Origin of the sequence: Bacteroides sp. AF39-11AC (assembly GCF_003474285.1) — a bacterium.
Classification (GTDB): Bacteria; Bacteroidota; Bacteroidia; order Bacteroidales; family Bacteroidaceae; genus Bacteroides.
Genome location: NZ_QROH01000013.1, coordinates 115,344 through 158,267, shown reverse-complemented (window position 1 = coordinate 158,267; position 42,924 = coordinate 115,344). Strand labels below are relative to the sequence as shown.

The window sequence follows — 42,924 nt, the reverse complement described above, 5'->3', positions numbered from 1 at the left end:
TCCAATTGGGTAATGAACGGGCCGTGCAGCTTCTCCAGATATTGGGGTTGAAGTTGGTAAACGACGTTCTTTACATGAAGTGCATCTAAGGCGTCACTAATGCCTTGCATGGTGTTGCCCAACGGATTGTCGAGCAGACGGCATATAGTAGTCCTGCTCACTTTTACGGTCAATGACCGTAAAAAGTGATGGACTACTTCACTGGTGGCATAATCATCTCCCAGCATAGTCTAAATTTATAGTTAAAGTTTAGGTTAGGTTCTTTGTTAGAGAGCGAAAGATCCGCTTAAGCGAATTTCATCTGATACAATCTCTATCTGATACTCTCCGGAATTTTCTGCACTTACATTGATTGTAATAAGTGTAGGCATGGAATAAGTCTCAGAATAAACGACTGCTCCTGTAGAAACATTTGTAATGGTAATGCTTGCAGAAGGAAAATCCTTGTTGAAAACTACAGTGACTATATCACTATTAACATAGGCACTGGCGGGCTGGATGATGATGCTCCGGGCTATAGGACCACCTTCTTTAGATCCTACGGGGTCTAGTGGAATCTCCCTTTCATCATCATCGGCAAATGAAAAACGATCCTGGGCTTGCAATGTAGTGCTACCCAATACTACAGTTAACACGAAAAATGCAAATAATAACTTTTTCATAAGATATACTTTTAATTTGTTATGACGGTGGCAAATTTAGAGAGAATTTATTCAATGAAAGTGTATAAAAAGTGTAGAAATGTAGGAAAAAGGCTTTATTATCTGGAATTTACTCTTATTTTTATAGTAGTTTCTCTAAAATATCACGAAGTGATGTTGATTTATCGGCACATTTCATTTTCTGTTCCAATATTTTCTTAGTCTTTTTATATATGGCATCCCTGCTACATTCCATTATATATCTGAGATGACTGGTAGGTATGTCTGTCAGATACAGACAACAGAGATGTATTTCATCTTGCGATAATGGATATCTTGTGGCCAAGCGAATAGTTATATCATTCCAGCGTATATCGGTTTCTGCAATTAGTTGCTTCCAATCTTCTTCATCGAAATGTTCGCTCGATTTATCTGTTTTTTTATATGATTGGATGATTCGTTTCATTTTTACATATACTTCAGAATGCTCATAAGATTCTTTAAGCAATACTTGGCGTTCTGTTTTTAAGGTATGTAACTCCTCCTTTAGGGTTTGCTTTTCTGTTTGACTATAGTTATGTAGTTCTATTTCTTTTTGTAGAAAACTGATTTGCTCATTTTTCTTTTGAAGTAGCTCTTCTGTCTTCTTGTTCAGTTCTATTTCTTTCTGTTTGAAGTTGATTATTTCTTTTTTGTATCTTTTCCATAATACGAGGAATAATGCCAAGAAGATTGTAATTCCTGCGGTTATATAATAATAAACTTGGCCTAAATTTGCTTTGAACTCTGATTGTTTACGCTGTATTAGTATATTTTTCTCAGTTGTGACGATTTCGGCACTTTGTTGTTTTTGCTGGGCACTATCCAGATAAGAAGAATATTTTCTTTCCATTTCAAGTGCTTTTTCTAATTGTCCCTGCTTTTTGGCAATATCGGCTAAACGCATATAAGCGCCTGCTTTGGTATAGTAGTCTTCGCTATAAAGGCTTTTATTTAAATAAATTGAGGCGGAATCATATTGGGATATTTTATAATATGCATCACCTAAAACTAAATAAGCCCTGTCCAATGCATTTGAATTATATTGATTGCTGATATTGAGTTTCGCGAATTCAACAGCTTTTTCTCCCATATTCATGCGTCCATATAGCAGACTTAATGAATAAGCTGTTTTAGCTATCATATTTCTTTGGTTTATATTGCATGAAATATTGAAAGCATGGAGTATTTTTTGTTCTGCTTCTTGATAGCACTCTTTTCCTTTTCTTATACCTATCATTCCTCGTTGGGATAGTGCGTCAGCCCAAAGAATGGAGTCTTTCTCCACTATTGCTAATTTTTCTGCTATTTGATAGATTGAATCGGCCTGTCCATTTAATCTTTGTAAATAGTATAAATAGGCTATATTGTTGTATATATGCCCAGATAAACTATTGTCAAAGACTTTTTTTGAATAAGTTATTGCTTTAAAGAATTCTTTTAAGGCTTCCGGATGGTCGTCTTTGTTTCTCCAAATGCATCCTAAATAATAATGTGCCCTTGCCTGCATGGCTGTATTTTTAGTAGAATCATAGTATTGCACTGCAATACGTATCAGAGAATCTTCAGTTTGCAGAATGAAATTCTTATCTTTGACTTGCGTCAATAATAGTGCATAATATGCGCGGTCGGCTGCTGAATGAAATTCTTTCGACTGAATGCTTTGTAAAAAGTGTAAGGCACTGTCTGGAAGCTTTTGTATGAGAGAATCGGCTTGTACAAGTTGGGTGTTCAGACTGGAACGAGTACAAGCTGCTATTATACAAGATGTAAATAATAGTATGGCTAAGAACTTGGATTTCATTGATTTATCATTTGTTGTTGCAGCTTGCAAAAGTACCCGTTTCTAATGATAAAACAATGTAATGTCGATTTGGAAAATCAATAGCCCCTATTTCGGAGAATAATCCGGAAATAGGGGCTATTGATTTTAGGTATGTTTTTTATTAGGTATGCAGTTCCAGAACAAAACGACAACCTTTGGTATAACTGCTATCCAACGTCAGGTTACCATTCATTTTAGTAGCAATTAGAGAACAGATAGGTAGTCCTAAACCGTCACCTTCTGTAAGGTCTTTCACTTTGGTGAAAGGCTTGAACAGGTCTGCCTGCTCTTCTTCGGCAATGCCGGTTCCTGTATCGCTTATGATGAACTGATGAGTATGTGCTCCACGTTTTTTGAAGTCCAGCCAGATTTTGCCGCCTTCGGGAGTAAACTCGGCGGCGTTGTTCAGCAGGTGGAGAAGAATGCGTTCAAGTTGTTCCGGATTCGTTTTCACACTGAGTTTCGGTGCATTGACGGCGGTAGTTATGTCTGGTTTCAAGCCGCTTTTAATCTTATCCATAACACTTTCGCAGAAAGTATTGATGTTGATTTCACGCATTTCGTAAGTCTCTGCTAACGTATTCTCCAGATCGGACAGCTCTTGGATGTGTTCTGCAAACCCCTTTAGGGCACGAACGCCCGGTTGCGTTGCATCCAGAGTGTTCAGAGTTGGCTCCATTTGTGCTGAGATATTCTGGATAAACTGGGTTTTCAGTTCATTGTGTTCGTTCGCTATCTGGATGGCTTTCTTTTGTTTCCGGGTAAGGAGGACGAAACGCAACAATACGATACCTGCCAGTACTAATACAGCAGCAAGGAGTCCGGCGAGAATACAAAGACCAATGATGATGTACTGTTTGGCGGAGAGAGAGTTGTCTTTTTCTTCGATAGTTTGCAGGCTCTCGTCATATTTCCGTTTCAGAACATTGAGTTCATCCTGGGCGGTAAGTGCTTTCACTGAATCCGTCCAAAGAATGTACTTGTCGTAAGTGCGGGCCACCAGTCCGGCATTATTTGCTTTGCGGGCAATGTCGATCAATGTCTTATAAGACTCGTCTACTTTGGCGTAGTTTTTCTGTTCCTTATATTGACCGATCAGGCGGTTGATATAGGCATCTCCCTGCGAGTTCATGCCGAAAGTATAATAATAATTGGCCTGAGTGTAGAGCAAATCATTATTAAGGGAGTCGTTTTTGACAACTTTAGCTGTTTCTTCCAGCTTGGTCAGCTGCTCTTTGGCTCGGGCAGGGTTCTTAAGGTTGATATACATTTGCAGGCGCTCTTTATTGATACGGAAACGCAGTTCCGGCATAGCCTTGCCACTTTTCTGTTCGCCTCCTGTAACCAGCAGTTCCGCACCGCGCAACAGCTCGAAAGCTTCCTTATAATAGTTTTCCCGATGATAGAGGGCGCTGGCGTTAATACCGCACTCTACAGCCTTGTCGTACTTCTCTTGTGAAGAGAAAGCATTGTAAGCTTGCAGGAAAAGGTAACGGGCTTTAATATATTCTTTTTGTTTCAGGTTAGTTTGTGCCTGTTGCATTAGCTCATCGGCGCGGCTGGTGTTTTGCGCGAGAGTCATTGTGCTTAAACACAATACGAGAGATAGAATGAAAGCAAATTGTTTCATGAGCATAACTATTTATATGAATTTGCAAGCAAAAGTAAAATAATCTTTTAGTATTTGAAACTACTTCCGCCTAAAAATTCACGTAATAATGAGGTAAACGGTATTTCTTTGTCTTGTATGGGTGTAAAATATTTAATGAACTTCAACAAACGGTACGCTTCGGCATACTCCGGACAGTTGCGTGGCACACTGGTCAGTATGGGTTCGGCATGACAGCGCAGTACGGCAAACTCAAACAGCAGTGCCGAGTTGAACATCACATCGGCATTCTCCTGATAAGGGAAGATCCATTTGTCTTCTCCGGCTCGTACACTGGGCCAGCGGGAAATAGTTTCCCGTGCCGAGTAACCACGGTAGTTGAAATCGCGGATAATACGGCGTAACAAACGGTTGTCCGTTGTGGGAATCCAGTTGTGATCGTCCAAAGAAATAGTAGTCAGGGCGGACACATAGATTTTGTATTTATTTTCTGCCGGTATTTGCGGGGTGAGTTCTGGATTCAATGCATGGATACCTTCCAGAATAAGGATGGTATGCTCATTTATCCGCAACTTATCACCCTTATATTCACGTTGCCCGGTGGTAAAGTTGAAGCTTGGTAAGTCTATCTCTTCACCTCTCAACAGAGCTTTCAGGTCTTCCTCAAATTTTTTGAGATCGAGTGCGTAAAGTGATTCGTAATCATAATCACCGTTAGCATCTCTTGGGGTATCTTCCCGGTTCACAAAGTAATTATCCAAAGCTATAGGATATGGACGAAGTCCGTTCGTCATAAGCTGTACGGAAAGACGTTTGCTGAAAGTGGTCTTACCCGAAGATGACGGACCGGAGATAAGTACCAGTTTTACCCGATTTCCATTTTCGCCCCGGTGGTAGATATCGTCGGCGATCTGGGCTATTTTCTTTTCCTGCAGTGCTTCGGCCACATTGATAAGGTCAGTGGCATGTCCTTGTTCGCAGGCAAGATTGAAGTCTCCTACATTACCCAACCCCATGATGTAGTTCCAACGGAGATGTTCTTTGAAGACATCGAGCATTTTTTCCTGCTTGACCACTTCTTCCAATACATTGGGATTTTGTCTGTTGGGGATGCGAAGCAACAGCCCATCGTAATATTTCACAATATCGAACAGCCAGATAAAACCGGTGCTGGGCAGTAGGTTACCATAATAGTAATCAATCGTATCTTCTAATGAGTAATAATAGGTATAGATAGAGCCGGAAGTTTCCAGCAACTTTACTTTGTCTGTCATTCCCCGTTCATTAAAGATGCGCACAGCTTCGGTAGTGTGGCATTCCGTGCGGCGGTATGTGATGTTTTTGTCTATGATTTCCTGCATGCGCTTTTTAATGGCGGATACATCTTCCAGCGTAATTGCGCGTCCAATGCGCAAGTTGCAGAAGTAGCCTTTGGATACAGGGTGCTCTACAAATAGTTTGCCGTCCGGAAACAATTCGTTGACGGCTTTGTACAGTACAAAGCAAAGACTGCGCACATACGTTCGCAAACCGGAAGAGTCGCGTATGTCGAGGAATTCTACATCTTTATTATTGTATACCCGGAAGTTCAGTCCTTCGGAACGGTTATTAACTTTCGCACTGACAACCTGATAGGGAAAATTAAGATTAAAACCGTAATAAATATCCAAAAGTGAACTCCCGATGGGGAATTCTTTAGAAATATTATTATTTTTGCAACAAATTTGTAACATGTGTTTCATGACGTCTCCTTTTTAGGTGATTAATACGTTAAATATAGATATAATAACAGATGTGGCATAAAACCTTCTAATTAATTAAAGATGGAATATTCTTTTTATGATTTTTTAAAGCTGCTTGGCTCACTGGCATTATTCCTGTACGGAATGAAGATAATGAGTGAAGGACTTCAAAAGTTTGCCGGTGACAGGCTCCGGAAAATTCTAACGGCAATGACTACCAACCGGGTAACCGGAGTACTGACGGGTGTGCTGATCACAGCACTGATTCAATCCTCTTCCGCAACTACCGTTATGGTAGTGAGTTTTGTAAACGCCGGACTGTTGACTTTATCCCAATCCATCGGCGTAATTATGGGAGCTAATATCGGTACTACCGTTACAGCATGGATTATTTCGGCATTAGGCTTCAAAGTCGATATAGCCGCTTTCGCACTTCCTCTGCTTGCCTTTGGTATTCCTCTTCTCTTCTCTCAAAAAAGTCATCGTAAGTCTATCGGTGAATTCATTTTCGGTTTTTCTTTCCTCTTTATGGGGCTTTCCATGCTGCAATCCAATGCGCCGGATTTGAAAGCGAATCCGGAAATGTTGGCTTTTGTGCAAAGCTATACCGATATGGGATATATTTCTATTCTGTTGTTTGTGTTTATCGGTACTATTTTGACTATGGTTGTGCAGGCGTCGGCAGCAACGATGGCCATTACGCTTATCATGTGTGCCAATGGATGGATTAGTTTTGAACTGGGGGCTGCATTGGTATTGGGAGAGAATATCGGTACTACCATTACCGCCAATCTTGCCGCTTTAACCGGTAATACGCAGGCGAGGAGAGCTGCATTGGCTCACTTGGTATTCAATGTCTTCGGCGTTATCTGGGTGCTTTGTCTTTTCACTCCGTTTACGAGTGCTGTATCCTGGTTTGTGGAAAACGTGATGGGAACAAAAGATCCCGCGGTAGCTGTTTCATTTAAGTTATCGGCTTTCCACACTTGCTTTAATATCTGTAATGTATTGCTGCTGATCTGGTTTGTAAAGCTGATAGAACGTACGGTTTGCGCCATTATTCCACAGAAGGAAGCCGACGAGGAATATAGACTCCGTTTCATCTCCGGTGGTATGCTTTCTACGGCGGAACTTTCCATATTGCAGGCACGCAAGGAAATTCACCTGTTTGCAGAGCGTACTCATCGTATGTTCAATATGGTGCAGGACTTGCTGCATACGGATAAAGACGATGATTATAATAAGCTGTTCAGCCGTATCGAAAAATATGAGAATATCAGCGATAATATGGAGTTGGAGATAGCCAATTATCTGAACCAAGTGTCCGACGGGCGTTTGAGCTCGGAGAGTAAGCTCCAAATTCGTGCCATGCTCCGTGAAGTGACGGAAATAGAGAGTATCGGTGACAGTTGCTATAATCTTGCGCGTACCGTCAACCGTAAGCGTCAGACCAATCAGGACTTCACAGAAAAGCAATATGATCATATTCACTTTATGATGAAACTGACGGATGATGCGTTGGCACAGATGATTGTTGTAGTGGAACGTTCCGATCACCAAAGTATTGACGTGAATAAGTCATTCAATATTGAGAATGAAATTAATAATTATCGCAATCAACTGAAGAATCAGAATATTCTGGATGTAAATAATAAAGAATATGATTATCAGATGGGCGTTTACTATATGGATATTATAGCAGAGTGCGAAAAGCTGGGTGATTATGTGGTGAATGTAGTGGAAGCAAGCAGTGATGTAAAAGAAAAGAAAGCGTCTTAGGACGCTTTCTCAAATTCTTCTTTTCCAACTCCGCATAGTGGGCAAACCCAATCTTCAGGAAGGTCTTCAAACGATGTTCCCGGCTCGATACCATTTTCCGGATCGCCCAATTCAGGGTCGTAAACGTAGTCACAAACGGTGCAAATGTACTTGTCCATAAAACTATTTTTTAGGTTTTCTGTATAAATAACAATAAATCCCGCCTTTTTGTTTCCGGTTTTGATCTGAAAGAGATATATTTGTTTCATATTTATTGTAAATGAACTCTTTATGACGACATTAATTTTAGTCGGTATGGCGGTGCTTGTAGGGGTACTGTTGTTATATGTATTTGAACTCGGTAGAAGTAGGCGCCTGTTACTTAAAGCAGGAAATGCCAGGAAAGCATTGCGGGGTTCCGAAGAACTGTTTCGTTCTATTTTGCAAAATGTCCATGCTTTTATTCTTTTAATAGATAGGGATTTTGTTGTTACCCGGACAAATTACTATGATATCACCAAAGCTCGTAAACCGGAAGGCAGGCTGGTTCGTGTAGGCGATCTATTGCGTTGTAACAATGCATTGTCTGCCGAAGGCGGTTGTGGAACACATGAGCTTTGCGGCAGTTGTCCTATCCGAAAGAAGATTGAGGAGACATTTCGTGCTAAAAGTAGTTTCACGGATTTGGAAGCTATACTCGATATACGGGATAGGAGAGGTGAGGTAGCGGAATGTGATACGTATGTTTCCGGTGAATACATGGAAATAGACGATAAGGAGGGGATGGTAATTACTGTGCATGATATAACCCAACTGAAGAAAGCAGAAGCGGATTTGAACAGAGCCCGCGAAAAAGCGGAGAATGCGGATCGCTCCAAATCTGCCTTTCTTGCGAATATGAGTCATGAAATACGTACACCGTTGAATGCCATTGTCGGTTTCTCCGAATTGCTGGCTTCTGCCGGTACGGAAGAAGAGAAGGCGCAGTTTCTGGAAATAGTGCATTCTAACAACGAGTTGTTGCAGCAGTTGATTGCTGATATTCTTGACCTTTCTAAAATAGAAGCAGGTACATTGGAATTTACATTCTCGGAGGTGGATGTCAAGCAGCTGATGTTTGACATAGAGCAGTTGTTCCGTATGAGATTGGAAGATAAATCTGCCATTATTCAGATTATCAGGGAAACGCCTTCTGAAGAATGTATTATGTATACAGACAGAAATCGTTTGCAACAGGTAATCTCCAATTTCATGACCAATGCTGTGAAATTTACAGATGAGGGCAGCATCATTTTTGGGTATAACCGTTGTGCTGAAGGTCTCTACTTCTATGTGAAAGATAGTGGGAGCGGTATTCCGGAAGATAAGGTAAATCATATTTTTGAACGCTTTGTCCGGGTAGAGCAAAATAAAAAAGGTACCGGGCTGGGGCTGGCTATCTGCGAAATGATAATTCGTAAGTTGGGTGGAAAGATTGGCGTAGAATCTGAATATGGTAAGGGATCCACGTTCTGGTTTATCCTTCCGATTAATGGACGTCAGATAAAGGAGCAAGGCACGGAGATTGATGGCAAGACTAACTTATAAAAAGATTTAATAACATTCGCTATCTCCAAATTAATATTGTATTTTTGCGGCTCTTAATTAAAGCTAACAATTTGCATGACTGCAATGAAGGATGATTTTTATCATGGCGGACTTACTGATGACGAAGTAAGTAAAAGCCGCGAAAAGTACGGAGTCAATCTGTTAACGCCCCCCAAGCGTCCCTCCCTATGGAAGTTATATCTTGAAAAGTTTGAGGATCCTGTTGTCAGGGTGCTTTTAGTGGCTGCACTATTTTCTCTGATCATCTCGGTTGTAGAGAATGAATATGCCGAGACAATCGGTATTATTGCCGCTATATTGCTGGCTACGGGAATAGGTTTCTTCTTTGAATATGACGCTAATAAAAAATTCGATCTGCTGAATGCGGTAAATGAGGAAACTTTGGTGAAAGTTATCCGTAATGGTCGTGTGCAGGAAATACCTCGGAAAGATGTGGTGGTAGGAGATATTATTGTCCTGGAAACAGGAGAAGAAATACCTGCTGACGGTGAACTGCTGGAAGCCATATCTTTGCAGGTTAACGAATCAAATCTGACCGGTGAGCCCGTTATAAATAAGACGACTGTAGAAGCGGATTTTGATGAAGAAGCTACCTATGCTTCCAATCGTGTGCTGCGTGGTACTACCGTCGTGGACGGACATGGAACAATGCGGGTGCTCAGCGTGGGCGATGATACGGAAATTGGAAAAGTGGCCCGACAGAGTACGGAGCAGAGTACAGAACCTACTCCGCTGAACATACAGCTTACCAAACTTGCCAATCTGATTGGTAAGATCGGTTTCTCTGTAGCGGGATTGGCATTTGCCATTTTCTTTATTAAAGATGTCATACTGATATATCCTTTCTCAACCTTCCATACTTTTGCAGACTGGCTTCCGGCTTTGAAAGCTACTCTGCAATACTTTATGATGGCAGTAACCCTGATTGTGGTTGCAGTGCCCGAAGGGTTGCCGATGAGTGTGACGCTCAGTCTTGCACTGAATATGCGCCGTATGCTTTCTACCAATAATCTGGTTCGTAAAATGCATGCTTGCGAGACGATGGGGGCAATTACGGTGATTTGTACGGATAAGACGGGTACATTGACTCAGAATCTGATGCAAGTTTATGAGCCGAGCTTCTATGGTCTGAAAAATGGCGGAGAAGTCGGTGAAGATGATATCAGCAAACTGGTGGTAGAAGGTATCAGTACCAATTCTACAGCTTTTCTGGAAGAGATAGCCGAAGGTGAAAAACCGAAAGGAGTAGGAAATCCGACCGAGGTGGCCTTGCTTTTATGGTTGAATAGCAGAAATCGGGATTATCTGGATTTGCGTGAGAATGCTCCGGTTGTGGATCAGTTGACTTTCTCCACCGAACGTAAATTTATGGCGACTTTGGTGAAATCTCCTTTGCTGGGTAAGAAAGTATTGTACGTGAAGGGTGCTCCTGAGATTGTTTTAGGCAAATGTAAGGATGTGATTCTGGATGGCAAACGGGTAGATGCGGTAGAGTATCGCTCTACGGTAGAAAAACAATTGCTGGGTTATCAGAACATGGCGATGCGTACCCTTGGTTTTGCTTTCAAAGTCGTAGAAGATACGGATACAAGGGATTGTGTGGAATTGGTTGCCGATCATGATTTGTCATTCCTGGGTGTGGTCGCTATCAGTGATCCTATTCGTCAGGATGTGCCTGCGGCTGTCTCAAAATGTCAGTCTGCCGGTATCGATATCAAGATTGTTACGGGAGATACACCGGGTACGGCTACGGAAATAGCACGTCAGATTGGTTTGTGGAAACCGGAAGATACGGAACGTAACCGGATTACGGGAGCTGCTTTTGCAGAATTGACAGATGAAGAAGCACTCGGCCGTGTGATGGATCTGAAAATTATGTCGCGTGCGCGTCCTACAGACAAACAACGTCTGGTGCAGTTGTTACAGCAAAAAGGTGCAGTGGTGGCAGTAACAGGAGACGGTACAAATGATGCTCCTGCATTGAACCATGCACAGGTAGGTCTTTCTATGGGTACGGGGACATCAGTGGCCAAGGAAGCCAGTGATATAACCCTGCTCGATGATTCTTTCAATAGTATCGGCACTGCCGTGATGTGGGGGCGTTCGCTGTACAAGAATATCCAACGTTTCATCGTTTTCCAGTTGACTATTAATTTTGTGGCCTTGCTTATCGTTTTGCTTGGTTCGTTGATAGGCACGGAATTGCCGCTTACTGTAACTCAGATGTTGTGGGTAAATCTTATTATGGATACTTTTGCTGCTTTGGCTCTGGCTTCTATTCCGCCTAGCGAAAGTGTTATGCAAGAGAAGCCGCGCAGTAGCAGTGACTTTATTATTTCGAAAGCCATGCGCTCCTATATTTTAGGTGTAGGGGGAGCTTTTCTTATTATACTAATGGGAATGTTGTACTGGTTTAACCATGCCGAGGGCGGCATGACTCCGGAACGTCTGACCATATTCTTCACATTCTTCGTGATGCTACAATTTTGGAACCTTTTCAATGCACGTGTGTTTGGTACTACAGACTCCGCTTTCAAAGGGATTTCCAAATCGTATGGTATGGAACTGATAGTACTTGCTATCTTGGTAGGGCAGTTCCTTATAGTACAGTTCGGTGGTGCCGTATTCCGTACTGTGCCGCTTGATTTAGTCACTTGGGTGATTATTATTGCTTCCACCTCACTTGTATTGTGGGTGGGTGAGGCGATACGTTTCATCCGACGTTTAACTCAGAAATAAAATGAAAGAAAAAGGAATTAAAAACCTTATTATTGATTTTGGCGGCGTATTGATTGACTTGGACCGCCAGCGTTGTATTGAGAATTTTGCAAAGTTAGGCATGCCCAATGTAGAGGCTATGCTCGATGTTTGTCATCAGCAGGGTTTCTTCTTACAGCATGAAAAAGGACTGATTACCAGTGCGGAGTTCCGGAATGCGATCCGTGAACAGATGGGGAAGGTAGTGACTGATGCCCGTATAGATGCAGCCTGGAATAGTTTCCTGGGAAGTATTCCTACCTATAAGTTGGATTTATTGTTGAAACTGCGTGAGAAATATGTGGTCTATCTGTTGAGCAACACCAATGAAATTCACTGGAAGTGGTCGTGTAAACATGCTTTCCATTACAAGGCTTTCCGGGTCGAAGATTATTTTGAGAGAATTTTCCTCTCTTATGAAATGAAGATGGTGAAGCCGGACGTTGCTATTTTTGAGAAACTGTTGGAGGAAACAGGCATAGAACCTAAAGAAACTTTCTTTATAGATGATTCTGCCGAGAATTGCCGTGTGGCGGAAACATTGGGTATTTCTACCTACACGCCGAAAGCATGTGAAGACTGGAGTCATTTGTTTAGTTGAGAATTGAAAGTTGAGAGTTAAAATGCAGTTGCTTCGTAACATACCGGAAGTGCTTCCTCAGCCTTGTGTTGCTACCATAGGCTTTTTTGACGGAGTACATCGAGGACATCGGTACCTGATTGAACAGGTACGCGAAGTGGCTGCTGCACATGGATTTGCTTCGGGCGTAGTGACTTTTCCTGTGCATCCGCGCAAGGTTGTACAGCCAGAGTATCACCCTGAACTACTGACCACTTGTGAAGAAAAGGTTTCCTTGCTTGCTGAAACCGGTCTGGATTACTGCATGATGCTTGATTTTACTCCTGACGTTGCTATCCTTTCAGCGAAGGAGTTTATGTTGTTCCTTTACAATCATTATAATATACGTGCTCTTGTTATAGGATACGACCATCGTTTTGGGCATAATCGTAGTGAAGGCTTTGATGATTATGTACGCTATGGGCAGGAGTTGGGGATAGAAGTTATTCTTGCACGTGCATATATAGATAAGGATGTTGCGGTCAGTTCTTCTGTTATCCGGCAATTACTGTCAGAAGGTAACGTCTCGGAGGCTGCTGCTTGTTTGGGATATGATTATTTCTTGAACGGTATGGTAGTAAGTGGCTATCGTGTCGGTCGTAAAATAGGTTTTCCTACTGCAAATCTCCGGGTGGATGATCCGGATAAGTTGGTTCCTTCTGATGGGGTATATGCAGTTCGTGTTACTGTGGCAGGTCAGATTTATGGCGGTATGCTCAGTATTGGTTATCGTCCCACAATAGCTAACGGCACTGACCGTAGCATTGAAGTGAATATATTTAATTTCCATTCAGATATTTACGAGCAATATATCTGTCTTTCTTTTGTCCGCTATCTCCGTCCTGAATTGAAGTTTGATTCCATAGACGAACTAATTGCCCAGCTTCACAAAGATAAAGAAATGGCTTCCCGTTATCTTTAATTTTCCCTTTCTCTTTTATATTTCTTGCATTATTATCGAAAAACGTACCTTTTTTATTGTTTTTCGATAAATATTTTCTGTTTTACTTGTTAGTTTCAAAAAATACCTCTTTATTTGCATATCGAAAAACGATAAATTATTATTGAATAACAAAACGTATAAAGGTTGACGATTATGAAAAAGGCATTTATGAGTATCTCTTTATTAGTGATTTCCCTCTCCATGTTGATGGCTGTTCTTTGCGGTATAGGAGCTACCGTTTGATGATTTAATAGAGAAAATATATCTTTGTAAACTCTAAAGGACGACAACGATGAAAACGGCAATAAAACTGGCTCTTATTTACTTGGCGATGCAAATTCTTGGGGCATTGGCAGTGGGGCCATTCACTATGATCTATGCGTATGTAAAATACGGTACTGTAGACAGAGCAAGCGAATTTGCCTTGGCTCCCACTCTGCTGGTAGGATTTGTTTTTATGCTGATTTATTTGTGGCAAAAAGGCTACTTGACAGGAGATAAGAGGTTATACTCTCCAGTGTCTGTATCTTATTTATCCTGGAGCGCTATGATGGGAATTTCCATGATTTATCTGATTGACTTTTTAATGTCCCATCTCACATTTTTGCCTGACTGGCTGAGCGATACTTTTGATTTATTGCAATCCGGTTGGTTAGGAATTATTTGTGTAGCTATATTGGGACCCATTTTGGAGGAGCTACTGTTTCGTGGAGCAATCACTAAAGTTCTTCTGAAGAAGTATAACCCGGTAGTAGCTATCTTAATATCCGGTCTGATATTCGGTATCTTTCATATGAATCCGGCACAAGTGGTAGGAGCTACGCTGATCGGTTTTATTCTTGCATGGATCTATTATAAGACACATAGTCTGATACCTTGTATTCTGATTCACATCATGAACAACAGCCTTTCTGTTTATCTTGCTCTTAAATTCCCGGATGTGGAATATAGCAGTGAATTAATTGGAGAAAAAGCTTATCTGACAGGTCTCGTAATTGCTTTCCTTTTGTTTATATTGTCCTGGAGAATGATGAATACCTATAAATTATCTAATACAACTACTGAAATATGAAAAGGAGATTGAATATTCTTTGCGTGATCGTATTGCTCGTGCTGGGTTATTCGGTTTTGGAGACTACTTATTATGTCGGTTTGGGAATTAAAACCGGGATCGAGAAAGGTATTGACTCCAAGATTGATGCAAAAGCTAAAGAGGAGATTAGCAATGTACAAGTTGTGCAACTGGTACCAAAAGATTTGGGCGGTGATATTTTAATTGATTCTGTTTACAATGAAAAAACAGGTGAGTACGTACCTGCTGCTTACGGGCAAATGATTGTTAGTGTGAATACACAACCCAGTGTCTTGTCCAGAATTATTTCTCTCTTGATTCTTATTGCGAACTACGTTGCGATTATTTGGGCTGTAGTGCTTTTCATTCGCCTTATTGTGTCAATCAATAAATCTGATATCTTCAATTGGAAAAATGTCCGTCGGCTCAGGCGTTTAGGAGTGCTGCTTATTATCGGTTTTGTATGCACCTTCCTTCTTGCGTTTCTGAGTTTCCATAACGTGGAAAAAGTCTTTTCAGTGCCGGGTTATTCATTGAGCATGGCGGATATGGTACATATTACTTCGTTGGTATTGGGGATTTCAGCCTTGATTGTGGCAGAGGTGTTTGCCATTGGGCTGAAGATGAAGGAAGAACAAGAGTTAACGATATAATAAAGATTACAATAATGAAAAAGATTAGAATATTGGCAGTCTTAGTGATTATAGTTTTTATTGGTGATATGGTGTCAGATGGTGCATCTGCCTTTGTGGATGGCTGGAATGAGGCAGGAGATAGTACAGAATTCAAATTCTCAGCTATTGATGTATCAGTAAAACCGGATGAGACTTTAGTGGCAGATTCTTTATTTAATACTACTATACAACAGAAGGTTCCATATCGGATAACATCATTGGAAACTGAGATAGATAGCACTTTCTGGAGAGTAACATTTAAGGTCTTGATCTTTCCTTTTGCTCTTTTCGGCCTTTATGGATTTTATTGCATGATGCGGGTAGTGATATCTGTGAGTCGTGGTAAAGTGTTCACACGTGAGAATGCAAACCGTATGCGTATTTTTGTCTATGCATTGATTCTTGTAGGCTTTTGTATGGAAGTAGAGCATTATATTCAGTATCGGGATGCGATTTCTCAAGTTCAATTGAGTGGTTATGTGACGGCTCCATATACACTGCATTTTTCATGGTTTTCCTATATGATACTGGCTTTATTTACCGAGATATTTGCCGTAGGTGTGAAAATGAAGGAAGAACAGGACTTGACTATTTAAAGGGAGGAATATGATGAAAAGTTTATTTAAGAAAAATAGAAAGCAGGAATTGGAGACTGTAATGTCTTGTTTATTGGTAATTTGCGCGAGTTGTCTTATGATATGGCTTACTCAAACCATGCAATTGTGTTATGAGTTAGGAAAAGATGATACTGATGATTTTATATGGCAGGTGCTTTCCCGAAGTATCACATTAGTAGCAATGGCTGTATGCAGCATTTTTATTTGGATAATGCTTTCTAATGTTAAGAGGAATGAAGTGTTTACGAAGCGGAATGCTAATCTGATAGTTTTTATTGGAGTTACAGTGGAAATGGCTGGACTCTTACAATATATTCTAGGGATTTTCACTTTGGAAGGAATAAGTAGGGAATCTTTTATGATATATCTTTTGCTGGGTGTATTTATACTTTTCATAGGTTGTCTTTTTAAAATAGGCATCCGTATGAAGGAAGAACAAGACCTGACTATTTAATCCTAACCTTGATAAAAGTGATTTATATGATTATAGTAAACCTTGATATAATGATGGCTCGACGAAAGATATCTTTAGGAGAGCTGGCTGAAAAGGTGGATATTACACCTGCTAACTTATCTATTTTGAAAACGGGAAAGGCAAAAGCTATCCGTTTCTCTACACTGGAGGCCATTTGCAAAATTTTGGATTGCCAGCCGGGAGATATTCTGGAGTATCAGGAAAGAGAAGAATAAAATAGCATTTGGGGACTGATAGGTGTTTGTAAAAGAGAGGGAGGATTTGGAATTTCTGAATCCTCCCTCTCTTTAATTATAACTAGTATCTGTTTATACTATTTGGTGGCGTATTTGTCCACCATATTTATGATGATATACTTGTATTTGATTGATATGCAATGGTATGTCTTATAAATATTAAAATGAATTTGTCTATCTTGATAATGATTATTTATTGAGGGAAGATGCCTACATTTGTTATTAATAAATAGTAAATGGATGAGAATAAAACAGAATAATATTCTAATAACATTATTGTTTGTTCTTTCAATAGGGTTAATAATAATGACTAGAAATAACTGTCAAATTAATAGTAAGTTAAAGGAATGTAATCTGAAACTGCTAGAGAAAAGTATTGCATTGGGCTCTGCTGTTTGGGCAATTACTCAATGTCATAAATACACTAATGAGAGAATTAAAGATTTAGATCTGATAGTTGATAGGCAAAAGCGACCTTTTAGTCTCGAATTTAATGATGGATATAAGCTTTTCTATAAATTTTCTCTTTCGGATTGCAGTAGCTGTATTGAATCCGAATTGAAGAATATTACGGGAAAAATGAAGTCTGTTAATATTCTTATTGAGACTCAAAGTTTGAGAGATTTTAAGGCTTTTGTAGCCATTAATCATATTGACACAGCTAAGGTATTTCGGATAGAAAAACCAATATTGGAAGAGGCAGAATTGCCTTTCTATTTTGTTACGAATAGAGAACTATATATTAAGGATCTTTTTTTTCCGATGTCAGAATTACCAGATTTGACTACTGAATTTTATTACATAGTACAAGATAAATATCTGAATTAATGTTTAATTTTAAATTTTAGTTATTATGAAAAAGAAAGTTTTTGTTTTACTTGCAATTTGTTTTATGTTCGCATTTATGCAACAGTATTTTAAACAGAACTCTGAGTTGGCAGATTTTATTAATTCTACATTGGCAAATGTGGAGTCTCTTGCACAAGATGAGACCGGACCTGATAGTTGGTTACAGCCAGAAACGAAACGTTGTACACTTCAGTTGGGAGGTGGCTGGTTTACAAGTAGTGTAGAAAGGGTTTGTGTGTTTTGTGCGGTTCCTTATTCATGCACTCCTGTACAATGTGGAGAACGATTCTAGTTTGTAACCCATTATGAAACATATCTATTATATTATAATACTCTTTTTTTCTTTTTATTCTTGCCAAAGCAAGAATAAAAAAGAATATGGATTGTCTCAAATAGGGAACATTACTACAGAGAATCTACAAACTATAACGGTGGAAGTAGAAGACTTTAATTTTGAGAATTTAGGAAATTTCCTTGAAGCTACTTCTTATATCCAACTGGCTGCTGAACCGTTACTGACCTCCATACAGGAAGTACAAATTAAAAACGAGAAAATTTATGTGCATGATAGACTTTCCAGAATTATTTGTTACGATATGCAAGGCAATGTCATTTATAACATAGATGCTAAAGGAGCAGGACCTGGTGAATATACGAATATCAATGCTTTTGTTGTCAATGAGCAAAGCAGGGAATTAGTCATATTTGATAATTTCAGGCAATCTCTTCTATATTATAATGCAGATAATGGAGCATATATTAAAACGCAAAAGCTTGGGAAACCTGATCCTACAGCAATGGCTTCAGTGAGAGGGGTTTATTATTATGATAATAGATATCATAATAATTATCCGAATGATACGATTCTATATTATTCCTTATTGATATCGAAAGATGGCACTCGTGTGGAGCAACGCTATTTTCCGCATAATGAAGCAGAATCTTCTTATCATTTTACTCCGGGGCAACCATTCAGTTATAATGATTCAGTATTGTATTATTGCAAAAGCTTTGATAATATGGTTTATGAATTAAGACCGGAAGGTTTGAATGCTCTGTATAAGATAGAGTTGCCGGACCCTTTACCCTTTTCTAAAATAGAGGATAAAGCGGATGAGTGGGAATTGATGAAATCAAAGTATTCTATAGGATTAGAGCAAATATACGAATGTAATGATCTTCTTTATTTTCAATTTTCTAAAGATGGTTTCTTACAGTTAGGGCTTTATAATTTAGCTCAGAAGAAACAAATCTATTGCGGTAAAAGATTAGCGGATAAAGCTGGTAAGTCTGTTCCGGTTTTTCGATTAATTGATGGGGTATACAAGGGTAAATTTTGGGGAATTATCACTCCTGAAACTATTGATTATGCATTATTAGAAGAACCAAATAAGGACTATCCAGATATATTTCGTGATTATAATCCTGATACTGACAATCCGATCATTGCATTTTATAATGTGGTTAAATGACTATGTGTTGACTATTAATAAGATTGCCTGAATACATTATACAGTTATTCAGGCAATCTTTTATTTAGGTTTTCAGAATACTCTATTTACTGCTATCTTTCGCCTTGAAAGCCAACGCATACATCCGCATCTGTTTTACCATAGACAGCAAACCATTGCTACGAGTAGGAGAGAGGTGTTCTTTCAATCCTATTTTATCGATAAAGTAGAGGTCAGCATTTAGAATCTCATCCGGTGTATGTCCGGAAAGAACTTTCATTAGCAATGCAATTATACCTTTTACAATCAACGCATCACTTTCGGCTTTAAAGATTACCTTTCCGTCTACTTCGTCGGCTTGTAGCCATACACGGCTCTGACAACCTTCTATCAGATTTTGTTCCGTCTTATATTTTTCGTCGAGCGGTTCCTGCTCGTTTCCTAAGTCTATGAGGAGTTGATAGCGATCCATCCAGTCGTCAAAGTCGCTGAATTCAGTGATCACTTCGTCTTGTAGTTCATTGATACTCATGTTGCAGATTTATGATTTATAATTTATGATTTATTTTTCACTATAGATTACTTGCATTACAGTTTGTCCCACTGCTTGCAACGTAGCCTTATCAATGGCATCCATGTCATCTTTCACAGTATGCCAATGCTCAAAGAAATCTCCTTCCGGATAGTAAGGGACGATATCAATGGTTGGAATTTTGGCGTACTTGTTGATGAATGTATGGTCATCGGTCACGAAACCGCCTTTTTTTTGTACAAAATGGCGCCCGAAACCTAAGGCATTGGCTGTTTTCCAGACTTTCTCATTGACATTGGGAGCTACTTCATGAGACAAACCTTCATAACGGAATTCTGCATTCTTACCCCCTACCATGTCCAGCAGTATACCGAAGCGTGCATTATATCCTTGTACATGCGGATTACGTGCCCAATACTGTGAACCGAGTCCCCAGTATTCCTCTTTATGCGGGCCGTTGTAAGCCTGGTGTGTTCCATAATCTTCAGCATCTACAAAAACAATATCGATACCCATTTCCGGCAACTGTTTCTGCAAATGACGTGCTATTTCCAATAATACGCCTACACCGCTGGCACCGTCATTGGCACCTAAAATGGGTGTATAATGCTTTTTAGCGTCCGGGTCAGCGTCTGCCCACGGACGGCTGTCCCAATGCGAAAAAAGGACGATACGCTTTTTCGTATCCGGTTTATAGGAACCGATGATATTCCGGGCTTTTAATAATGTACCGGTATAGGCAGGTAAATCTACATATTGGTTAGTAACCTTTGCACCGAATTCAGTCAGTTTATCTGCCAGATAATTGCCACAATCCACGTGTGCCTTCGTATTGGGAACGCGTGGACCGAAGTCAACCTGTGCTTTTACATACTGATAAGCACTGTCTGCATTGAACTGTGGAACATTGACGACGCTTTTGGTTGCTGTTTCAGCGTCGTCGCTTGCCTTTTTGGTATTATTGCTGCATGCTATAAATGCAAGCAACACCAAGCATAAAGGGATGAGAGTATAATTCCGTTTCATTTTTTATCTAAATTAAAACTTAGTTTCACTTCTTTTTTTCCGGTCTCTAGCGTTACTTCCGCTCCGTTTATCATGGGTAGGTTCATACTGACATGTCCTACCGGGAAATCAAAGCAGACGGGGTAATCGTACTCTTTCACGAGGTCGGCAATGGCACCGTATAACTCTTTCCCCAAAGACTTGTTTTCCTCGTATTCCGTAAACTGTCCGATAATAAGGCCGGATAGTTTTTCTAATATGCCGCCCAATTTCAGGTTGTAGATCATACGTTCTACTGCATGCGGACGTTCGCCTACATCTTCTATAAAAAGAATGGTTCCTTCGGCAGGAATATCGTAAGGTGTGCCGCGCAATCCATAAAATACGGACAAGTTGCCACCTCGCAAAATGCCGTTGGCAGTTCCTTTATGATTTAGTTTATGTCCCGGACAAATATAGTTGAAACCGTTCTCCAAGGTTTCTACAGATTCTGCTGTTTCCGGATTAAAATGTCCGAACAGGATATCCTTGAGTGCCAGCGTGCAGAAATCATCTTCGGGTTCTACCGTCAGATGGCGTGCCATCAGCGCATGGAGTGATGCGAAACCTTCTTTCTGGAGCACATTATGTAATGCGGTAATGTCACTGAAGCCAATCAGCCATTTGGGATGTTCACGAAAGCGGGTAAAATCGAGTTTCCCTAACAGGTGCACTGCTCCGTATCCGCCACGGCTGCATAGAATAACTTTAGCCTTTTCATCATCCAGCGCATTCTGTAAATCTTCTACGCGCTGTTTGATGCTGCCTCCATACGTTCCGTGTGAGCTTCCGGCATATTTAGCCATTACCACTTCCAGTCCCCAGGACTTCAAACGCTTTTTGGCTCCTTTCAAAAAAGACTTGTCTATCTTGCTGGAAGGAGAAAGGATGATGACACGATCACCTTTTTGTACGTATGACGGAAAAATAAGGCTGCTCATAATTCAATATTTTGCGTATGGGGACAAAAGTACATAAAATAACTCAAAACGAAATTTAGTTTACACCACAGATTACACAGATTAACACAGATTTATTCTAATCATGGTGAAAAGTAATAATTTGCGTTAATCTGTGTAATCTGTGGTGTAAACTATCAAAATGAAATAAGACTTGCGAAATTTCCTGGAGTGTTATGCTGCATTTCTCGACATTTTTTCAGATATTTGCTAAAAATCTAACGTTATGGAACCTATTCGAAGCTTTGATCAACTAACCTCGCACTTGAAATCCTTGAACAAAAGGAAACGTATTGCGGTTGTTTGCGCTAATGACCCCAATACGGAATATGCTATTGCCCGCTCCCTGGAAGAAGGAATCGCTGAATTCCTGATGATCGGTGACTCTGCTGTTTTGGAAAAATATCCTACATTGAAGAAATATCCGCAATACGTCAAGACGGTGCATATAGAGGATTCCGATGAAGCAGCGCGTGAGGCTGTCCGCATTGTGCGCGAGGGTGGGGCTGATATACTGATGAAGGGTATCATCAATACCGATAACTTGCTGCGTGCCATCCTTGACAAGGAAAAAGGTTTGTTGCCCAAAGGTAAAATCCTGACTCACCTGGCTGTAATGCAGATTCCTACGTATGATAAGTTGCTGTTCTTCTCGGATGCCGCCGTAATTCCGCGGCCTACTTTGCAGCAGCGTATAGAGATGATCTGGTATGCCATCCATACTTGTCGCCACTTTGGTATCGAACAACCTCGCATTTCACTTATTCACTGTACGGAGAAGGTAAGTGCCAAGTTTCCCCATTCGTTAGATTATGTCAATATCGTGGAGCTGGCGGAAGCCGGAGAATTCGGAAATGTGATCATAGATGGTCCGTTGGACGTGAAGACTTCCTGCGAGAAGACGAGCGGTGACATCAAAGGTATTGCATCCCCTATCAATGGTGAGGCAGATGTCTTGATATTCCCCAACATCGAATCGGCCAATGCCTTTTATAAAGCTGTATCCCTGTTTGCTCATGCTGATATGGCAGGTCTGTTGCAAGGTCCTGTATGTCCGGTAGTATTGCCTTCGCGTAGTGATTCCGGGCTGTCTAAGTATTATAGTATTGCCATGGCATGCCTTACTTGTGCCTGTGATTAAAGTTGCAGGATGATAAAGTTGGTAATCCCCAATGTAAATTGTAAATCGTCAAATCGTAAATTATGAGAATTCTTGCTATCAACCCTGGTTCTACTTCAACAAAGATTGCAGTATACGAAGACACAACTCCGCTTTTGGTGCGTAACATTCGCCATTCGGTAGGAGAACTTTCCCATTTTCCTCGTGTTATCGACCAGTTTGAATTCCGCAAGAATTTGGTAATAGAAGCCTTGAAAGAGAATGGTATTCCTTTTGAATTTGATGCCATCGTAGGGCGTGGAGGATTACTGAAACCCATTCCGGGCGGAGTGTATGAGGTGAACGACGCCATGCTGGATGATATAGCCCATGCTATGAGAAGCCATGCGTGCAACTTAGGATGTCTTATTGCTTCAGAATTAGCTACTTTACTCCCTGGTTGTCGTGCCTTTATAGCCGATCCTGGTGTAGTGGATGAATTGGATGAGATAGCACGTATCACAGGTTCTCCGCTGATGCCCCGTATTACTATCTGGCATGCTTTGAACCAACGCGCCATTGCCCGTCGTTATGCTGCCGAGTTAACAGCCACTTCTCCCGAACATCCTGTGCGCTACGAAGATTTGAATCTGATTATCTGCCATTTGGGTGGTGGCATTTCTGTTGGGGCTCACCATTACGGGCGTGCCATTGATGTGAATAATGCGCTTGACGGTGAAGGTCCTTTCTCTCCCGAACGTGCGGGAACATTGCCTGCCGGGCAGTTGATTGATCTTTGTTATTCCCATCGTTTCAGGAAGGATGAACTGAAGAAACGTATTTCCGGCCATGCCGGTCTGGCAGCGCATCTTGGCACTACGGATATACCTGCCATCATAAAGTCTATTGAAGACGGAGATGAAAAAGCCGAATTGGTGCTGAATGCCATGATCTATCAGGTTGCCAAAAGTATCGGAGCTGCCGCTGTTGCGCTTTTCGGTAAAATAGATGCAATCTTGTTGACAGGCGGTATTGCCCATTCAGAGTATGTTATTTCCCGCTTGAAAGAGCGTGTATCTTTTCTTGCCCCAGTACATGTGTACCCTGGAGAAGATGAGTTGGAAGCGCTTGCTGTCAATGTTCTGGGAGCATTGCGCGGAGAGTTGCCGATACAAGTCTATAAGTGATGATTGGTGGGATATAAGCCCGACGGTTGTTTCATTCCATGAAAATTATGTTTATGCCAAATGGTAACTTCATTTACATACTGAGGTAAAGGTCGTTACATGCCGAGGTAAAGAGCGTTACAATATGGGGTAAAGGACGTTACATCCTGCGGTAAATGCTTTTACATCCTAGGGTAAATAGTAGGTAAATGTAATGCGTTGATAGAAAAAGGAGTAAAGTCCCCCAAATGACTTTACTCCTCCCAATCTTCTTTTCCTCGTAACTAATACGGAGAAAACACCACTAATCAAAATTCTATACCTTGGTCTTATTGGAATTTTCTTTTCTAAACTATATAGAACCCTCCTCTTCTTTTTTAGCCGAAGAGGAAGATTGCAGACGATTGATTCTTTTAGAATTTATTCTGTCCTACGGACCACCATAAATCTGTTCCGCCATTGTCTTGCCCACCTAAAGCATCAACCAATTGTTTGTATAATTCCGGTTGGTCAGTTTTCAGATTTGCAGGGAATGGAAGGCGACGCACCATTTTATCTGTATCTATGGTTCCGCCACTCTGGTTTGTTAATGTCTTGAACAATTTAGGATAACCTGTGCGACGTTGTTCAGCCCATGCTTCAGCTCCTTCAGGGAAGATGGCCAACCATTTCTGAGTGATGATACGTTCCAGTTTTTCTTCGTTAGAAGCACTTTCGTTCCATTTAGGAGTGATGGTGCTCATAGCTTTCATATCGTTCTTTTCAAAAAATACATCTTTATAATCTGTTGGTTTGGCATCGCTTGCCAGATAAGTGTCGACACCACTGGCGCCCCATTGCTCAAAGGAGAGACGTACACCTTTCTCGTAGCAATCTTTTACATTCTCGGTAGAGTATCCGCGTAAGGCGGCTTCTGCACGTAGAAGCCATACTTCTGCAGGTGTCATCAGTGGAGCTGGAAAGTCTGCCGTAATGGTGCAGCGTGAGTGGAATTTATAGTGGTTTACTTCTTTAGGAGTATTGAAGTTATATCCCTGTGGAATTCCCTTTTGCATACCTGTGTAGTTAAAGCGTTCTGCCGGACTGTTTTCTGCAAGCCCACCAACAGAAGGTGTGAAATACTTGTCGGTACGTGGATCATCATAACCTACCATGAAGGATTCTAAAGACGCATTCATATAAACTTCCCACCAGCTAAGGCCGATAGTACCCAATGGATTCTTATATCCGGTCTTAGTAGAAACTTCTACTATATCATTGTTTGTTTCCAATACTCCATATTTATTGGAGAGGGCTTTCTTGGCTTGTTCGGATGCCATTTGAGAATTTACGTTGGATACTCGGATAGCCAGACGTAAACGTAGGGAATTAGCCCATTTGGCATATTGCGAGTAGGTTGATTGGCTACGCATCAAGATGTCATAAGAAATCTTATCCTCTATTCCACTGGAGAGAGTTTGGTCTATTAAACTGATTGCATCATCTAAATCTGCAAACATTGCTTTATAAGCATTTTCCTGACTTACAGGCCCCGTTGCGCGATTCTCATATAGAATAGGACCATACTGATCTGTCAGACGATGCATGGTTGCTACTCTATATATCTTTATCAGAGCCATATATTGGGGAACTTCAATATCAAAATCTTCCGCTTTATTGAGTGCGGAAACTGTCTGGCTATACGAAGTGGACCAATTGCTACTATTCCAGCCGTCATTCATATTATATACAGAGTTCTCTCCGGCAAATTTAGATGCCATATCGTGAAAATATCCGGCAAACATATCAACACCTAAGTTCTGCATAGTTTGGAAAGTCCAGTCTGTGCCTTCTCCCCAGTTGTAGTTGAAATAGATGCCTTGTTGTATAGAATTGAAATACATGGTATATCCGGCATTATCCATGACCTGTTTGTCCGGATCATAAGAGCCGTCTTCGGAGTTTAAATTATCGAAATTACTTGTACAAGCGGTTATTAATAATCCGCCCATAATTAGTGTATGTATAAATTTGCTTTTCATATTACTTGCTTTTTAGATGATACGTTAGAATGTAAATTTCACATTAAAACCAATGCTGCGGGTAGTCGGCATACCGAAAACATCTACACCTTGCATATCGTTTCCTACTGACATCAGTGCGTCCGGATCGAATGGAGCATCCTTATAGAAGAAGAATAAGTTGCGTGCCACCAATGACAGGTTGATGTCTTTGAATACTTTTGTTTTCTCCATCCATTTTTCCGGGAGACTGTAGCTTACGGACAACTCGCGCAAACGTATATTGGTTCCTTTGTACATATAATATTCTGTACATCCGTTGATATCGCCAACTCTTGCATAGAAGCCTTGCACATTATTCTTTTTTTCCTCATTAGTGAATTTCTGCCCCTCGACTTCAACATAACCACGATCCATAGCGTCACCGGCAGCTTTACTGACTCCGTGGGCATCCAGTTGTCCTTGTGTGAATGACATTACGTCTCCGCCTATGCGTGCGTCTATCAGGAAATTAACCGATACGCCATAAAAGCTGAATGTGTTGCTCCAGCCCAATGTGCATTTGGGTTGGCTGTTTCCTAAGTATTGCTGGCGGTCTGTATTGAGCTCGGGGAGCCCCTCTGCGTCTAATACAATCTTTCCGCCTTCGTCGCGTTTGAACGAGTTGCCATAAAGGTCACCCAACGAACCACCTTCTTTGACAATCATACGATAGGCCATGTTGACACCCGAGCCATAAGCAAATACTTTATAGTTGTCTGCAAGCTTTTCTACCTTATTCTTATTAGTAGAGAAATTAACCTGTGTTCTCCAACGGAAGTTTTCATTTTGTACGGGTATGCCACCTACGGTTAATTCAATACCTTTATTGCTGATTTTACCAGCATTAATCATTTGGTTTTTATAGGCAGAACCCGGAAGCATTGGCACTAATAAAAATTGGTTTTTAGTTAATGTCTTATACCAAGTGAAGTCAATGTCAAAGCGATTGTGGAAAAACTTCATTTCGAAGCCGGCTTCGTAGGAAGTCGATATTTCCGGTTTTAGATTGCCGTCATTATAATCGGTTACCTGGTTAATGCTTCCGCCTATGGCGATACGCGGCTGTTGATTTGCTTTATATAGTGGCAAAGTGTTGCCGACTTGAGCTATAGAACCACGTATTTTGGCAAAATTAATCCATTCGGGCAATTCAAAAGAGTTGTGAGCTAACCATGATACACCAACTGACGGGTAGAAGAATCCGGAATCCATTTTAGACGTACCGTAAAGGGTGGAAGACCAGTCATTACGGGCTGTTAAATCCAGATAAAGTGCTTCATTCCAACCTAATTGGGCAGTTGCAAATACTGACTGCATTACTTGGCGAGCTTCATTCGTGACTGTCATATCAGTTGAAGAACCATATTTAATGTTAGTCAGAGTGAATACATTAGGGTAATATAAGCCTGCTGTATGAGAGTCGATCCGCAAACTGTTGGATTTCTGATAGTTGATAGAACCTCCCAATGCCGCGTTTAGACTGAATTTCCCCCAAGTTTTATTGAACATGGCCATCAGGTCACCGTAAGCCATAAAATCATCTCCGTTTGCATAAGCATAACGTCCATTGTCTGTTTGGTCAGCCCAGCTGCCGCCTGTCAGCGTTGTTGAGGTAGAAGCCCATGTTTTCTCTTCAGATTTGTCACTAATGTAATCTGCTGTACCACGGGTCTGCAGTTTCAGCCAATCGGTGACTTCCCAAGTAGCACTTAAAGAAGCGATGGCACGGGTACGAGTATCCTTCGTATTGATGCGATTGACCAACCAATAAGGGTTACCTTCCATTCCTTGTAAAGTTTCGGGATCTTTATACCAGTTTTGTTTGGGCATATTACGAGCCTCGTCAAGAATCTCTCCGCTTTTATAGTCTGCCATATCCAGGTCACGCGGGAATGTATAAAGTCCTACCAATGGATTCATGTACAATCCACCCGTAACAGGACGGTTGCGACCTACCTGACGCATTACATTTACATTTCCATCCAATGTCAGTTTGTCATTGAAGAACTTGCCGGTTTCGCGGAAGGTGAGGTTATGACGTTCCAGTTTGTTTTTTTCAATAATACCTTTAGCTGTTGTATTGGCATAAGAAAAATAGGTTTGCGCTTTTGCATTACCAGTTGATAAGGAAATAGAGTTGATGGCTGTAACACCGGTTCCAAAAAAATCGTCTACGTTGTCATGCTCTTTTAGGTCTGCCTTTTTCCATTTAGAATTGTACGAATTTTGGAATTCAGGTGTGGAAATAGCTTGGTCAAATGTAACATTTGCGGAATAAGTAATGCGGGTTGAACCTGCATTACCTTTTTTGGTAGTAATCATGATAACACCATTTGCAGCTTGTGAGCCATAGAGGGCAGCTGCAGAAGCTCCTTTCAGCACAGAAATGGTCTGGATGTCGTCAGGGTTCAGATTGGATATACCGTCACCGGAATCTCGGTTGCCTGAGTCTGAATTACCACCCATGACTGAAGAAGTTGTTTCTTTGGCGGAGTTCATCATTGGTACACCGTCGATGACGTATAAAGGTTGATTATTGCCCCCTTCGAAAGCTGAGCGGATACCACGGATAGAAACTTTTGCCGAGCCTCCCAAGCCTGAAGCGCTCTTATTGATCGTTACGCCTGCAATCTTGCCTTCCAATGCATTAATCATATTGGCGTCTTTCACTCGGGTTAGGTCGTCACCACCGACTTGTTGCACGGAATAAGTCAGCGAGGAGGATTTTCTTTTTATACCCATAGCGGTTACTACAACCGTTTCCAGTGACAGAGCTTCTTCCTGCATCTGTACATTGAGAGTTTGCTGCCCGTTGAGAGCAATCGTTACAGGCTGGTATCCGATAAAGCTGATAACCAGCGTTGCATTGGTTGGGGTGCTTAGTGTAAACTCACCGTCTATATTGGTAATGCAACCGTTTGTAGTTCCTTTTTCCACGACATTGGCACCGATAATGGGCTCACCTTTCGTATCGATAACAACACCTTTTACAGAGATATTTTCTTGTTGTACGGCAGCGATGATTTCACTTGTCTTTTCATTTTGTTTGGTCAGCACTATATTCTTGCCTTCCATTACATACCTGATGTCGGTACCATTAAAGATTTCGTCCAAAACTTCGGACACCGGTTGATTGTCTGCATCTACATTTACGGTGCGGCGCACGTCCACACTTTTCTTATTGTAGACAAACAAATACTCGGTCTGAGCCTCGATTTTATCGAGGATTTCGCCTACTCGTAACTCAGAACGAGGGATGTTAATTCTTGCGTTCTGAGAATGGCTACTATTACTGTACGCCTGGAACGTTACAAACAAGAGAAGGAATAGTGTGATCTTCATAGTTCGTAATATTTGCTTAAATACTAAACTTTTTGGGCAAAAAAGCCCATTCAAAGAAATTTTTCTCATATCTTTGTAATGTGTTAAGTTAATAAATTGATTAAGGTCGATTTTTGACTGTTTCGGATCGGAAAGTATGGGGGTACTTTCCGATCTTTTTTGTGGGGGAATTGGCTGACTGTTTCTTCTATTTCATAATGTCTTTCTGTTTAAAGGGTTAGCACTAAATTTTAAGGTTTTATCTTTGATATCAAATTATTTCTCGTAAATGAAAATCGAATCTTTTTCTTCATTGATGCTGAATTCAAAAGGATGGTCTTTTGAAATGGTTCGAAGAATATGCTCTACACCATCCTGTTCGCGGAATTTTCCAGTACAACTGTCATAGTCCAGCAACTTGGGATCGGAAACGGTTATTCTTACATTATAATACTTTTCAAGTTTAGTAAGGATACAATTGAACGGTACATCGTCAAAGCAATACAATCCTTCCTTCCACCGCAGATATTCATAAGAAGGAAGTATGACTTTTTTGCATTTTCCGTCGTAGTTTCCAAAGAATTCATCTTTTTGCAAACGGGTAATGACTTTGTTGTTATTGGTGGGATAAATGTCTACAATACCTTCTACAAGAGTCGTTTCGAATTCTTTGCTGCCTCTGTAGGCACAAACATTGAAGCAGGTACCTACTACCTTTACTTTATTCATTTCGGTGTGTACATAGAAGGGGATATCTTTATTTTTTGCCACTTCAAAGTAGGCTTCACCATCCAGTTCCACGTTTCTTTCGCTACGTCCGAAGTTGGAGGCATAAGTTAATGTGGACTGTGCATTCAACCATACACGTGTACCGTCAGCAAGGGTGATTTGTGCACGTTGCCCGGCAGGGACAGTAATGGTTTGCGGTTGGGCGAGTTGATTATAGAGGTAATCGTTTGTCATGAAGTAGCCGCATACACCTATGATGATAACGGCAGCTACGCGCATTCCCCATTTGAGTATCGGAGCCAGACGGAGTGTCTTTTTCTTGCTGCTCTGTCTGTCAGAGAATAGGGCCACATCAAATATCATACGCTCTTTCAGGAAAGCTTCTCGGTTTTCCTCTGAGGCTTTCACCCAATCAAGGATGCGCTTTTCTTCTTCAATAGTGGCGGTTCCTCTAAAATACTTATATAATAGTTCTTGATTCATGACGTACTTAAATGGTTAATTAAATAAGGGAGGTTTTTTCTGCCCTTCTATAATTAATACAGGTAAGTCCGTCACTACCCTAACGGGAAATGAAACTTTTTTTGTTTTATGAAATAATAAAGCTATTTACTGCATCAATCTACTGCGTTGGGAATGATGGATACAATGTAGCATTCGTCCGAAGCTTCGGCTTTAAATAGATTGTAAGCAATGCCTATGGCTTCCTCCGGGGAGTTTGCTTCAATATTCTTGTTGACATTCAGGGTTTCAAAAATTTGTTCTCCCTCGATAAGCACGTAGTATATTATTACAATATATCTCATAACTACCATGTTTAATAGCCAGCAATATTACTGATGCTGCAAACATATGCCTTTTATTTATATTATCAAAGAAAAGCAGAAGAGTTTTATCAGAGAAGAATAGAAGTCAGATAATCTTTTAGTTCCACACGAAGAATACGTAAAGCTTTCGTGATATGGAACTCCACTGTTTTGAGGGAAACGTTCAGTTGTTCTGCTATTTTTTTATTCGGTAGGTTGCTATAACGGCTGAGCATGAATATTTCACGGCTTTGAGGTGGCATCTTTTCCAGAGCTTTATTCACGATGTGCTGTATTTCTGTGCTGAATATTTTGTCGGGTTCGCAATCCTTTAAAGTAGCAATGCGCAAATCCAGTTCGCGCTGACGGTGCGAATTCAGATCTTCCTCAATACGTAGACGTGTTTGTTCACGTTCCAGGTAGTTGAGAGCTTTATTCTTGATAATGGTAAGGAGCAGGGAATGCAAACCTTTATCTTCTTCCCAACGGTCGCGACATTCCCACAGAGAGATCATGGATTCCATTAAAATATCCTCTGCTTCTGCCCAACTTCTGGTATAGGAGTAGGCAAAGGCAAGGAATTTTTCCTGGTTCTCCCGAAAGAAACGAGAAAATAAATCCATAGTATGTAGGCTTCCGGCTAAAGGCATTTTTAAATATTCTCCTTCTTATTTAAGGTTAATATTGTAAAGTAACATAATCTTTTCGGAATACGCAAAAGTATGAAAAGATTTTTCTGGTTTCCCTCTTTCTTTTTTTGCAAAAAGAAAGCCCGGCGGATTTCCGTCGGGCTTTATATACTAAAGAATAAGGAATTTCTTATTTCTTTTCAGGTCTTTCCTGTCTTTCCGGTCTTGGAAGCAATACTTTACGGGAAAGCTTGAACTTACCGGTCTTCGGGTCGATATCGAGTAATTTCACTTCGATTTCGTCACCTTCTTTGATACCGGCTTCTTCTACTGTTTCCAGACGTTTCCAGTCAATTTCAGAGATGTGGAGTAAACCGTCTTTACCCGGAAGGAATTCTACGAAAGCACCATAAGGCATTACGGAACGTACCTTGCCTTTGTATACTTCGCCAACTTCCGGTACAGCAACGATGCCCTTGATCAGACGCATAGCATCATCAATGCTCTTCTTGTTGGTTCCGGAGATTTCGATTCTTCCGATGTTGTCTACTTCTTCGATAGTGATGGTAGCACCTGTTTCTTCCTGCATACCTTGGATAATCTTTCCACCAGGGCCGATTACTGCACCGATGAATTCTTTAGGAATAGTCATCGTTTCAATGCGCGGAGCATGAGGTTTCAGTTCTTCACGTGGTTCCTGGATGGTTTCCAGAATCTTACCGAGGATGTGCATACGTCCTTCTTTGGCTTGGTTCAAAGCGCGTTCCAGAATATCGAATGACAGACCGTCTACCTTGATATCCATCTGAGTGGCGGTGATACCATTCTTGGTTCCTGTTACTTTGAAGTCCATGTCGCCCAAGTGATCTTCGTCACCAAGGATGTCGGACAATACAGCATATTTGTCTTCGCCCGGATTTTTAATCAATCCCATGGCGATACCTGATACCGGTTGTTTGATCTTCACACCTGCATCCATCAATGCCAGTGTTCCGGCACATACGGTAGCCATAGAAGAAGAACCATTAGATTCAAGAATATCGGATACTACGCGTACTACATACGGATAGTCAGCAGGAATTTGTCCTTTCAGTGCACGCCATGCCAGATGACCATGACCGATTTCACGACGGCCTACGCCACGTTGTGCTTTGGCTTCTCCGGTAGAGAACGGAGGGAAGTTATAGTGCAATAGGAAACGTTCCTTGCCATGTTCCAGTACATCGTCGATGATCTTCTCATCCAACTTGGTACCCAGGGTAACAGTAGATAGGGATTGAGTTTCACCACGGGTGAAGATTGCAGAACCGTGAGGTCCAGGCAGATAACTGATTTCGCTCCAGATAGGGCGGATCTCGTCAGTCTTACGTCCATCAAGGCGCTTGCCTTCGTCCAGGATGCTGCGGCGCATAGCCTCTTTCTCTACATCATGGTAGTAACGGTCGATCAGTGCTGCTTTTTCGCTCAATTCTTCTTCGCTGAACTGTGCTTTAAATTCTTCGCGGATAGCATCGAAAGCATCCATGCGTTCGTGCTTATTTTTGTTGCCGGAAGCTGCAATAGCATAAGCTTTTGCATAGCAAGCTTCGTGAACAGCTTTGCGCAGTTCTTCGTCGTTTACTTCGTGGCAATATTCGCGTTTTACGGTAGAACCCACTGCTTCTGCCAATTCTTTCTGAGCTTGACATTGTACTTTGATTGCTTCGTGAGCTGCTTTCATGGCGTTCAACAAGTCAAGTTCGGAAACTTCACTCATTTCACCTTCTACCATCATGATGTTTTCGTAAGTAGCACCTACCATGAGGTCCATGTCAGCTTTTTCCAGTTGGTCGAAAGTTGGGTTGATAACGAACTGTCCGTCGATGCGTGCTACGCGTACTTCGGAAATCGGTCCGTTGAAAGGAATATCTGAAACAGCGAGGGCAGCAGAAGCTGCAAGTCCTGCCAAGGCATCAGGCATATCAACGCCGTCGGCAGAATAGAGGATGATGTTTACATATACCTCTGCGTGATAATTATCGGGGAATAAGGGGCGGAGAGCACGGTCAACAAGGCGGCAGGTCAGGATCTCATAATCCGAAGCGCGTCCTTCACGCTTGGTGAAACCGCCGGGAAAACGTCCGAATGCGGAGAATTTTTCTTTGTACTCTACCTGTAACGGCATGAAATCTGTTCCGGGAACTGCGTCCTTAGCGGCACAAACAGTAGCAAGAAGCATGGTGTTACCCATACGAAGCATTACAGAACCGTCTGCCTGTTTTGCCAGCTTTCCCGTTTCGAGTGTGATGGTTCTGCCATCAGGAAGCTCGATCGTCTTAACAATTGGGTTAATCATAAAAAATGTTTTATCTATATTTTCTTTCAAAATTCGTGCAAAGATACATATTTATTCATGTAATCAGGTGGGAATGAGATAAAAAAGTTTATAATTGACTATTTTTTTGAGTTTCCGTGTGGAAGATGCAATGAAAATGCTTTGACTAAACTTGAAAAGAGCTATATTTGCACGTTCGTTCTAATAGAAATTAAGAAGCTAAATATGAAAAAGATCTGTATTGTTGCGCTTGCCGCTTTGGCTTTGAGCGCATGTAATTCTGAACCGAAATTCAAAGTTGAAGGCGAAGTTTCAGGTGCCGACGGTAAAATGCTGTATCTGGAAGCTGCTGCTTTGGAGGGTATCGTACCCTTGGATTCTGTTAAATTGAAGGGTGACGGTTCTTTCAGTTTCAAACAAACACGTCCGGAGTCTCCGGAGTTTTACCGCCTTCGTGTGGACGACAAGGTTATCAATTTCTCAGTAGATTCTACGGAAACTATCGGGCTGAAAGCTCCGTATGCTGATTTTGCTACTGCTTATACGGTGGAGGGCTCGGCAAATAGTACCAAGATAAAAGAACTGACATTGAAACAAGTGCAGTTGCAAAATGAGGTGAATGAGTTGGTGAAGAAGATGCAAGCTCATCAGATAGGTGCTGATGTGTTTGAAGAGAAACTGGCTACCTTGATGAAGGACTATAAAGATGAAGTGAAAACAAAATATATCTTTTCTGCTCCCAACACGGCGGCTGCTTATTTCGCTTTATTCCAGAAGCTGAATAATTATCTTATTTTCGATCCTTTGAACAGTAAAGAGGATATCAAGTGTTTTGCTGCTGTAGCAACCAGCCTGAATAACTATTATCCGCATGCCGTACGCTCTAAAAACCTTTATAATATTGTGATTAAGGGAATGAAAAATACCCGTACACCACAGCAGAAAGTTCTGGAGTTGCCGGAAGAGGCGATTTCTGAAACTGGTATCATCGATATCGCTCTTCGTGATATGAAAGGCAACACTCATAAACTGAGTGAACTGAAAGGTAAAGTTGTATTGCTTGACTTCACCATTTACCAGAGTGCAGCTTCTGCTCCCCATAATTTCTTGTTGAATGACCTTTATACTAAATATAAAGACCAGGGACTGGTGATTTATCAGGTTTCGCTGGATGCAGACGAACATTTTTGGAAAACAACTGCTGACAATCTACCCTGGATTTGTGTAAGAGATGCCAATGGAATTTACTCAAATGTGGCCGGCATGTATAACGTTAAGGAGGTTCCTTCGTTGTTCCTGATCAACCGGAATAGTGAATTGAGTGCTCGTGGAGAGACCATAAAAGACTTGGATGCTGCTGTGAAAGCACTGTTGTAACTTGTTATAAATTAGAAGTTTTTATTTAAATATGTTACATAGCAGCAATTTTTGCTTGACACGCATTGTTTAAAAGGCTATCTTTGCAAAAGAAAAATCGAAAGAGGGTTCCAGCATGCTGACCATGTTGGAATTCTTTTTTGTTATATAATACCATTTAGAAACTAAAAAGGAGGAAAAAAGTATGGCTTATATGTCAGAAGATGGCTACAAGAAATTGATGGCTGAACTGAAAGAATTGGAGACGGTAGAACGTCCTAAGATTTCGGCTGCAATAGCCGAAGCACGTGATAAAGGTGACCTGTCGGAGAATGCAGAGTATGATGCTGCCAAAGAGGCTCAGGGCATGCTTGAGATGAAAATCAATAAATTGAAGACGATTATAGCAGATGCCAAGATTATTGATGAGTCTAAGCTGAAAACAGACTCCGTGCAGATATTGAACAAGGTAGAGCTGAAGAACGTGAAGAACGGCATGAAGATGACCTACACTATCGTTTCGGAAAGCGAAGCTAACCTGAAAGAAGGTAAGATTTCTGTTAACACTCCCATTGCACAAGGCTTACTTGGCAAGAAGGTAGGTGAGGTAGCCGAGATCAAAGTACCGCAGGGTATGGTTAACCTTGAAGTAATGAACATATCATTTTAATGTAAAGGCAGGTCCGCATGCGGGCTTGCCTTAATTTATATATCATAAAAGCTATGGCAACAATATTCAGTAGAATTATCGCAGGTGAAATACCGAGCTATAAGGTGGTAGAGGATGATAAATTCTTTGCGTTTCTGGACATCAATCCGTTGGTGAAAGGTCATACGTTGGTCGTTCCCAAGCAGGAAGTGGATTATATCTTTGATTTGAGTGACGAAGATTTGGCAGCAATGCATGTTTTCGCCAAGAAAGTGGCATGTGCCATCGAGAAAGCTTTTCCTTGTAAGAAAGTAGGTGAAGCGGTGATTGGCTTAGAAGTACCTCATGCGCATATACATCTCATTCCTATCCAGAAAGAATCGGATATGCTGTTCTCTAATCCGAAACTGAAGCTTTCTGATGAAGAATTTAAAGCAATTGCCGAAGCGATTCGTACAGCACTCTAAAAATAAAACTCCTTCCTTTTGATAATAAGAACGGGGACTGAATTTGCTTCAGTCCCCGTTTCCTTTATTTCGGTTTGAAAGTCTATGTCTCCATTTTCCGATTAAATATAATCTTCACCTAATTTTATTTGTGCATCGTTTACATATTTACGGATGGAATGTTCTTCGTCTTTTTTGCAGATGAGCAGCACATTGTCTGACTCGGCAATAAGATAACCTTCCAGTCCATCGATGACAGCGAGCTTATTTTCCGGGAGTACTACAACATTTCCTTTGCTATTGTATAATAATGACTGGCATTTCAGCGTCACATTTCCTTCCTCATCTTTTGGAGATAAGTCGTAAAGAGAACCCCATGTTCCTAAGTCGGACCAACCGAAATCTCCTAATGAAACATATACATTGTCGGCCTTTTCCATGATGCCGAAATCAACGGAGACATTGGGGCATGCAGGGAAGTTCTCATCAATAAAAGCCTTTTCGGCTGGAGTACCATACACGTCTTTACCCGGAACCAATTTAGAAGCCAGTTCGGGGAGTAATGCCTCTACAGCCTTAATGACAGAGTTTACATTCCACATGAAGAGTCCGGAATTCCAATAAAATTCTCCACTTTCTACGAATACTTTAGCTAATTCCAACTCTGGCTTTTCTGTGAAGGTTTTTACTTTGTAGAAATTATCTCCGCTTTGTTCGGCTATCTGTATATAGCCATAGCCTGTTTCAGGACGATTCGGTTTGATGCCGAGAGTAAGTAGTTTTTCTGATTGTGATACGAAAGATAAGCCTCTTTCGATAGCATCAAGGAATTCACCCTCTTTCAGAATCAAATGGTCGGATGGGGCTACCACAATATTTGCATTTGGGTTCAATGCGCGGATGTGGTAGGCTGCCCATGCAATGCAAGGAGCTGTATTTCTGCGTGTAGGTTCCAGTAATATCTGTTCAGGATTCAATTCGGGCAGTTGCTCCTTTACGAGGTCGGCATACAGGTCGTTTGTAACAATAAGTATGTTCTCCGTAGGAATAACTTTGTTGAAGCGGTCGAAAGTTTGTTGTAAGAGTGATCTTCCTGTGCCGAAGAAGTCCAGAAACTGTTTTGGAAGTGTTTTTCGACTGAATGGCCAGAACCGGCTACCGATGCCGCCCCCCATGATAACACAAAAATTATCCTTATTTGTTGTCATATCGTTTGTTTTAAAAGTTTCTGCTAAAGTACACTATATTTTGGAAACACGGAATGTTTGCAGAATGTTTTATGACTTTTTTCTCCTTTTTTTAGGAAAAGTATTGCAGGTTTAGAAAAAAGCTGTATCTTTGCACCGCAATTGAGAAATCAAGCATGCCCAGATGGCGGAATCGGTAGACGCGCTGGTCTCAAACACCAGTGGATTCACTTCCATCCCGGTTCGACCCCGGGTCTGGGTACAAGTAGAATGGCTAAGTATTTGGATATCAATACTTAGCTGTTTTCTTTTTGCCTTATCTGTTCCCGATTTGTTCCCACAGGGTTTCATTCTCCTCCCTCGCTAAATGTGGTTGAACGTCTTTAAACATGATTATGGTGACGACAAATAGCAAACAGATTCGATTTTGCACATCCCTCCTCTAAAAAAATAAGGGCTTTTAGAGGTTTTTGATATACGGCCTTCTTTTTCCTCATGTAAGGTTTAAAACCGCCATAAGAACATGGTATAGATGGAAATCTGACGGTGAGTAGAGCTTCGTTAAACCCGAAAGACTGACGAAGTGCTATAAGGTTCGGCCTTTTTATACCTTCGTTGATTTGAATGGAAGAGAGAGTAAGAAAGTTTTGTCAAGGAATTATCTTTTACCGCTGAAAAACAGATTCTTAAACGCTTGGAAAGCCAATAGAGGTACAAAAAGAGGGAAAATGAGCCTAGAAATGCTGTTTTTTACCTATCAGTGAGAGCTTTTTATGGGGATTTCATTACCTTTGTATTTGGATTTGGGAAACCCTGTCCGAGACATAGAAATTAAGAAGCATTATGCTTATCTTGTGAATTGGAAACGTAGGAAATTTCACAATTACACACAAGGGTGGCATAGTGGTTCTCACGCTATAGCGTGGACTGCTATTACTACACTCGTGTGTACAGGTCTCCTACGACCTCCAATTCAGAACGTGGCATTTGCAGTTCCACGCTTCAACGTAAATTTAAACGCCAATAAGGGACTGAGAGGCTGTTTTTAATATGAAAAAAGCAATAATTATTTTATTTCTTATATGTATATGCTTATATTCATGTAAGGAAGAGGATGAGACATTCATTGAGGACACTCAAATAAAGAACACAAATCTTGAATATGAGATTTTTGACGAGCCAATAGAAAATTTTCAATATGGTTTAGTTACAACAGATAGTGTTTACTATTTATTTGAAGATAACGATAGCATTGATGGTTATGTTTGCTATATTGGTCAGAAAAAAGGAAAAGATTTGCCACTTGTTGTTAAAATAGACACATTGGGAGTTATAAGAAGTCTTTTTTGCGAAAACACATTTTATGATTTTAGATATAAGGAAGAAACGTTTGACATTGTAATATCATCGCAAAATGAGAATAAAACAATATCTGACATATCATACAGTATCTTTAATACAATTCCCTCGAAATCAAATGCAGCAAAAACAAGAACAACGGGTTCATCAGATGGTATGGATGGATGGGCGAATATGGCAAATAAGATAGGTACAATTGCTTCAATTGGGGACATTGCGTCAAATCCAAACGCCTTGTCATCTAAAGTTGGAGTGCTGACAATTATTGGTGGAATGTCGAACAATAAATATGTTCGCCGGCCAGCAATTGCAATAGACCTCATAATGTCGCTTAGAAATGGGGGGGATCTGTGATGGGGGCTATATCCATAGCTAAAGAATGGCGCGATGAAGAATGGTTTGGGGATGTAGTGGTTACGACGTTAGGGGCGGAACGCATTACAGATTCACATTATCGAGTATATTGTCAAGTCAATAATTTCGACAAAATATCCCATTCAGATATTATGGGGACAAGAATCATAATGCGTTTAGAAAAACGTCCTGTAATCCTCGGCTCATATCTTTCAGGAAACAATTTGGTTAGCTTGTCTAAAGATGTAACAAAAGACGGCGTGTATTACTTTGAGTTTGACAACATGGAGTTAGGACAAATATATTGTTTCCAACCACATTTATATCGCACATGGACTGAATTTCATAGTGCAGTAGAAAATATGGCTGTTTCAGACATATTTATAAATGGAGGAAATATAGGTAGTATTTCGGTTGCTGATTGTAAGTCCGATGTCTTCATGTACGGTGAAATAGGCACGTTTGCCACAAATTCTTCATCTATAGAATCGATTGAAATTTCAAAATGCGAAGCTAAACGAGGAAAGATTAATTTTGTATTGACTGTAAAGGGGACGGCGTTTGCTGCTCCCAACAATGATGAAGAGACTATTGGACAAGGAAGCATAGGCGTTTATACTTTAAAGGACGGAGAGTATGAATATTATCCAGCGAACGAAATAAATGGGAATAATTTCTCATCAGAATTATCTTTTGAAGGGTCTATTTACACCATGGACAATATTGATTACTCAAATTTTATTGCATCAAAGCCAATAGAAATAGGTTCATATATAATGGCATATAAACAAAATGGTCAATATGACTACGACAAAATATATTATTATTCAGATACTCAAAATTATGAATTGTATTATAATGAACGTCCTACGATTAATTTCAATAGTGTTGAAATAACAGGAACATATACAGGTCAAGAAATCAATGGAAAAATTTATGATTATGTAACTCATTTTAGATTCAACTATTCTATTAAGGGTTGCTTTTGGATGAATAGTTTACAATATACCATCCAACAATCAAATTGGAATAATCATTGGAGCACAGACTATGAATTCTCTGATGGAACATTCAATGCTTCAGGAATATCTTACTATTCCAATTCTGATGGCTCGCATACCTCGTATTATGACATTGAACTTTTGGATGGCTCTCATATTCAAAGTACGAACTATCTAATCTTTCTAGGAGATGGAACTTGTATTAATAATGCATATATTTCGAATAGTAGTTCCACAAAGGCAAAAGTGCGTAAAAACATTATGGCAATACATGGTATTCAGTCCTCATGTGGTAGTGAAAGTGATTAATTATGTCTTAAACGATTGACCAAACAAGTAACCGAAATGTGTAGAAGCTATGACATAACAGACGGTAAGTTCATGTGTACACTATTCGATTTCTGCACACATACCGTAACCATTTCCACTGAACATATTCCTTGCGTGGATGCCAGCGGCAACGACTACAATATCTTGGTGAGGTTCATCCCTGCCAAGCATTTGATTCCATACGAATTCAGTGGATGAAATTCTTGGAATGCGAGTGAAAAATCCCATAAGTTATCTGTTGACGAATGGATACAACACAAGTACAACAAAATGACTGATGGATTGCCCCAGATATAGAAAAAACAATAAAAATATAAATTACATCTAATATGAACAACCGTTTTTATTTTTTATTCCTATGCAGTTTAATGACGATAGATTTTTTTGCAAGAAATATATCTACGGAAAGTTTCTTTAATGATTCTTTTATAGAGATAAGCAATCATGAAGAAAAGAATGACAATTTATTTGAGTTGATTGATGTCTATAATCAAAATCCACAAAAGAAGAAAGAATTCCATTTCAGTGATGGTACTATAGGATATTTTGTTAGTGATGACGATAAACTCTATGGCGTAACTGACGCAACAGGTAAAATTATAGTTCCTCAGAAATATGGCAAAATAACTTGCTATGGGGATTTGCTGTATTGTAAAGAGTCATCTGTCGGCAATAAATATTCCTGTGCATTATACTATAAAGATGGGGAGTGCAAAGTTTCTGAGTCTGACGGGTATACTATTTTGAATTTTGTTCTTTCCAAAGGGAAATTAATAGCAACAAGCAATAGTCCAATGGCCGTCTTTGATGATAAAGGAGATTACATATACAAATATAAAAAGTATGAAGACTCTAATGGTTTTGTTTACTTGAAAAATGAGTTAACCGATACTATTGTGGTAAATCCAGGGAAATATACTAATTATTTTACATTACAAGGTGACATTATTCATATGTGGATTGGCAACAAGACTGGAATAATGGAGTTAGATGGTACTGTGGTAATTCCCGCTATAAAATATGGAAGAATCACACCGTTTCGTAATGGTTTTTTAGTGAAGTTATCAAAATTCGGTGATGGTGTCACCGGATATTTAGACAGAAATGGCAAATGTATCATACCAGCAGTAAATTATTCTAATGTATATCCATTAGACAATGGTGTATTCGAAATCATAGCTAATGGAAAAGCCTCTATTGTAGATTCATTAGGCAACATCCTTTTATCTACAAAATACTCTGGTATACATCCAGTTAAAGACAATGATGGAAGTTGGTATTATGAAACATACTTGGGTAATGGTAAAGGAAAAATGTCACTACAAGGTAACGTTATTACTGAACCACAACCAACAACACAGAGAAAGGAAGTGGTTAAAGACGGTTTTTCTTACATTGAAATTTTAGACAAAAATGGCATGTGTGGCATTATCAATAGTTCTGGCAAGCAAATTATACCTTGCAACTATAAAATGATTATGTACGACAAAGATTTACCTGGATTCAAACTTTTCAAGAATGGCTTTCAGGGTATTGCTGATTTGAATGGAAATATCATAATTCCATGCGATAAGTATCATTATGTAACAAAAGTTAAGCGAAAAGGGTTGCCTTTGTTCTTTCGTGTTGACTATTTGGGGAAATATGGTTTGTGTGACAGTATAGGTCAGGAATTGATAAAACCTCAATATGATGATATAGACCCTTATATGAATGGAACGGCTATAGCTCAAATAGGATTGTTGAGAGGTCTCATTGACTTTGCTGGAAATGTAATCATTCCATTAGAATATTCTAAAATTTATTCACTCAATGATGGAACATATGACGTTAGGTCTTTTAACAAACGAGGTATATGTGATAATAAAGGCCACATCATTATTCCTCCAAAATACACCACAATTAAAAAGATATCAATCAAAGGAGAAGAGTTTAGCCAATTATACAAAGTTAAAGATGGCGAAACTGTAGGTCTTTTTACGACCCAAGGAAAAATGATTTTTCCAACAGGATTGTTTAAGAATGTAAGTTTGTATAAAAAAGGTGAAGTGCTTTCAACAGATCCAGTAGATGGCGTTCATGCTGGATTAATGGGGATGCTGAAGTCTGCCGGAGGATCTGGGTCAAGCATTGATGAATCAAAATTTAGTGATGATGTTTATATTAAAGCTTTCAATGATTTTAAAGAAGGAATATTTTATTTTTATGATCTTAGAGGTAATTTAATTTGTGATACAAGACAAGAAAAAGCCTTCGACAAATATTTTGATTCAGGTCAAGAAGAATTCAATAATAAAAATTACAAAAAAGCAATAGAGTATTATAAGCAAGCATTGGCTATAAAACAAGACGGAGTCACCTTTTACAATATTGGTGCAGCCTATTACAATATTGACAAGTACAAGGATGCCATCAAGAATCTTCAAGCATGTATTAGATTAAAACCGCGCCAAAGTGTGATTGATGACGCAAGAGATTTAATATTAGATTGTGAAAATATGCTACAGCAAAAAAGAGAGCGAAGGGCTAATATTATTATGGGAATATTTGGGTCAGCTCTTAATGTTGCATCGACTGTTATACAAACAAATGCTGCAATTAAATCTTACAATAGCACTTCATCTAATTATAATCTTCCACCATCCTTAAATCCTCAACTGTTTGCACAAAATGCAATGGTTCAAGT

General features: G+C 40.2%; 37 protein-coding genes, 1 tRNA gene and 1 pseudogene (1 of these 39 cut by a window edge). 23 read left to right on the top strand and 16 right to left on the bottom strand.

The window, feature by feature from the left end; genetic code table 11:
• The 5 genes and pseudogenes from DW036_RS23695 to DW036_RS23675 form a co-directional block, all read right to left on the bottom strand.
• Nucleotides 1-227 (bottom strand): annotated as a pseudogene (locus DW036_RS23695) (hypothetical protein); the annotation flags it as partial.
• 39 nt (nt 228-266) lie between these two features.
• On the bottom strand, nt 267-662 hold the full coding sequence (locus DW036_RS23690; protein WP_118466445.1) for a DUF3244 domain-containing protein: 396 nt from the start codon (nt 660-662) through the stop codon (nt 267-269).
• Nucleotides 663-783: 121 nt separating this feature from the next.
• Nucleotides 784-2,484: a tetratricopeptide repeat protein gene (locus DW036_RS23685; protein WP_118466444.1), complete on the bottom strand. Its 1,701-nt coding sequence runs from the start codon at nt 2,482-2,484 to the stop codon at nt 784-786.
• A 142-nt stretch (nt 2,485-2,626) separates the two neighbouring features.
• Complete coding sequence (locus DW036_RS23680; RefSeq protein WP_118466455.1) at nt 2,627-4,135, bottom strand: HAMP domain-containing sensor histidine kinase; 1,509 nt, start codon at nt 4,133-4,135, stop codon at nt 2,627-2,629.
• A 47-nt stretch (nt 4,136-4,182) separates the two neighbouring features.
• Complete coding sequence (locus DW036_RS23675; protein ID WP_118466443.1) at nt 4,183-5,856, bottom strand: nucleoside kinase; 1,674 nt, start codon at nt 5,854-5,856, stop codon at nt 4,183-4,185.
• Nucleotides 5,857-5,937: 81 nt separating this feature from the next.
• On the opposite strand from DW036_RS23675, the gene DW036_RS23670 reads away from it, so the two are divergent.
• A complete protein-coding gene (locus tag DW036_RS23670) occupies nt 5,938-7,635 on the top strand; it encodes a Na/Pi cotransporter family protein (protein WP_022391467.1) in 1,698 nt (565 codons plus the stop codon).
• On the opposite strand, the gene rd is transcribed toward DW036_RS23670, so the two are convergent.
• A complete protein-coding gene (rd, locus tag DW036_RS23665; RefSeq protein ID WP_007211919.1) occupies nt 7,632-7,793 on the bottom strand; it encodes a rubredoxin in 162 nt (53 codons plus the stop codon). The genes DW036_RS23670 and rd overlap by 4 nt on opposite strands.
• Nucleotides 7,794-7,905: 112 nt before the next feature.
• Here rd and DW036_RS23660 point away from each other — a divergent pair, with 112 nt between their 5' ends.
• The 12 genes from DW036_RS23660 to DW036_RS23605 all read left to right on the top strand — a co-directional run bounded on the left by DW036_RS23660 (nt 7,906) and on the right by DW036_RS23605 (nt 18,936).
• Nucleotides 7,906-9,201, top strand: a complete 1,296-nt coding sequence (locus DW036_RS23660; protein ID WP_118466442.1) for an ATP-binding protein — start codon at nt 7,906-7,908, stop codon at nt 9,199-9,201.
• Between the two features lie 75 nt (nt 9,202-9,276).
• Nucleotides 9,277-11,961 (top strand): calcium-translocating P-type ATPase, PMCA-type, encoded by a 2,685-nt coding sequence (locus DW036_RS23655; RefSeq protein WP_118466441.1) that lies wholly within the window; start codon nt 9,277-9,279, stop codon nt 11,959-11,961.
• Between the two features lies 1 nt (nt 11,962).
• The gene (locus tag DW036_RS23650) at nt 11,963-12,580 is read left to right on the top strand and encodes an HAD family phosphatase (RefSeq protein WP_118466440.1); all 618 of its coding nucleotides are present in this window, start codon (nt 11,963-11,965) and stop codon (nt 12,578-12,580) included.
• A gap of 22 nt (nt 12,581-12,602) precedes the next feature.
• Entirely contained in the window at nt 12,603-13,520 is a 918-nt protein-coding gene (locus DW036_RS23645; RefSeq protein ID WP_118466439.1) for a bifunctional riboflavin kinase/FAD synthetase, read from the top strand.
• A 313-nt stretch (nt 13,521-13,833) separates the two neighbouring features.
• Nucleotides 13,834-14,613 (top strand): type II CAAX prenyl endopeptidase Rce1 family protein, encoded by a 780-nt coding sequence (locus DW036_RS23640; RefSeq protein WP_118466438.1) that lies wholly within the window; start codon nt 13,834-13,836, stop codon nt 14,611-14,613.
• A complete protein-coding gene (locus tag DW036_RS23635; RefSeq protein ID WP_118466437.1) occupies nt 14,610-15,266 on the top strand; it encodes a DUF2975 domain-containing protein in 657 nt (218 codons plus the stop codon). Before DW036_RS23640 ends, DW036_RS23635 begins: the two co-directional genes overlap by 4 nt.
• A gap of 14 nt (nt 15,267-15,280) precedes the next feature.
• Nucleotides 15,281-15,883: a DUF2975 domain-containing protein gene (locus DW036_RS23630; protein WP_118466436.1), complete on the top strand. Its 603-nt coding sequence runs from the start codon at nt 15,281-15,283 to the stop codon at nt 15,881-15,883.
• Between the two features lie 10 nt (nt 15,884-15,893).
• On the top strand, nt 15,894-16,358 hold the full coding sequence (locus DW036_RS23625) for a DUF2975 domain-containing protein (RefSeq protein WP_233560539.1): 465 nt from the start codon (nt 15,894-15,896) through the stop codon (nt 16,356-16,358).
• A 26-nt stretch (nt 16,359-16,384) separates the two neighbouring features.
• Entirely contained in the window at nt 16,385-16,594 is a 210-nt protein-coding gene (locus DW036_RS23620; RefSeq protein ID WP_118466453.1) for a helix-turn-helix transcriptional regulator, read from the top strand.
• Between the two features lie 261 nt (nt 16,595-16,855).
• Entirely contained in the window at nt 16,856-17,443 is a 588-nt protein-coding gene (locus DW036_RS23615; RefSeq protein WP_118466435.1) for a hypothetical protein, read from the top strand.
• 25 nt (nt 17,444-17,468) lie between these two features.
• Complete coding sequence (locus DW036_RS23610; protein ID WP_118466434.1) at nt 17,469-17,756, top strand: NVEALA domain-containing protein; 288 nt, start codon at nt 17,469-17,471, stop codon at nt 17,754-17,756.
• 13 nt (nt 17,757-17,769) lie between these two features.
• The gene (locus DW036_RS23605) at nt 17,770-18,936 is read left to right on the top strand and encodes a 6-bladed beta-propeller (protein ID WP_118466433.1); all 1,167 of its coding nucleotides are present in this window, start codon (nt 17,770-17,772) and stop codon (nt 18,934-18,936) included.
• An 82-nt stretch (nt 18,937-19,018) separates the two neighbouring features.
• Here the strand turns inward: DW036_RS23605 and DW036_RS23600 are convergent, their stop codons facing one another.
• From DW036_RS23600 to DW036_RS23590, 3 genes are read right to left on the bottom strand one after another with little or no spacing between them, the layout of a single operon-like run.
• On the bottom strand, nt 19,019-19,447 hold the full coding sequence (locus DW036_RS23600) for a SufE family protein (RefSeq protein ID WP_118466432.1): 429 nt from the start codon (nt 19,445-19,447) through the stop codon (nt 19,019-19,021).
• Between the two features lie 30 nt (nt 19,448-19,477).
• Nucleotides 19,478-20,473, bottom strand: coding sequence for a M28 family peptidase (locus DW036_RS23595; RefSeq protein ID WP_118466431.1), 996 nt, complete (start codon nt 20,471-20,473; stop codon nt 19,478-19,480).
• Nucleotides 20,470-21,432: an LD-carboxypeptidase gene (locus tag DW036_RS23590; protein ID WP_118466430.1), complete on the bottom strand. Its 963-nt coding sequence runs from the start codon at nt 21,430-21,432 to the stop codon at nt 20,470-20,472. The genes DW036_RS23595 and DW036_RS23590 overlap by 4 nt, the downstream gene beginning before the upstream one ends.
• Before the next feature lie 244 nt (nt 21,433-21,676).
• Between DW036_RS23590 and DW036_RS23585 the strand changes: the two genes are divergently transcribed.
• Both DW036_RS23585 and buk read left to right on the top strand, forming a co-directional pair.
• Entirely contained in the window at nt 21,677-22,591 is a 915-nt protein-coding gene (locus DW036_RS23585) for a phosphate acyltransferase (protein ID WP_118466429.1), read from the top strand.
• Nucleotides 22,592-22,653: 62 nt separating this feature from the next.
• Entirely contained in the window at nt 22,654-23,736 is a 1,083-nt protein-coding gene (gene buk, locus DW036_RS23580; RefSeq protein WP_118466428.1) for a butyrate kinase, read from the top strand.
• A gap of 392 nt (nt 23,737-24,128) precedes the next feature.
• Here the strand turns inward: buk and DW036_RS23575 are convergent, their stop codons facing one another.
• The 6 genes from DW036_RS23575 to pnp all read right to left on the bottom strand — a co-directional run bounded on the left by DW036_RS23575 (nt 24,129) and on the right by pnp (nt 33,577).
• Nucleotides 24,129-25,736, bottom strand: a complete 1,608-nt coding sequence (locus DW036_RS23575) for a SusD/RagB family nutrient-binding outer membrane lipoprotein (RefSeq protein ID WP_029426610.1) — start codon at nt 25,734-25,736, stop codon at nt 24,129-24,131.
• A 24-nt stretch (nt 25,737-25,760) separates the two neighbouring features.
• Nucleotides 25,761-29,168, bottom strand: a complete 3,408-nt coding sequence (locus DW036_RS23570; protein ID WP_118466427.1) for a TonB-dependent receptor — start codon at nt 29,166-29,168, stop codon at nt 25,761-25,763.
• Between the two features lie 186 nt (nt 29,169-29,354).
• Nucleotides 29,355-30,290, bottom strand: coding sequence for a FecR family protein (locus DW036_RS23565; protein WP_118466426.1), 936 nt, complete (start codon nt 30,288-30,290; stop codon nt 29,355-29,357).
• 134 nt (nt 30,291-30,424) lie between these two features.
• Entirely contained in the window at nt 30,425-30,613 is a 189-nt protein-coding gene (locus tag DW036_RS23560; RefSeq protein WP_022391484.1) for a hypothetical protein, read from the bottom strand.
• 89 nt (nt 30,614-30,702) lie between these two features.
• Nucleotides 30,703-31,263, bottom strand: a complete 561-nt coding sequence (locus DW036_RS23555) for an RNA polymerase sigma-70 factor (RefSeq protein WP_022391485.1) — start codon at nt 31,261-31,263, stop codon at nt 30,703-30,705.
• A gap of 169 nt (nt 31,264-31,432) precedes the next feature.
• The gene (gene pnp / locus DW036_RS23550; protein WP_118466451.1) at nt 31,433-33,577 is read right to left on the bottom strand and encodes a polyribonucleotide nucleotidyltransferase; all 2,145 of its coding nucleotides are present in this window, start codon (nt 33,575-33,577) and stop codon (nt 31,433-31,435) included.
• A gap of 204 nt (nt 33,578-33,781) precedes the next feature.
• On the opposite strand from pnp, the gene DW036_RS23545 reads away from it, so the two are divergent.
• The 3 genes from DW036_RS23545 (at nt 33,782) to DW036_RS23535 (ending at nt 36,028) form a co-directional block, all read left to right on the top strand.
• Nucleotides 33,782-34,933 (top strand): TlpA disulfide reductase family protein, encoded by a 1,152-nt coding sequence (locus tag DW036_RS23545; protein WP_118466452.1) that lies wholly within the window; start codon nt 33,782-33,784, stop codon nt 34,931-34,933.
• A 184-nt stretch (nt 34,934-35,117) separates the two neighbouring features.
• Complete coding sequence (greA, locus tag DW036_RS23540) at nt 35,118-35,582, top strand: transcription elongation factor GreA (RefSeq protein WP_007662037.1); 465 nt, start codon at nt 35,118-35,120, stop codon at nt 35,580-35,582.
• A gap of 53 nt (nt 35,583-35,635) precedes the next feature.
• The gene (locus DW036_RS23535) at nt 35,636-36,028 is read left to right on the top strand and encodes an HIT family protein (RefSeq protein WP_118466450.1); all 393 of its coding nucleotides are present in this window, start codon (nt 35,636-35,638) and stop codon (nt 36,026-36,028) included.
• Nucleotides 36,029-36,129: 101 nt separating this feature from the next.
• Here the strand turns inward: DW036_RS23535 and DW036_RS23530 are convergent, their stop codons facing one another.
• On the bottom strand, nt 36,130-37,215 hold the full coding sequence (locus DW036_RS23530; RefSeq protein WP_022391489.1) for a mannose-1-phosphate guanylyltransferase: 1,086 nt from the start codon (nt 37,213-37,215) through the stop codon (nt 36,130-36,132).
• A gap of 157 nt (nt 37,216-37,372) precedes the next feature.
• On the opposite strand from DW036_RS23530, the gene DW036_RS23525 reads away from it, so the two are divergent.
• The 5 genes from DW036_RS23525 to DW036_RS23500 form a co-directional block, all read left to right on the top strand.
• Nucleotides 37,373-37,456 (top strand) — tRNA-Leu (locus tag DW036_RS23525).
• A 788-nt stretch (nt 37,457-38,244) separates the two neighbouring features.
• Entirely contained in the window at nt 38,245-38,907 is a 663-nt protein-coding gene (locus tag DW036_RS23515) for a hypothetical protein (RefSeq protein WP_118466424.1), read from the top strand.
• Complete coding sequence (locus DW036_RS23510; RefSeq protein ID WP_147401540.1) at nt 38,904-40,217, top strand: hypothetical protein; 1,314 nt, start codon at nt 38,904-38,906, stop codon at nt 40,215-40,217. The genes DW036_RS23515 and DW036_RS23510 overlap by 4 nt, the downstream gene beginning before the upstream one ends.
• A 36-nt stretch (nt 40,218-40,253) precedes the next feature.
• On the top strand, nt 40,254-40,436 hold the full coding sequence (locus DW036_RS23505; RefSeq protein WP_147401538.1) for a hypothetical protein: 183 nt from the start codon (nt 40,254-40,256) through the stop codon (nt 40,434-40,436).
• Nucleotides 40,437-40,567: 131 nt separating this feature from the next.
• Nucleotides 40,568-42,924, top strand: the 5' portion of a protein-coding gene (locus DW036_RS23500; RefSeq protein WP_118466421.1) for a WG repeat-containing protein. 394 nt of this gene lie beyond the right edge of the window; 2,357 of the gene's 2,751 nt are visible here — the first part of the coding sequence; it begins with the start codon at nt 40,568-40,570; its stop codon lies off the right edge, out of view.

Bases quoted from the DNA above. Each gene is read 5' to 3' on its own strand.
- DW036_RS23690 (WP_118466445.1), bottom strand. From the start codon at position 662: ATGAAAAAGTTATTATTTGCATTTTTCGTGTTAACTGTAGTATTGGGT.
- DW036_RS23685 (WP_118466444.1), bottom strand. From the start codon at position 2,484: ATGAAATCCAAGTTCTTAGCCATACTATTATTTACATCTTGTATAATA.
- DW036_RS23680 (WP_118466455.1), bottom strand. From the start codon at position 4,135: ATGAAACAATTTGCTTTCATTCTATCTCTCGTATTGTGTTTAAGCACA.
- DW036_RS23675 (WP_118466443.1), bottom strand. From the start codon at position 5,856: ATGAAACACATGTTACAAATTTGTTGCAAAAATAATAATATTTCTAAA.
- DW036_RS23670 (WP_022391467.1), top strand. From the start codon at position 5,938: ATGGAATATTCTTTTTATGATTTTTTAAAGCTGCTTGGCTCACTGGCA.
- rd (WP_007211919.1), bottom strand. From the start codon at position 7,793: ATGGACAAGTACATTTGCACCGTTTGTGACTACGTTTACGACCCTGAA.
- DW036_RS23660 (WP_118466442.1), top strand. From the start codon at position 7,906: ATGACGACATTAATTTTAGTCGGTATGGCGGTGCTTGTAGGGGTACTG.
- DW036_RS23655 (WP_118466441.1), top strand. From the start codon at position 9,277: ATGACTGCAATGAAGGATGATTTTTATCATGGCGGACTTACTGATGAC.
- DW036_RS23650 (WP_118466440.1), top strand. From the start codon at position 11,963: ATGAAAGAAAAAGGAATTAAAAACCTTATTATTGATTTTGGCGGCGTA.
- DW036_RS23645 (WP_118466439.1), top strand. From the start codon at position 12,603: ATGCAGTTGCTTCGTAACATACCGGAAGTGCTTCCTCAGCCTTGTGTT.
- DW036_RS23640 (WP_118466438.1), top strand. From the start codon at position 13,834: ATGAAAACGGCAATAAAACTGGCTCTTATTTACTTGGCGATGCAAATT.
- DW036_RS23635 (WP_118466437.1), top strand. From the start codon at position 14,610: ATGAAAAGGAGATTGAATATTCTTTGCGTGATCGTATTGCTCGTGCTG.
- DW036_RS23630 (WP_118466436.1), top strand. From the start codon at position 15,281: ATGAAAAAGATTAGAATATTGGCAGTCTTAGTGATTATAGTTTTTATT.
- DW036_RS23625 (WP_233560539.1), top strand. From the start codon at position 15,894: ATGATGAAAAGTTTATTTAAGAAAAATAGAAAGCAGGAATTGGAGACT.
- DW036_RS23620 (WP_118466453.1), top strand. From the start codon at position 16,385: ATGATTATAGTAAACCTTGATATAATGATGGCTCGACGAAAGATATCT.
- DW036_RS23615 (WP_118466435.1), top strand. From the start codon at position 16,856: ATGAGAATAAAACAGAATAATATTCTAATAACATTATTGTTTGTTCTT.
- DW036_RS23610 (WP_118466434.1), top strand. From the start codon at position 17,469: ATGAAAAAGAAAGTTTTTGTTTTACTTGCAATTTGTTTTATGTTCGCA.
- DW036_RS23605 (WP_118466433.1), top strand. From the start codon at position 17,770: ATGAAACATATCTATTATATTATAATACTCTTTTTTTCTTTTTATTCT.
- DW036_RS23600 (WP_118466432.1), bottom strand. From the start codon at position 19,447: ATGAGTATCAATGAACTACAAGACGAAGTGATCACTGAATTCAGCGAC.
- DW036_RS23595 (WP_118466431.1), bottom strand. From the start codon at position 20,473: ATGAAACGGAATTATACTCTCATCCCTTTATGCTTGGTGTTGCTTGCA.
- DW036_RS23590 (WP_118466430.1), bottom strand. From the start codon at position 21,432: ATGAGCAGCCTTATTTTTCCGTCATACGTACAAAAAGGTGATCGTGTC.
- DW036_RS23585 (WP_118466429.1), top strand. From the start codon at position 21,677: ATGGAACCTATTCGAAGCTTTGATCAACTAACCTCGCACTTGAAATCC.
- buk (WP_118466428.1), top strand. From the start codon at position 22,654: ATGAGAATTCTTGCTATCAACCCTGGTTCTACTTCAACAAAGATTGCA.
- DW036_RS23575 (WP_029426610.1), bottom strand. From the start codon at position 25,736: ATGAAAAGCAAATTTATACATACACTAATTATGGGCGGATTATTAATA.
- DW036_RS23570 (WP_118466427.1), bottom strand. From the start codon at position 29,168: ATGAGAAAAATTTCTTTGAATGGGCTTTTTTGCCCAAAAAGTTTAGTA.
- DW036_RS23565 (WP_118466426.1), bottom strand. From the start codon at position 30,290: ATGAATCAAGAACTATTATATAAGTATTTTAGAGGAACCGCCACTATT.
- DW036_RS23560 (WP_022391484.1), bottom strand. From the start codon at position 30,613: ATGAGATATATTGTAATAATATACTACGTGCTTATCGAGGGAGAACAA.
- DW036_RS23555 (WP_022391485.1), bottom strand. From the start codon at position 31,263: ATGCCTTTAGCCGGAAGCCTACATACTATGGATTTATTTTCTCGTTTC.
- pnp (WP_118466451.1), bottom strand. From the start codon at position 33,577: ATGATTAACCCAATTGTTAAGACGATCGAGCTTCCTGATGGCAGAACC.
- DW036_RS23545 (WP_118466452.1), top strand. From the start codon at position 33,782: ATGAAAAAGATCTGTATTGTTGCGCTTGCCGCTTTGGCTTTGAGCGCA.
- greA (WP_007662037.1), top strand. From the start codon at position 35,118: ATGGCTTATATGTCAGAAGATGGCTACAAGAAATTGATGGCTGAACTG.
- DW036_RS23535 (WP_118466450.1), top strand. From the start codon at position 35,636: ATGGCAACAATATTCAGTAGAATTATCGCAGGTGAAATACCGAGCTAT.
- DW036_RS23530 (WP_022391489.1), bottom strand. From the start codon at position 37,215: ATGACAACAAATAAGGATAATTTTTGTGTTATCATGGGGGGCGGCATC.
- DW036_RS23515 (WP_118466424.1), top strand. From the start codon at position 38,245: ATGAAAAAAGCAATAATTATTTTATTTCTTATATGTATATGCTTATAT.
- DW036_RS23505 (WP_147401538.1), top strand. From the start codon at position 40,254: ATGTGTAGAAGCTATGACATAACAGACGGTAAGTTCATGTGTACACTA.